The following is a 47,095-nucleotide window of genomic DNA, read 5'->3' as shown; positions in this document are numbered from 1 at the left end:
TAAATGTCTTTTAGTTGCTATAAGCACTCTCACCATGCTCGTAGATATCGAGACCTTCCTCCTCTACTCGCTTGTCAACACGTACACCAACCGTCTTATCAACTACTTTGAAGATGATGAAGGTAACTACGATGCTGTAGATGATGCTCACAACGGTGGCTACCACCTGAACCCAAAGCTGATGCCAATCTCCATAAAGAGCACCTTCAACGCCTTCGGCACCGGTTACATATCGTGTGGCAAAGACACCGGTGAGGATAGAACCCAGGATACCGCCCATACCATGCACGCCGAAAGCATCGAGGGCATCATCATACTTGAACTTCTCCTTTACTACCGCTACCATGAAGAAGCAGACGATGGTGGAAATGATTCCAATGCAGAAGGCACCTAAAATATCCGTACTGCCTGCTGCAGGAGTGATGGCTACCAAACCGGCTACAGCACCGGTACAAGCACCTACCGTAGTTGGCTTCTTGTTCACAATCCAATCGATGAGCATCCAGGTGGTGGCTGCTGCAGCTGTTGCGATATGGGTTACGAGGAAGGCATTGGCAGCCAGACCATCAGCAGCCAAACCGCTACCGGCATTGAATCCGAACCATCCCAACCAGAGAAATGACATACCCATGAACACGAAGGTGATGTTGTGAGGAGTGATAGGATGACCCGCACGATAATCATCACGCTTGCCCACACAGAGTGCCATGACCAAAGCGGCTACACCGGCATTGATATGAACCACGGTACCACCCGCAAAGTCGATGGCTCCCATCTCCTGCAGGAAACCGCCGCCCCATACCCAGTGGGCCATTGGAAGATAGGCGATGATAACCCAGAGAATGGTGAAAAGTACATAACCGCTGAACTTGACACGCTCGGCGAATGCACCGAGAATCAAGGCTGGAGTAATGAGGGCGAACATGCACTGGAACATCACGAAAGTGAGTTCAGGAATGCCCGTTGGCATGATGGCATCCAAACCGATGCCGTGGAGGAAGCACTTATCGAAACCTCCGATGATGCAAGCCAAAGGGTTGCCGCTATCCGCATATTCTGTAGAGAAAGCCCAGGAATATCCGAAGGCTACCCATATCAAACTGACTACTGCCACGATGAATACCGTCTGCATCAGGATGCTGAGGATATTCTTCTGGCGCACCAAACCGCCGTAAAAAAGTGCAATACCTGGGATTGACATCAAGAGCACCAAGATGGTTGCCATGATCATCCACGCTGTGTTACCCGTATCGAGTGTTGTCAATAATAAACTGCTCATAAATATCTTATAGTTAAATTAGAATACAATATTATAATATAGTCTCTCAAATATAAACTTCAATACCAATCATAAAGTTCAATGTTCAAACCTCAAAGTTCAAAGTATCTTTATTCCTCTTTCTCTGCATTATAGAGAGCAATGTCGCCTCGCTCGCCGGTTCTGATTCGAACGGTATCCAATACTGGAATCACGAAGATTCGACCATCTCCAACTTCACCGGTCTGTGCTGCACCCTGGATGGCTGCGATGGTTGGTTCCACATTCTTGTCACGAACCACGATGTTCAGGAGCACACGCTCGATGCTGCTGGTATCGTACATCACACCACGGTAAATGCGAGCCTGGCGCATTTTTCCCTCTCCTCTTACATTATAATAAGAGAACCACTCGATGTCGGCTGCTAAAAGCGCCTTCTTGACATCTTCGAATCTAGACTTACGGATAATTGCCTCAATCTTCTTCATAATCCTTTAATAATTAATAATGTGTTAATACCTTTATTGATTGTCTCTTTTCGAAAACGAACCTTCATTGGTTGCTATTTAAATCAAGCTTTTCTTTTACATTATGTTCGTTTTCGGCTGCAAAATTAATACATTTTGTCAGCATTTTAAAGAAATTCAACACATTTAGTTTCTACTTCTCTCCCGAAATTTTAAATTTATCCAACCTAACTGTTTTCTTCTTACATATTGTAATCTGCAAACGGTTATTGCATTACAAATTGTAAGAGAGCAAAAAATACCCACTATTTAATGTATGCTTTTTCTTGCATATTTCAACAAATAGTCGTACCTTTGCAACCGAAATCAAACAAATAGTCATCGAAAGTATCGATTGATTAGCAAAAAGTCAAATCTCAACAAGAGACAAGACGTGAGAGATAAAAAAAGAAATTCAAACTTAAAGGACAACGCAATATGAAAGAAACAGTTCATTTCACCAAGATGCAGGGAGCGGGTAATGACTACATTTATGTAGACACCGAGCAGTATAACATCCCTGACCCAGAGAAGGCAGCCATTGCCTGGAGTGCTTATCACACGGGCATAGGAAGCGATGGACTGGTTCTCATCGGTAAACCGCATGACGGCAGACGAGCCGACTACTCCATGCGTATCTTCAATGCCGATGGTTCAGAAGCGATGATGTGCGGCAATGCAAGCCGATGCATCGGAAAATATCTCTACGAAAAGGGATTGACGAGAAAAGACACCATCCGGCTGGAAACCCTTTCGGGTGTCAAGATATTGAGATTGCACATTCAGGAAAACACGAAAACCGTGGAATCGGTGACTGTGGACATGCTGAAACCGATATTGGAAAATCCTGAGCAATTCATCGGTCCTTCAACGCTGGAAGCTGACGGAAGAACATTTGAAGGAACTTACGTATGTATGGGAAATCCACATTTTGTAACCTTTGTGGAGGACATCGACACCATCGACATCGCCCATTACGGTAAGATTCTGGAAAGAGACAAGGCTTTTCCTCAGCGCTGCAACATCGAATTCGCACAAGTGACAGATACAGACGTCATAAGAACTAGAGTTTGGGAAAGGGGAAGCGGAATTACAATGGCTTGCGGAACAGGAGCCTGTGCCACAGCCGTAGCCGCAGCCCTGACCAAGCGTGCTTCAAGAAAGAGCAGTATCGTGATGGATGGCGGAACTCTCCAAATAGAACACAGTGAGGCTGACGACCATGTCTACATGACGGGACCTGCAGCTTTCTCATTCGAAGGAGAAATTGAATTATAAATAAGAGCAAACTTAAATAACAAATGGTCGATAATGACCACAAATAAAAGGAGAAACAAAATATGGCATTAGTTAATGAACATTTCCTGAAGTTGGCAAGCAATTACCTGTTCGCCGACATCGCAAAGAAGGTAACAGCCTACAAGATTGCACATCCAAAGCAGCGTGTAATCAGCCTGGGCATCGGTGACGTAACCCAGCCTCTCTGCCCTGCCGTCATCAAGGCAATGCACAAGGCTGTAGACGAGATGGCTGTGCAGGCTTCCTTCCGAGGCTATGGTCCGGAGCGAGGCTACGACTTCCTCCGCGAGGCTATCATCAAGAACGACTTCCTGCCCCGTGGCATTCATCTTGATGCCAACGAGGTCTTCGTGAACGATGGAGCCAAGAGCGATACGGGAAATATCCAGGAGATTTTGAGATGGGATAACAACATCGGCGTTACCGACCCGATTTATCCGGTTTATATAGATTCTAACGTGATGATAGGTAGAGCGGGAATCTTTGAGAATGGCAAGTGGAGTAACGTAACCTACATGCCTTGCGATGAAAGCGATGACTTCATCCCTCAGATTCCTGACCACCGTGTGGATATGATTTACCTCTGCTATCCAAACAACCCTACGGGTACGGTCATCTCGAAGGAGGAACTCAGAAAATGGGTAAACTACGCTATCAAGAACGAGAGCATCATCCTCTATGATGCAGCCTACGAGGCATATATCACCGACCCGGAAATTCCTCATTCTATCTACGAAATCCGCGGAGCCAGAAAGGTGGCAATAGAATTCCACAGCTATTCGAAGACTGCCGGTTTCACTGGCGTGCGCTGCGGTTACACCATCGTTCCAAAGGAACTGAAGGCAAAGACACTGGCCGGCGAGGAAGTGGCATTGAATCCTATCTGGGACCGCCGCCAGTGCACCAAGTTCAATGGTACCAGCTATATCAGCCAGCGTGCTGCCGAAGCCATCTACACCCCTGAGGGCAAGGAACAGGTGAAGGCAACCATCAACTACTATATGGAGAATGCCCACTTCATGAGAGCAGAACTCCAGAAACTCGGCTTGAGAGTATATGGCGGTGAGAATGCACCTTATCTCTGGGTGAAGACGCCAAACAATACACCTAGCTGGAAATTCTTCGAAGAGATGCTTTATGGTGCCAGCGTAGTCTGCACTCCTGGTGTCGGCTTCGGTCCATCGGGCGAAGGCTACATCCGACTCACCGCCTTCGGCGAGCATGAGGACTGCAAGGAAGCCATGGAGAGAATAGCCAAATGGCTGGGAAAATAAACATTCCAACAGATTATAAAAACATTGAAAATCAGAAATTTTAAATTATATAAGGTATGAGCAACTTAAGATTTGAAGCTGTTTCAGAGGCTTCCAAAAGAAAGCCTGTTGAGGTAACCGCTCCTAGCGAGCGACCAAGTGAATTCTTCGGAAAGAAGGTATTCAACCGACAGAAGATGTACAAGTATCTCCCTGCAGATGTCTATGAGAAACTGGTAGATGTCATCGACAACGGAGCTCGTCTCGACCGTAACATCGCCAACGCCGTAGCCAAAGGCATCAAGCAGTGGGCTGACGAGAATGGCGTAACCCACTACACCCACTGGTTCCAGCCATTGACAGAAGGTACTGCAGAGAAGCACGATGCCTTCATCGAGCATGATGGCAAGGGTGGTATGATCGAGGAATTTTCAGGTAAGTTGCTCGTTCAGCAGGAGCCTGATGCTTCTTCTTTCCCATCTGGCGGTATCCGCTCAACCTTCGAGGCTCGCGGTTATTCTGCATGGGATCCAACATCTCCTGTATTTATCATCGATGATACACTCTGTATCCCTACTGTCTTCATTTCTTACACAGGTGAGGCACTCGACTATAAAGCTCCATTGCTCCGTTCATTGCACGCTGTAAACGTAGCAGCAACAGAGGTTTGCCACTACTTCAACCCAGATGTCAAGAAAGTTATTTCCAATCTCGGTTGGGAGCAGGAGTACTTCCTGGTAGATGAAAGCTTGTATGCTGCACGTCCTGACCTGATGCTGACAGGCCGCACCCTGATGGGTCACGATTCTGCAAAGAACCAGCAGATGGACGACCACTACTTCGGCGCCATTCCTGAGCGTGTTCAGGCATTCATGAAGGATTTGGAAATTCAGGCTCTTGAGCTCGGTATTCCTTGCAAGACCCGTCACAACGAGGTAGCACCAAACCAGTTTGAGTTGGCACCTATCTTCGAGGAGACCAACCTTGCCGTTGACCACAACATGCTCCTGATGAGCTTGATGAAGAAGGTAGCTCGCCATCACGGTTTCCGCGTACTTCTCCATGAGAAGCCTTTCGCAGGCATCAACGGTTCCGGTAAGCACAACAACTGGAGTCTCGCTACAGATACAGGCATTCTGCTTCATGGCCCTGGCAAGACACCAGAGGATAACCTCCGTTTCGTAGTCTTCATCACAGAGACTTTGATGGGTGTATACAAGCACAACGGTTTGCTCAAGGCTTCTATCATGAGTGCAACCAATGCGCATCGTCTGGGCGCCAACGAGGCACCTCCAGCAATCATCTCTTCATTCCTCGGCAAGCAGTTGACCGACCTTCTCGAGCACATTGAGAAAGCCGACAAGAAGGATCTCTTCACCGTGGCTGGCAAGCAGGGCATGAAGTTGGATATCCCTGAGATTCCTGAGTTGATGATTGATAACACCGACCGTAACCGTACATCACCATTCGCCTTCACCGGTAACCGTTTCGAGTTCCGTGCCGTAGGTTCTGAGGCAAACTGTGCTTCAGCGATGATCGTATTGAACACCGCCGTAGCCGAGGCTTTGACCGACTTCAAGAAGCGTGTGGATGAGTTGATTTCCAAGGGTGAGGACAAGACATCTGCCATCATCGATATCGTTCGTCAGGATTTGAAGACCTGCAAGCCTATCCGTTTCGACGGTAATGGTTACTCAGATGAGTGGGTAGAGGAAGCTGCCAAGCGTGGTCTGGACTGCGAGAAGAGCTGTCCAAAGATCTTCGAGCGTTATCTCGACCCTGCATCTATCAAGATGTTCGAGGATATGGGTGTCATGAAGAAGAACGAGCTGGAAGCCCGCAACGAGGTGAAATGGGAGACCTACACCAAGAAGATTCAGATTGAGGCCCGTGTAATGGGCGATTTGAGCATGAACCACATCATCCCTGTGGCTACTCACTATCAGAGTCAGTTGGCTAAGAATGTGGAGAACATGATTGACATCTTCGGTGACGAGGAAGGCAAGAAGTTGACTGCCCGCAACATCAATATCATCAAGAAGATTGCCGAGCGCACTCAGATCATCGAGACAGGTGTTGAGGAGTTGGTAAATGCCCGCAAGGTTGCCAACAAGATTGAGAATGAGCACGATAAGGCGATAGCTTATCATGACACGGTAGCTCCAAAGATGGAGGAGATCCGTTATCAGATTGACAAGTTGGAGTTGACAGTAGCCGATGAGCTCTGGACCTTGCCTAAGTATCGTGAGCTTCTCTTCATCCGCTAATCAGCAATGTCTTCAAAATAGATAAGACATATTTCTGACAGATAAAAAACAAAGCTCTAACAAGAGCTACTCTTCATCAGATATAACAATTGAACGATCAATCTATTTCTTTTATTGGTTGTTTAAGTTTGCAGGCTGCATCATTGTGAAATGGTGTAGCCTTTTTATTTTCAGATAGTTACATAAAGTAAAACCACATTTAAAACAGCCTCAACAAAGCATTGAGTACCTAAAGTAGTACCTAAACTGCATAAAAAAAACCACCTTATAGCAAGATGGGTTAAATAACATTGCAGTGCAAATGCACTATCAGTGGGGTTTCTGGTGCAAAGGTAGCAAATTTATCTGGAAAGCAAAGAAATTTAATGTTAAAAACATAGAAAGCATTACAAGAAAATATATCCTATTAATTTCCACCATTACTATTCATTGCCAAATCAGCACCTAAAATCATTTTAATTTTGCAATAATAAAAAAATATTTTTCACTCTTGCTTGGGCTGTATATATATACCCCCTCGAATTCGAGGGGGTTAAAAGAAGAATTATATAAACCTTCCTAAATTCCCAAGTATTCAATTGTATTGCGATTACGCATCCAATTTGCTATGACAGCATTAGGATCGTCACTCTTGTATCGTGCTATATCTGTCAAAGAAATAAAGTCTTCATTGTTTACAGATATAACAGTAACACCTGTGTTATGTACTATAATTTTTGCCATAATTGTCTAATTTTAAATTACATATTCCATTTTACCCCACAAAGGTAGTGTACCAAATCTCTTTGAAGGATTGATTTTGCCATACTTTTGTCTATATTTGGCTTCTGCTTGCAAAATTAATAAAAAACTCAAATTTACAACACTTTTGCAACAAATTTACAACAGAAACCAGCAAAATAAACCAAACATACCACAACTATGCTATTTTTCATCTGCCATACTCATATTCCCGGCAGAATCTTTCTTTTTCTCATAATTTGTGAGTACTTTTGCAGAAGATTTACTGGAGGAATTTTCAATTACAGGCAAGACGAATCTACAAACATAAATAAGAGAGAGGGGAAAAAGAAAGGTTGCTTTATATCACGCTTTCCATACTTCACTGCCTATCATGGCAGGATATGGATTTTTGGGACTGACTTATGGCATTTATATGCATGAGTTGGGCTTCAACTTTCTGTACCCTATGCTGCTCGCCATTACCGTTTATGCCGGCAGTGCAGAGTTCTTGCTGGGCAACATGCTGCTGGGCAGCTTCCATCCCCTACAAACCCTCCTGATGGTATTGATGGTGAATGCACGACATCTGTTTTATGGGCTCTCGATGCTCGAAAAATATAAAGGATTGGGATGGAAGAAATTCTTCCTTATCTTCGGAATGTCGGGCTAGACCTTTGCCCTGGCTAGTACTTCCAAGATTCCGGAAGGAACCGACAGAGGATGGTATCTGCTCTGGATTACCTGGTTCGATGAAACCTATTAGGTTATTGGGGCAACGCTGGGCGGCCTCATCGGTCCGTTTCTATCCTTCGACCTCAAAGGATTCCTTGGCGCAGGTGGCAGGCGTACCCTTCACCATCCTCATCCACGTATGGAAAAGGAATATGATGTGGTCGATAGCAGCAGGCACCCTCTGCTATATGCTGCTCATCAGAATTCTACACTTTTAATCCCGATAAAGCCATCACACACTTATATCACTTAAATACATTTTTCCAAGGTAAAAACAGCCAATTTTATACATTTTTCCAACCCATTTTCAGGCCATTACTTACACTTTTCCAACTTTTTGATGATATAATTAATCAGAACAGCCTCTCTGCAAGAGTATGCAGAAAGGCTCAACATTTTATAGGAACATTACAATACTTCTAATTCATTTCTCTTCATAATGAGGGGATAACGTTCTGGATGTTTCAAACTATCAATTTCCAAATCCACATCAAGTTTGGGCCATTCTATAGCATTTTTACCACTCATTCTTACCTCAAGGGCATCAGAGATGCATGCATGTTTCATCCAAGGTATCCTATTATAAGATATAAAATAATCATTACCTTTTACAGAAAGCATAATGCCCTTATCATTAATCATCAAGACGCTTACCTGTGTGTCTTGCGAATTTGATTTTAAAATCGTCTCCATTTTCTTTAAGTATTTTTTCGATGAAACTTAATTCTTTACTACTAAAGCCAAAATTTTCTGCTAACTCAATATCTGGTTCCAACCAGTACTTAGCCTCATTTTCCGCTTTTACGACATGAATATGCATTCGTAATTCCTCATTGGAGTAAATCTTAAACACAAAACCATTTATTTCTTTAAACTTTGGACTCATAATTATCTTTCTTTTAAGATATTCTCACTTCCGTCAGCAAAGATAAACAAATAATCTGATAGTACTATCATTTATTAAGATATTTACACCTTTTTATATGGCAGGCACCCTTTGCTATATGCTCCTCATCAGAATCTGATTATACATATTTCTCCATCAACACAAAGGTGATGAATCCCAGGAGAAGAGCGTAAGTGGCTTGCTTCTGAAAACCATGGGCATGGGTTTCAGGAATCATCTCGTCGCTCGTTACATAAAGCATGGCACCACCGGCAAAACCCAGCATCACGGGGAGGAAGGTGGTAGAGGCTGAGCCCAAACCGAAACCCAACAGAATGCCTACCACTTCGAGCAGGGCGATGAAAATGGAAATGAAGAAGGTGCGGACTGCTGTAACACCAGCCAGCATCAAGGGAGCAATAATCACCATACCCTCAGGGATGTTCTGCAGGGCGATACCGAAGGATACCCCCCACTCCGTTGCTCCCTCTGCCGAACAGACACTCACTCCAGCCGCCATGCCTTCGGGCAGTTTGTGCAGGGCTATCGCCATCACGAAGAGCATCACATGACTGAGCCTGACATTGTTGCGATGCTCCTCGGGGTCTAGGCCCGTGATGTGATGAAGATGGGGAGTTACCCAATCTAGCACATTCAGGAACAGGGCTCCTGCCATCACGCCGATTACTACCAGCCACCAAAGACTGGTCTGTTCGAAGGCTGGCACTATCAGTCCCAACGTGGAAGCTGCCAGCATGATTCCGGCACAATATCCCAACACAGCATCATTCCATTTATGGGGCAACTCCTTGACGAAGAATCCCAAAATGGCACCTATAATCGTGGCACCGCAAAGCCCGGCAGCACTAATCAATACGTTTGTCATAATCAATAAAATATATCGAAGTTATTCAGTTATTACTAATTATGTTTTGTTATGGTGAAATTGGTGTTTTCCAATTTCATATCATCATTCCTATTTCAACTTCTTATAACCGTAAACTGCGTTATTACCCAACAGCTCTTCGATGCGGATAAGCTGGTTGTACTTAGCCATACGGTCAGTACGACTCATAGAACCTGTCTTAATCTGACCAGAGTTGGTTGCTACGGCAATATCAGCAATTGTAGTATCCTCGGTTTCACCAGAACGATGGGAAGTAACGGTGGTGTAACCATGGCGATGAGCCATCTCGATAGCATCCAGTGTCTCGGTGAGAGAACCAATCTGGTTCACCTTGATGAGGATAGAGTTGGCAGCACCCATCTTGATACCCTTCTCCAGGAACTTCACGTTAGTAACAAAGAGGTCGTCACCTACCAACTGGCAACGGTCGCCGATGGCAGCGGTCAACTTCACCCAGTTGTCCCAATCGTTCTCATCAAGACCATCCTCAATAGAATCGATAGGATATTTGGTAATCAGCTCCTCCAGGAACTTGATCTGCTCGGCAGCAGTCAGTTTCTTACCATTAGGATCCTTCTTCTTGCCATCCTTCAACTGGCGGTAATCGTAGAACCACTCACCATTCTCCTGAACGGCAAACTCGCTGGCAGCACAGTCCATGGCTATCTTCACATCCTTTCCTGGCTCATAACCGGCATCCTTGATAGCCTGGCAGATGCTGTCGAGCGCATCCTCAATACCATTGAGTGCAGGAGCGAAACCGCCCTCATCACCTACGGCAGTAGAAAGTCCACGGCTCTTCAGGAGCTTAGCCAAAGCATGGAACACCTCAGCACCCATACGGATAGCCTCCTTCTCTGAAGGAGCACCCACAGGACGGATCATAAATTCCTGGAAAGCGATAGGCGCATCAGAATGAGCACCACCATTGATGATGTTCATCATAGGAACAGGAAGAGTGTAAGTATTGCAACCGCCGATGTAGCGATACAATGGGATATGGAGATACTCAGCAGCAGCATGAGCCACAGCCAGAGAAACACCGAGGATGGCATTGGCACCCAGGTTTGACTTGGTCTTGGTGCCGTCCAGTTCCAACATTTTATAATCTATGGCACGCTGCTCTAAGGCAGAAAAGCCAGCCAAAGCAGGCGCAATCACCTGATTCACGTTCTCCACAGCCTTCAAGACACCCTTGCCGCCATAGCGGTTCTTGTCGCCATCACGAAGTTCCAGCGCCTCGTTCTCACCAGTGGATGCACCAGAAGGAACCGATGCACGACCTACGACACCTGACTTCAAAGAAACTTCAACCTCTACAGTAGGGTTGCCACGAGAATCCAAGATTTCTCTTGCATGAACATTTTCGATAATCATAATACTATAATACTTTTAATTACATTAAACATTTTTTCCGAGTGCATATTTAGGTATTATCTGATAAACCACCAAATTTCGGACATCATCAACACTAGGTATTTGCCAAGAAAAACCTACTTATAAGTATGCAGTAAATCACCATTTATCACTTCCCCATCATTTTCCCGATAATCTCCTCGAAATCTTCCTTCTGCATGGCACCCATCTGTATAGTGGGATTGCCCTTCATCGGAATGAAGAGGAAGGTAGGGATGCTGCGGATGCCGAAGACGGAAGCCAGTTCGGGTTCCTGGTCGATATCCACCTTATAGAAATCTATCTTGCCGGCATATTTCCCGGCAAGAGATTCTACCATGGGAGCCATCATCTTGCAAGGTCCACACCAGGTGGCATAGAAATCGATAATGGCAGGACGGGAGCCTGCAAACACCCACTCATCGGGATGAGACTCGTAATCCATAATCTTCTTCCTGAAATCGGAAGCTGTAAGCACCTGCACCTTTCCAACAGAAGCAGACAGATTACTACTGCCAGCTACTGACTGACCAACCTTCTCAGCCTTACTCTCAGACTCAATACGAGAAGGCAGCCCCTTTGAGATGCCTTCCTGTTTCTTGTTGTTTTGCGAACATCCCATAAAGGCTAAAGCCATCATGGCATATAAACAAACATTTTTCTTCATCTAATCATTCTTTAAAATTAATAAGCCAAATCGATTGCAACAGGATATACTCGACATGGGTCGAAGTATTCCGCACAACTGTTCACCATTGCCTGCAAATCAGCCTTGGCAATACCATGGAATACCTGCTTGCCATTTACCATGATGGTTACAGGCTCATTGAGGTTAACCAACTGGTCGTTGAGATAAACTCTCAGCCTTCCACCTGTTGCTACAGAATAGCTGCGGTTGAACTTCAGATCAATGCCCCACTGCTTATCCTTCAAGATAGTGGTATAATCCACATTGCTCACCTTGATGGAAACCACGTTCTTGTCGATATCCATCTCGTAGTAAGTTCTCTGCTCTGATGGACGAGCCAGCACCTGCAGGTTGTAGAAACCGGAACGATGTCTTCCATCCATCTCGAAATCCTCCCAAAGTACGGTCTTAGGATATGGATTGCGAACAAACTGCTTGAGCCAAGGAGTAGTCAGACCATAAGTGATGTGATGCTGCATACCCGGCAAGAGCTGGATGCGATGGCGGAAGATTGGAGTCTTATCTACTGACAATGGGCGAGCCAACTGCGCAGAATCGAATGCCACCTGGGTGTACCAGGTCAGGTCGTTGCGATAGAAACCGGTATCATCAGCACCCGTGAGGAACGAGAAACCGATGTTGGCACAGTTTTCCACAGGCGCATTCTTCAGAGGTTCACCACCAGCCATCGGACCCGCTGCAGCCCAATAGTCGGCATAGAAGGAAGCGAGACGCTGACTTCCATATCCACCTTCACTGATGCCGAATACATAGAGCCGGTTGGCATCCACCTCACCCTTTACCAGGTTCTGGCGAATCAGTTTTTCGAAAGCATACTGCTTAGAGAGATGCCACCAGCGATAATATTCACCCTCGTTAGGAATCTGAGGAATGAAATAGATGGAAGGAGAATCCTGGAAGCTCAGACCGAGCTTGATGCCATTTGACCACTCATGGTCCTTAGGTCCCGATCCGTGAACATACAGGAAGAGAGGGAACTTACCGTCAGCAGCCATTCCCTTCTTACCATAATAATAAGGCATCACGGCATTGGGCTCCAGGCACTGAGGCAGATTCCAGGAGCTGTTTTTTGCCAACTTCAAATCTTCAGGCTCGATGAGTTTCTCTTCCTGCAGGTGCTTGTTGGCATCACACCATGCTGTCCAGACCATCTTCTGGTAGCTGGCGATATCCTTGCCGTCAATAGCGGCATGGAGTTTGGTGTCAAGAGGTGTGTTTTTAGCGAATTCTGCCTTACCGTCTTTCTCCAATGCTTTCTGTTGCGCTTTGAGCGACTGCAGGAAGTAGGCATTCACCTTTTTCTGCAATCCCTGTGACTGCGCCATAGTCTGGGTTGAGTAGCTTAGTGAGGCAAGCGCCATCACCATGTAAATCATTTTTTTCATTTCGTACATTGATATATATAATTACTAGATTTTTTCGATTACCAGATTTTTACTAGTCTTTCAAGGAATAGGTAACCGTAGTCACCACTCTCACCTTTTTAATATAAGGTGTATTCGAATCCCTGTCTTCTATAGAGAACTGTCCCTGGTCGGCATTCATGATCTTATCAATCTTGCTCTTGCTGTTTTCGGCAAACTGTGAAGCAGTCTTCTCTGCATTCTCTATTGCCTCCTGCATCATCTTAGGTTTCATCTGTCGGAAAGCAACATATTCATACTTCACCGGATTCTCGTAGCCACCATCCACGATAGCGACGCCCTTCTGGAGCAGGTCACCCTGACGGGCGATGATGCCGCGAACCAGTTTCACGTTATGCGAAGTAACGGTGATAATCGACGTGATGTTATAACGGTACCCCTGGCGGTTTTCTCCATATCGCTCAGCATTGAGGTCGATGACCACAGGCGCATTGACATTAATTTCACTTGCCTTCACACCATTTGCCAGCAGGAACTGACGGATGGTACTGGTGGTAGCGTTGATTTTTTGATAGAGTTCAGGCAGGTCATTGCCTATTTCCTTGGAAACGATAGGCCATGTCACCTTATCAGCCTCAACTTCCTTTTCTGCCAATCCTTTCACCACCACTTTGCGGTCTTTGGCAATCACACTTTCAAGTCCAGACTTGACACAAAATCCAAGCACGATAATGCCTATGGCTAAGATCACTGCTTGCTTGATACCCGTATTGACATTCATAATAAGTCCTCCATTTATTAAGTTTGAAATGCTTACGAGGACAAAGATAAGCAAAAAGATGATAGCAGCCATCTTTTTTAATCTTTTTTATGTTCTAATCTTAACCAGGCAAGAAAGATATGTTAAATCTTCTATACAAACGATACAACCTATTGATTTTTTCACTATCTTTATCCCGTTAAAATGATGTATAACCTTTAAAAACATAACATCATGAAGATAGGTATTCCAAAAGAAATCAAGAATAATGAGAATCGTGTAGGAATGACTCCTGCTGGTGTAGCTGAATTCATTCGACATGGACACGAAGTGATGGTTCAGCATACTGCTGGCGAGAACAGTGGCTTTGCTGATGAAGAGTATGAGAAGGTAGGAGCCAGGATCCTGCCCGACATCCAGAGTGTGTATCGCGAGGCTGAGATGATTATCAAGGTGAAGGAACCTATCGCCGAGGAATATCCACTCATCCATCAGGATCAGCTTGTTTTTACTTATTTCCATTTTGCCTGCGACAGAGAGCTCACCGATGCCATGATCAAGAGTGGTGCTGTCTGCCTGGCTTACGAGACAGTAGAAACCGACAACCATCATCTGCCACTGCTCATTCCGATGAGTGAGGTAGCAGGAAGAATGGCGATTATCAATGGTGCCTACTATCTGCAGAAGACCAAGGGCGGCAAGGGTAAGCTGATCAGCGGTGTGCCGGGCGTGAACCGTGCGAAGGTTCTCGTTCTAGGCGGTGGAACCGTGGGAGAAGCTGCAGCAAGAATGGCAACAGGATTAGGCGCTGATGTGTGGATTACCGATATCAGTCTGCCTCGTCTTCGCCAGTTGGAGATGGAATTGCCGATCAATGCGCACACCCTCTACTCCAATGAGCACAACATCCGAAAAGAACTTTCAGATGTAGACATTGTGGTGGGCAGCGTACTCGTTCCGGGAGACAAAGCTCCACACCTCATCACAAAGGATATGTTGAAGCTGATGGAACCTGGCACCGTATTGGTGGATGTGGCAATCGACCAAGGCGGCTGCTTCGAGACCTCTCATCCAACCACCCATTCCGATCCGACATTCATGGTAGATGGCATTGTGCATTATGCCGTAGCCAACATTCCGGGAGCCGTGCCTCATACCTCAACCATCGCCTTGACCAATGCCACCCTGAAGTATGCCCTCGCTCTTGCCGACAAGGGATGGCGAAAGGCGTGCAAGGAAGACAAGGCTTTGTATCGGGGATTGAACATCGTGAATGGCAAGGTAGTATTCAAGGCGGTTGCCGATGTCTTCGGATTGGAATACGAAGAGATGGTATTATAGGAGATCGCATTATAAATTCATGAAACATAACTTTTAAGCCCTTCGATTCCGTTGGGTTTAAAAGTTATGATGTTTTTTGTGTGCCTTTCCAATGATAAAGATAGACTCGTGGGCAGCGATTCTGCAAGGGAATATTCAAAAATTTAAAAACATATTAATAATAAATGGATTACAACATGATTGGGACCGCATGGTCGTTACTGCCTCCCATCGTCGCCATCGCTCTGGCGCTGAAGACGAAGGAGGTCTATTCTTCTCTTTTTATCGGTATCATACTGGGTGCCGTTCAATATTGTATTTCGATGGGAACAGGATTCGACGGATTCCTCGTTCACCTGACCAACCACACTGTAGGTGAAGGCGATGATGCCAAGACATACGGTTTGATACATTGCCTTTCCGACCCATGGAATGTAGGCATTCTGGTATTCCTGGTGGTATTGGGCAGCATCGTTTCACTGATGAACAAGGCGGGTGGTTCTGCGGCTTTCGGCCGATGGGCTTCCAAGCACGTAAAGTCGAAGATTGGTGTGCAGATTGCCACCATTCTGCTCGGTATTCTGATATTCATCGATGATTACTTCAACTGCCTTACCGTAGGTTCTGTGATGCGCCCTATCGCAGTGCGCAACGGCGTAACCAAGGAGAAACTTGCCTATCTCATCGACTCCACAGCAGCTCCTGTCTGCATCATCTCCCCAATCTCCAGTTGGGCAGCAGCAGTATCGGGCTTCGTATCGGGAGGCGAGAACGGACTGGCACTTTTCTGCAAGGCGATACCTTATAATTTCTACGCATTCTTCACCATCCTCTTTATGTTTGGCATCGTGATCTTGGGCTTCGACTTCAAGGCGATGAGCAAATATGACGCAAGACTCAAAGAATGGTATGAACGCACCAACGGAGGAAAGCTCGACGAGGTGAGCGATACCAAGCTACAGATCGTGGAGCATGGTGTGGGAGCGAAGCAGGAAGAATCATCCAAGAGCAAAGGCTCTGTGAGCGATCTTGTGATTCCAATCATTATGTTGATTATCTTCTGCATGGCAGGTATGGTATATTCGGGAGGTTTCTTTGATGCCAACAATGCCAACTATATGAATTTCGTAGATTCCTTTGCAGGCAGCAATGCCTCTATAGGTCTAGTGATTGGTTCATTGGCAGCCCTGATTCTAACTATCGTGATGTTTACAGCTCGCAAGACCTTACCATTCGATGAAGCGATGAGTAGTCTGATCAAGGGCTTCGAGGCGATGGTACCAGCCATTCTGATTCTTACCCTGGCATGGACCCTGAAGAGCATGACCGACTCCTTGGGTGCAGCAGAATATGTATCTAGCGTAGTGGCAAGCAGCGCTTCTGAACTCCAGATGCTCCTGCCAGCCATCATCTTCCTAGTTGCTGCCTTCCTGGCTTTCGCCACAGGTACATCCTGGGGAACCTTCGGTATCCTGATACCTATCTGTATCGCAGTATTCCCAGGGGCCGACCCTTTGCGCATCATTTCCATCTCTGCCTGCATGGCAGGTGCTGTCTGTGGCGACCATATCTCACCTATCAGCGATACCACCATCATGGCGAGTGCCGGAGCCCAGTGCAAGCATGTGCATCATGTTTCATCTCAGTTGCCTTATGCCTTGACTGTAGCTACCGTCAGCTTCCTGACATTCATCGTGGCAGGTTTCACCCATACGCTGGGAATGGTAACCAGTGCCATCATCTCGTGGATCTTCGGTGTTGCCATGCTCGGTTTTGCTTTATTTTATTTAAATAAGCGCCAAAAAGTTAAATAGTTCTTAATTTATTTGAATATTGAAAATATTTTTAATATCTTTGCATAAAAAAAGTTGCACTCGGCAATTTGAAAGCAAGCTTTCATTGCGCTCGTTTGCATTTTCTTTGCAAAAGAATTTAATAAAGAACATATTAATATTATAAAAGTAGACATTATGAAGGAATTGAAAGGTACAAAGACAGAGAAGAACCTCCAGGAGGCATTCGCTGGTGAGTCACAGGCTCGTAACAAATACACATATTTTGCAAGTAAGGCTAAGAAGGACGGTTATGTTCAGATAGCCAACATCTTTGAGGAGACAGCTGCCAACGAGAAGGAGCACGCTAAGTTGTGGTTCAAGTACCTGGAGGGCGGTGCTATCCAGGATACAGAGAAGAACCTGGAGGCTGCTGCCAATGGTGAGCACGATGAGTGGACAGAAATGTATCCACGCATGGCAAAGGAAGCTCACGAGGAAGGCTTCGAGGAGATTGCTGCCAAGTTTGAGATGGTGGCTGAAATCGAGAAGCACCACGAGGAGCGTTATCGCAAGCTCTTGAAGAACGTGCAGGACAAGCTCGTCTTCTCTCGTGACGGCGACTGCATCTGGCAGTGCTCTAACTGCGGTCATATCGTAGTAGGCAAGCAGGCTCCAGAGATTTGTCCTGTCTGCAACCACCCACAAAGCTACTTCCAGATTGAGGCTCAGAACTACTAAGATTCTATTACAGGAAATTGAACGATAGGATAGGATTATAACATAGAACCTATCATATAGAAGACTTCCTATAGAACCAGATAAAAATCCCCTGATGCAATAAGATATGCATCAGGGGATTTTCTTTTTTACCACTGGTTGATATCGGCTTTTGCCTCTATCTTTTTCTCGATGTTATCAGGAAGTTTGGAGAAGAAGTCGTAGCCGGTGATACGCTCCACCTCATCTACCGAGTTGACAAAGTCCTTTTTCTGCAAGCCGGTAGCTCCCTGGTTGCGACAGATAAAACCGATGGCTTGCGGATTCTTGCCAGTTCGGAGGATTACCTTGAAGAAAGCATCAGGCACCACCACCTTGTTCTTACCCAGTTTGCGATGCTGCTTATTCAGGAATATCGGACCGCATACGATATATACCTTACCGTATTTCTTTGCCCAGGTACGACACTGCTGTTCGATACTATTCCAGACACCCGCATTCAAGGCATGGGTCTGGGGACACATATTGGTCATCAGGAAGCACTCGTCCATAGCCTTCTGATTCCACTTGTTATCGCCAGCCGGACAGAGATGACCCCTATCATAACCGCTGTTGTAGTAATCTGCCTTCATTCCCTTAGGTGATGGCATATCCATATCATCCTCAAAGTCGCCACGCTTCAACTTTCCTGAAGCATGAGCGCGGGTCAATGACCATGCCACCCAATTAGGCTGACGGGTATCGTGATTATATGATACGGTATAGGCAAAACGCTTTCTGATGGTTTGCGATACCTTTTTCTTGGAAACGGGGATTTCTATCCCCGGTGCATCCCCCTGTGCTGCCGGCAACATAGAGGATGACAAGCCCAAAGTAGAGAGCAGAGCGATGATGCCAAGCAGCAGCCATCCTCTCAATTTCTTATTGAATTGAATCATCTTTAATTCTATATGAAGAGATTATTATGTATTTATCCTATTCTGCTGGATTAATCTTTTCCAACATGATTTCTATCAGTCTCGGAACCCCATAGTCTTCTATCTCACTTTCCTTGATCCAGATGTAATCATCTGGGAGTTGAGGACGGCTGTCAGTTTCCAGGAGATAGAAGTCGGCAAGAAGGATGCGATGAGTCAGAACGTGCTTGACATCTTTAGCCAATAATATCGGATTCTTCACGAAAGAAGGAAGTTCCTTGACATCCGAAATATTATAAGGCTCCCATAATCCCTGCCAGATATCCCCTTCGCCACGTCGATGGATGGCTATCATCGGTTCTGGAATTTCAGAACCATCCGCCACAGAAGATTTACACCTTATATATATATAGGAGAGATGGCGGGTCTTCACCTTCACGGTCTTGTTCTTGACAGGCAGTTCCTCTACCCTGCCACTACGCAAAGCCTCGCAGGTTTCGGCAAGCGGACAGAGCAGGCACTTCGGAGACTGGGGAGTGCATTGAATCGCACCGAAATCCATCAATCCCTGATTATAGGATGCCGCATCGGATGCAGGCAAGAGCGATTGCGCCAGAGCAGCAAACTCTTTTTTCCCCTGGGTTGAATTGATGGGAGTATCAATACCGAAGTATCGGGAAAGCACCCGATAGACATTGCCATCAACCACAGCTGCCGGAATATCGAAAGCGAAAGAGCCGATGGCAGCAGCGGTATAATCGCCTACTCCCTTCAGGGATTTGATGCCGTCAAGGGTGTTGGGGAAAGAACCGAGAGCCACAATCTGCTTGGCAGCAGCATGAAGATTGCGGGCACGGGAATAATACCCCAAACCCTGCCAGAGTTTCAAGACATCATCCTCGCTGGCTGCAGCCAGGTCTTCTACCTTGGGATAGGTTTGCATGAACCGTTCCCAATATTCCCAACCTTGGACTATGCGGGTTTGCTGAAGGATGATTTCGCTCAGCCAGATGGCATAAGGGTCGCGGGTTTCACGCCAAGGCAAATCCCTGCCGTTTTCACGAAACCAACGGAATATTTCTGTTGAAAAAAAAGAGTTATTGATCATTATTATGCTTTTGCCCTTTCAGGGCGTTACTTTCTTGCTTCGGTCCTTTTAGCGGATTACAAATCCGCAATAGTTACCCATACGGCAGCGGATTACAAATCCGCCGAAACAGTAACTATTCATAAAGTTCAAAGTTCAAATCTCAATGTTCAAAGTAATTACTGTTCCGGATATTGCTCATAAATTTTCAGACCGAATTCATTGGCAAGCGCATAGGCATGTTCCATGATATCGGCGAGGATATGCTCGTAATTGACCCAAACCTTATCCTTGATGAAGAAATAGAATTCGATAGGAAGACCACACTGGGTAGCTTCCATGTGACGAACCATCAAGGTAAGTTCCGTATTCACCTCAGGGCGCTGACGCAGATATTTCTCCATAAACCTGCGATAAAGCTGAAGATTGGTTGGAGCCAGGGCAGCAGGATTCTTCAGATCCTCTATATCCTTTCCCGCCTCTATATCCTTTTCTATCACCTTCTGAAGAGATTCCTTCAACTTAAAGGAATCCTCTGTGGCGAAATGCTTGGCAAGCAAGGTATGCTTCAAAGTCTCATCTACCAACCGGATGCTGCGGAAATCGAAATAAACAATTCGCTTTACTCTTCTTCCCCCACTCTTCTGCATACCAATCCAGTTCTGGAACGAACCATTCACCAGGGTAGCTGGCGAAATGGTAACGATGGTATTATCGAAATTACGCACCTTTACGGTAGTAAGCGACATATCCTCCACAATACCATTGGCATCCACCGACTTCACGGTAATCCAGTCGCCCTTGTGCAGCATATCATTACTGGTGAGTCGCACACCGGCAGCCAGACCGAGGATGGTATCCTTGAACACCAACATCAAGACAGCAGAAGTAGCACCCAAGCCGGCAAACAAGGTCATCGGACTCTTACCCAGCAAAATAGCAACCACAACCACTCCAGCCACAAAGAGCATCAACACTCGAAGTACGCCGCAGACGGTATGGAAATACTGCTGAGCCGAAGAACGGCGCTCATCCCCATTCTCCAATCCTTTGAAAGAACCGATGAAAACCAAAGCCGTACGTACCGACATCACTACGATATAGATACCCGTAGCACGCTCCAGAATCTCCTTGAATATCGGATATTCCAGATAGATAAGCGGCATGAGCGACCAGATAACTACGGCGGGAACGATATGGCAGGCAGAAGTAAGCACCTTCTTGTTGAAAAGCACATCATCCCAAGACGCCTCCGTCTTCTCCGTTATCTTGGATATCAACGGAACCAATATCTTCCGACATAGGAAATCGCTCAGCATCGCCAGCAAGAAAGCGGTGACGGTAAGCAAAATATGACGAAGCATAGGCACATAATCACCTGTGACACCGGCCCATGTTATCATTTCATCTACAAACTTACGAATTTCTTCCATAAACTATTAAGTCTTAACTAAATTACGGTTGACAGAGCAAGGTACAAACCTTATCTGCAAAATTACGGGCATTATTGCCATGCATGATACCATTATTAATAATGGCAAAGCAAAGTTCATGACCATTGGCAGCCTTGCAATATCCAGCCAGTGAGATGATACCCGTCAAAGTACCAGTCTTTGCCCTTACATTACCATGAGTAAAACTATTCTTCATTCGCCTCTTCAACGTGCCATCCACTCCCCCGATAGGCAGTGACTGCATCAAATGCTCCTTGATATTATCATTCTTATAAGCATAACGCAGCAATTTTACCTCCAGTTCGGCACTCAGATAATTATACAAAGACAACCCGGAACCATCAGCCAATTTATAACGGGACGGATCGAGTCCAATTTTTCTAATCAACTGTCGTTCCACATTTCTGGCACTCTTGGCACTGGCTGACCGGTTGCCGGTAGAGGCAGCTATCTGATAGTACATACTCTCGGCATAGAGATTATCACTGTCTTTCATCATCTTATGCAGCACCTGATCCATTGTATGGAAACGGGTACAGATGGTAAAAGCATTAGCCGGACAAGGTTTTATGGTAGAATACATCCCTTCGTAGAGAATACCTACATCCTCCAGTTTTGCCAGAAATCTATCCATAAAGATGTCCTTACGGGCGAATACCAAAGGCGACAACACCGGATTGTCATCATCCCAGCACCATCCTTCGCCCAACAGAGTAGCATCCTTCATAGAACGGTCTGCATAAATACTGCCACGGATGGTGTCGATGCCCATCTCCTTCAACCCATTGGCAAAGGCTGCCATATCATCGCTGTTAAAACGGGGATCCATGCCACCGATACAATAAACATCGCCGGTTAAGACTCCATTTTCTATGGTTCCAGTATACTTGAGAGTCGTCTTAAACTGGTAAGAACCGCCCAATTTATCCAATGCCGTAATAGCAGTCAGGAGCTTCATTGTACTAGCCGGGCGCATCAGCTGTCGCTCATTTCTCTTGTAGATACAGGAATCGGCCTCCAGGTCCCATACCATCAATCCCACCTGCGATGTCTCGAACATCTTACTCTCCAGGAGTTTGTCCAGACCAACCTGAACCGAGACAGGCCAAGGCAACTTCTGGGTATCAGTAGCCAGGGAGTCAATCAAGGTAGAATCAGCCAATTCTGTCTCGTCCTGCGATTCTACCACCTCGTCATCATTCACATCTTGAGCCTGCATTGGCAATGCAACAACCATCGCCATCATCAGGCTCAACATCATATATTTAATCTTTTCCATCACAATTGAATTCTTCACTCTTCGTTCCTCATTCTTCACTTCTTTGCCGTTTCTTAATTTCTTTCTCAAAAGCCTCTTCATTATCAGGCTGAACGGCCACCATGTTCTTATGACCATATTCTATCACTACACACCTGTCCAGTCCCATAAAAGTCTTCACCGGATGCACATCTATGATGTCGCAGACCGGTACATTCTTGTTGGACGAGAACCTTCCTTCGTTGATGATCAGATACTCCATCTCATCATCCCGGTCGATAGGTTTTACCTTCTTAAAGGTATAAGTAGTATTCAGAATACGCTCTATCATGCCCACGATGACAATGGCCAGGAAGATGCCGATAATCGCCATCTTCACCCAGAAGAAATAGCCAGCCAAAAATGCAAAGACTGCCACCCCCAAACGGGCTGTCAATGTAAAGCGTTTATGAAAAGTTCTATCTGCCATATCTTGTTAATATTTGTCATTTTGATAGTCTTAAAGACTATATTACCATAAATTTCGGTGCAAAATTACAAAAAATCCGTCTCTTTTTACTCATTATTAAAGAGAAATTAGTACTTTTGCAAACAATTAAGCATTATTAGAATAAACTCACATGGTTTATAAGTATGATTTTCTGATTATCGGCTCAGGAGTTGCCGGTATGAGTTACGCCCTGAAAGTAGCCAGAGCGCATAAAGGTAAAGTGTGCATGATCTGCAAAACCTCTCTCGATGAGGCGAACACTTCATTTGCACAAGGTGGTGTTGCGTCAGTTACCAACCTGGAAGTAGATAACTTCGACAAGCACATACAAGATACGATGATTGCTGGTGACTATATCAGCGATTATAAGGCAGTGAAGCAGGTTGTCACCATGGCACCGGAGCAGATCAAGGAGCTCGTGGAATGGGGTGTCAACTTCGACAAGCAGCAGGACGGCAAGTTCGATCTTCATCGTGAGGGCGGACATAGCGAGTTCCGCATTCTTCATCATGCAGATGATACGGGTGCTGAAATCCAGCGCGGTCTGATGGAGGCTGTACGCAACTGCCCAGACATTGATATCAAGGAAAATCATTTTGCAGTAGAGATTATCACCCAGCACCACTTGGGTGCCCGTGTTACTCGCCGTACACCTTATATTAACTGTTACGGAGCCTACGTTCTGAATCCTGAAACCCAGAAGGTGGATACCTATCTGAGCAAGGTTACCGTGATGTGTACCGGTGGTTGTGGTGCTGTTTATCAGACTACCACCAACCCTGTCATCGCTACCGGCGACGGTGAGGCGATGGTTTACCGTGCCAAGGGAACCGTAGCCGATATGGAGTTCGTACAGTTCCACCCTACAGCTCTCTATCATCCAGGAGAGACTCATCCTGCCTTCCTCATCACCGAGGCTATGCGTGGATATGGTGGCATCTTGCGTCTGCCTAACGGCGAGAGCTTCATGGAGAAATATGACAAGCGATTGAGCCTGGCTCCTCGCGACATCGTGGCCCGTGCCATCGATAAGGAGATGAAGATTCACGGTCTGGATCATGTCTGCCTGGATGTTACCCATAAGAATCCTGAGGAGACCAAGCATCACTTCCCAAATATCTACGCCAAGTGTCTCAGTATCGGCATCGACATCACTAAGGATTATATCCCGGTTCGTCCTGCTGCTCACTATATGTGTGGTGGTATCAAGGTAGATTTGAACGGCTGTTCAAGCATCAACCGTCTCTATGCCTTGGGCGAATGCTCCTGCACCGGTCTGCATGGTGGCAACCGTCTTGCCAGCAACTCTCTTATCGAGGCTGTGGTTTATGCCGAGACAGCTGCCAAGCACAGTCTGGAGCATGTAGATGAATATGATTTCAACGAGAAGGTTCCTGCATGGAACGACGAGGGTACCATGACCAACGAAGAGAAGGTTTTGATTACCCAGAGCGTCAAGGAAGTTGGCGAATGTATGAGCAACTACGTGGGCATCGTGCGCAGCGACCTTCGCCTGAAGCGTGCCTGGGACCGCCTCGACCTTCTTTACGAAGAGACCGAGAATCTCTTCAAGCGTGTCAAGGTGAGCAAGGAGCTCTGCGAGCTCCGCAACATGATCAATGTAGGTTACCTCATCACCCGTATGGCTATCGAGCGCAAGGAGAGCCGTGGTCTTCACTATACCATTGACTACCCTGTTCACGCTTACGACAAGAAATAAAGTTTTTTCAAGCTACCATATAAAGCCGCCAGGATATTCTCACACGATATCCTAGCGGCTTTTTCTTTGCTTATATGAAAGCTCAAATCCTTAATGACATTGATGACTACACTTTTGCAGTAAAGATTTTGGTAAAACGACATAAATCACAAAAATAAATTTTGGTAAAACGACATATTTTCGCAAAAAAGATTTTGGTAAAACATATTTTTCATGTAACTTATGCACATAAAACATTGAAAATATGGAGAATATGGTATTCAAGAGAAAAATTATATAGCCAATCAATAGAGGTCAAGTCGTCTGGATACAAAACGCATGCCTCGCTTGATGCTTTCTGTCAAAAATTCTCCGACAGGATAGTAAATCCGTACTTGGTTTACACCAAAGATCTGCAGAAAGATGGGCAAACACTCCTGATTCCGATTTACATGACCCCATTCTTATAAAGCAAGAATGTGCTGGGAGCGCAGGTTTGTTACCTGCCCTCCCAGCGACAACCTTGCAAAACACAATGTCTTTTTTTATTGTACCTTTGCACCGCAGTTGGGCGATAAAAACATCATCTCGTCAGCGAGAACTTGATGCTCAAGCCGAAATCCTGTGTGGTGGTAGGATAACTGCTGCTCGACAGGAGCGGTGTGTTGGTCTGACGATCGTAATAGAAACTCATGGTAAGGAGCTTGCTGAACGTATAATCGGCAGAGAAGCTCAACTTCAAGGCATTATTTCCACTGCTGGCACTACTTGTCATGGTGGCAATATCACGAACAATAGCAGCCTGCTTGCGGAAACTGAAGTCAAGACGAAGGTTGAGATCATGATTGGCTCCACGCATCTGCTGACTGTTAGCAGTTGCATTTCTGTTGTCCTTCCTGTTGCCAGCCCCCATCTTGGCTTTCAGCTTGCGGGCACCACCCTCAAACAAACTGAAGTTGTTGATGCGATAACCCATACCGATGACCCAGTCTTTACTGAGTGCCTCATTGAGCTGCACACTCGTCATACTGAGATTCAGCACACGCGTCTGGCGATACTCACCCTTGAGAGTCATGTTATTATTAAATGTAACGTCCATACCCAGCAATGGAGAGAAAGCCTCATTGATGCTCACCTGCGAAATGTTAAACATACTGCTAGGCGAAGGATTCCCCGTAGAAGCATCATTGATGAAGCCCAGACCGTTCATATACTCCTGATAGGTGCTGTAACTGTTATAACTGCCTACTGCAAAGATGCTCTTATAAGAATGGTTGATGTTAACACTCTTAAAGTGATCACGGAACCAAGGCAACTTGCCCAAACCGCTATAACGAACCGTCCAGTTAGGCAACAGTCTGCTCAAAGCAGGGAACAGCGAGAGAGAATTGCCACCCATCGAAGTATAAGCATTGAGGAAAGCCGGAATCATCACGTCACCACTATACTGATTAACAGGAGTACGGGATGCGTCAAACTTACCTCCACCCAATGCAGAACCCGCCGGATAAACAGTTCCTGCATATTGAGCTTCTACCCTATCACGATAACCCGCCAGGGAATTGACAAACTTCTCGAAAGTCTTGCTTCGATAGCCGCTATTGGCATCACCCATTCCCTCAAAGGCAGTACTCAGCGAGATGGTACTCATCTGGAAAGAACCACTCTGCGTAGTAGGAGTTCCCTCATACATATACTGAATACTCTTCTGGGTAGTCTGGGTGCGGACAGCAGAAAGATCTATCTTCAAGTCCTTCACCGGCTCCAGCGTCATACGCAGCTGCAAGTTGTCCGTCTTACTCGTAGTGGCAGGCGTTGCAACAGAGTCATTGCGGAGCAGCCAGTCATTCTCCCTAGCCTTACCGATATAGTCATCATCCACCAAGCCAAAGGCAAAATCGAGACCAGGCGCCATAGAACCCACCTTTTTCTGTCCGAAGGCATCACCGATACTTGGGGTGAAGCCTGGCAGCGTGAGCTGATAGCTGCTGCGATAATTGAAACTGACATTACGGACCATCATCGCCAACCGAGCCACCGTCTGCCAGGTCTTATACCAACTCTTTTCTTCCAGCGGTTCCTTAGTCAGTACCGAGATCTTGATTTTCCGGGCACTATCCACCTTGGAGATGAGTTTAATCTGATTATTGTCCACCTTTTTATATTTAATAGGGAACAACTTGCCATCAGCAGTCTTGGCAGACACGATAAGACGCTTGCTGTTCTTGCCATGACGGATGTTGAAAGAGGTATCAGGCAAGAGCGTGATTTCCTTCTCGAATGCCTTCCTGTTCTTAGGCAATGCCTTCTTAGGATCGGCAGCCAGTTCTCTGGCATCTTTCTTTTTCTTCTCCTTCTCCTGCTTCTTGCGCTCATATTGGCTTCTGGACATCGTGCGATTGAACTTTTCATTTACCTTCTTGAGGAAAGGCACATGATTGTAGAGCTTGACCAGATTGAACGAACCGTTGAGGGTCACCTCGCGATGCGTATTAACGGTATTGCCATAGGAGTTGCCATTCTCATCTTCCATACCCCGCTCCCAAGAATAGTTGGAACTATAAGAAGCATCGGTGTTCACCCAGTCGAAAACAGGCAACAGGTTGAGCGGCACCTTATAGGAAGCCGTAAAACTCTGACTATAATCGAGCGGTGTACCCCAGGTTCTGACACTATTGAGCACGGCACTTCTATATACAGAATCCTTCCAGGCATGATACTGATCAGCATAAAGATCCGTATCCACATCAGGATATGGCACATCTACCTGTGCATGGGTTGCACTCTGGAAGTTCATGTGAAGATTCCTGGTCAAGTCCCAACGCAGAGCAAATTCACGGTTCCAAAGGAACTGATCGCTGAAAGTGATAGGCAACTGCGACTTGGTAAGACTTTCCATATCACGCTCCTGCAATTCATAGGTTTCATGTGTCATCTCGGTATTGAAAGCGAGATTCTGCGGCAACCAGTTCAGTCCGAAACGCTTCAGGATGTCGAGCCACTTACTCTTGTTCTTGATTTTCTTGAAAGGTTCCCACGACTTATATACCGGAGTCCATGAATAATCCAATGCACCCCGCCAATTGTCTCTCTGCTCACGAACCGTAGTTTCACCGGTAGTATGCTGATGAGCATGACTATAGGTAAAGGAGAAGTTGGCTGGGTCGTAAGGCATCGGATGGCGCTTGGTGGCAATACCCACACGGGCATTAGATACCGAGAAGTTGGTTTGTGTAACCTTGGTCACGGCAATATTCTCGATAGAATCGCGCTCCGCCTTCGAGCCTGCAGCATCGAGAGCATCCTTCAGTTCCATATCCGTATCCATCGGATTATACTTTGGCGAAGTCTTCTCCTTGGTGACACTATAATATAAAGGTATGCTCACCTTCGCCTTGTCCGGGAAGAACTTACCCATTTCCAGCGAGGTGGTCACACTATAGGTACCATAGTTGTCGGTACTGCGGCTAGCCACGCCGTCTTCCAGACCTCCAAATCCTTCGCTGACATATCTTCCCGTAGCATTGACACTACCGAAATCAGACAGCTGCACATTGAGATTGGCATTGGCAGCCCATCCACCCTTGTTGTTATGTTCCTTCAGGCGGAGTTCATTTACCCAGACTTCACCACTCTTGATATCGCCCGAGTGATTGCGCACACCAATCATCATGGTCTTCACCTCGCCAAGGCTAGGATTACCCACAATGGTCAACTTATTGTTAGGGTGCTCGCTATCGTATGCCGAGTAAGGTGCCATATAAGAAGCCATGCCTTGTGCCTTAGCCTTATTACGCTCCTTCTTGAGATTGGTAAAGATGCTGAGAGCCACATCCAGCATATTCTCCTCAGGCCAAACCAACCTGCGGTCGGCAGGCACATTACGGTTGTAATTGCTGCGTGGAGCCGTAAGGGTGAGCGGAATCTCATATTCATAATAGTTATTCTTATAGTCACTACCCAGACGGATGAAGACAGCCAGCTCCCTATCCTTCAGATTTGTGGTATTCTGCTCCAAGGCATTGGCATGGGTAAACATCTGGATACGCTTATACTGCCGGAGGTCGAGAGTAGTATTCTTGTATACCGCCTTGGCTTCTCCACTGGTCAGATTCCTGACAACAAGACTCAAAGCCTGCTCGTTGGATTCTACCAGCTGTGGCTGACTAGGATCCTGCTCACGACTGATGCCTGGAGGCAAGACGTAATTGACCGGAGTCTTCTCGGCATTTTCCTCAAGATTCACGGCACTAGCCTCCAAGGTTCCACCAGAAGCTGCACTCAACTGCTGATCATAAGTACGCCATTCACCACGTACCAGGTCGAGCGTTCCAAAGCGCAGAACGATAGGCTTCTTGAAACCAGTAAGGAACATACGCATGAAACGGATGCTGGAGAAATCATTGATATTACCCTGCCGGCTCTCGAACTCATCTACAGGAATACGGAACTGATACCAGGTAACAGACGACTTGGTATTGTCTCGCCATGTCTGTGAATATTCTCGCTTGTCCACAATATGGTTGGTACCCACAACCAAATCTTCCGGACGAATACTTACCCTATACTGGTAGTATTTCTCATATTCATTCAGCGTATAATCCTGATTGATATCTTCCACGTCAGGGGTAGACTTATAAGATGTATCATAACTCTCAGAACGGCTATCACTGTCAGGCGAGTTGCCCTGAGGGTTGTTGATATACTTGTAACGCTGCAAGATAGGAGCACGCATCTCATCCCAGTCACTGCCACGGAAATAGTGATAGTCATCACGTGCAGGGTCGGCAAAGATGCTGTCGAATACAGCCTGGTTCACCTTTCCCTGTATCTGGTCGAGATAAGCACTCTTATAGAATTCCTGTTCCTCGGCATCGGTCAGACCGTTGAAACCCACATCCTGCAAGGCACGACTGCCACTGGTTGTTGCAAAGGCATAGGTTACCGTACTCTGAGTAGGAATCTTACCCCACTGAGTATAAGTAAAGCTCTTGCTGCCATCTACAGGCATTCCGCTCTCATAGAACTTCTTACCATCCCGCAAGATATCTTCGCTAACCTCGCCCAGATTGATATAGAAATCTCCACCATATTCATTGGCATCCGGCTGTTCACGGGTATAGAGGAACGGATCCAGCAACCAGAACTCGATGTATTCAATGTTGGCTTGCTCGAAATCATTGGTATCGAGCTTACGCATCATACCACCCCAGTTGAGCTGTGGATTCTTCAATTTACCATCTGCTTGCAGGTCTTCCACATTAAAGTTATAAGGACCCGGCTCTGACGGATAGTAAGCCAGGTTGAGCACACTCAGGGTATTGGTAGCACCCTGATAACTGTTCTGCTGGCGCAATGGGAACAGCTCCTTCACATATACTTCGCGAACATAGTGATTACTGAGCTGCTTGAGGTCGCTCTTGATATGTCCAGGCGTCAAGGAACTGCCTCGACGGGTAAAGAGAGGGTCGATGCAATACCAAGCCAGACGGGAACGGTGGAAACCGCTCGTCAGTCCAGTCTTATCATTATAATCTTCCTTGAAATTGAGCGATGGCACGCTGGAGATAAACCAGGAAGTAGGTGTCATCACATCAATGCCGTTCTTGGTGTTTTCGAAGTCATCAATATAGGAAGCATTGTCCTGCGTACCACCAGCCTCCCCAGCCAACAACTGTGCAAACTCACTGGTAAAAGAGATTTGCGATGGTTGGGTAAGATGCAGGAAAGGAATCTTGTCAAGTACATTGGTAAGCCACTGACTCTCCTTCTTCCAATTGAGATTAACACCCCAGAGAGTATTCTTCAATGGCTCAGAACCCATGGAAACCTTCGTGGTAAGGGCCTGTTCGGAAAGATGCTGCAGGGTACCACTCATCTGGAAGTTCTTGGAGAAATCATACTCCCAGTTCACACCAAACATGGTCTTGCGAGTCTGACCATAATCCGTATTACTTTCCAGGGAAACATTGACCGAAGTACCCGCATCGATGATGCTCTGGTTGAGGATGGTAACCTCACCCGCATTGTAATCTACCGAATAGTCAGTACCCTCTGTCAGGGTAACACCACCTGCGGTTACTACGACCGACCCCTGCGGAACGTTATAGGCATCCAGGGAAATGACATTAGCTGATGAACCTTTGAACTGACCCACCATCTGATACTTATTCTTTTCTGCAATCTGCCTGGCAACGGTCTTGGTACTGTCATACAGTTCGGTAAAGGCATATTTCTCAGCCGCATCCGCAGCCACTCCGTTCTTGACCAGATAATCACGCATATAACTTCCGAAAGGTTCTACTTTCGGAATAAACACGCGACCATTAGAAACGGTATAGCCTTCTACATAATCGTAGTATCCATTGCTATGTGCCTTGTTGTTGTTATCAAGTCGGTCGGCACCCAACACACGAATGATAGGCGTATTCTTGACTCTCTGTTCCGGAATATAAGACAGATAAACGCCCGTCGTATCGCTCTGGTATTTCACGTCAAGACGGAATTTCTCCTTCTCGATATTAGAGGCAAGATAATACACGTTCTTCATCATCAGGTCCCAGTTGCCCTGCTGAGGATTACAACTGGTATTCTTGAGCGACTTGACGAAAAGAGCCTGTTTGGTATCGGTGATATCAGAAGCAAACTCACCCACCTGATAAGTTACGCCACCCGATGTATATTCATAAGCCACAGCCAATACCTGGTCGGTCTGAATACCCGTCTTCAAGGAAACATAACCCAAGGCAGTATTGACGGTATACTCAGAAGAACTCAAAAGACGGGCACTCTCCAGTTTCTCAAAGTCTGCACCACCTACCAGACCAGCCCCCTCCAGAGTAGCAGCAGCCTGGTCGATATCCCTGGCAGCCACATACTGGGTAGTCATAGCCTGATACTCGGTATTGGCACGGTTGGAAGCCACCTGTCCGGTTGCCGTCCACATCGGGTTACTGATTTTAGAAGCTTCGCCAAGATCGGTCAGTGCCACGATATTTCGGGTATTGGCAGTAGTTCCCGACTTATTGGTTACCCAAATCTCCACACGGTTAATCGTAATGCCGGTAATGAGATTAGGCAACTTCTGCATCCATTCGTCATAATGATTCCTGAAATATCGGGAAAGGAAGAAGTGACGATTCTCCTCATAATCGGCAACATTGATTTCAAATGGAGTCAGCTGTACGCCGCCCCTGCTGGAAACACTCTTGGATGCACTCTTCTTCTGCGAAGCCACCATCTGCAATTTCAACTTTCCAAACTGCATATCGGTTCTGACACCGAAAAGGCTGCTGGCTCCCTTGATAAGCGAAGAATTGCTGGGGAAAGACACATTACCTGCCTCCACAAGCTTGATAATCTCGTCTTCCTTACCATCATACTTCAGTTTCATGTTCTGGGCATCGTAGTCGAAGGTGGCATCGGTGTTGTAATTCAGGTTGAGGTTCATCTTATCGCCCACCTTACCATTCACGTTGAGATTGATCTTCTCATCGAAGTTCATCATCGTGGTTTTCCGGTTGCGGATAGGCAAAGATGGATTATCGATACTCTTCTTGTTCATACCCAGTTTCAGCTCGGCAGAACCCTGTGTCCTGACACGGATACCGCCAGGACCGAATATCTTCTCGGCTGGTCCCAGGTCGAAATGCATATCAGAAAAGTCGAACTTCTCCTTACCCTTCGCCTGATAAATCTCATCGTTCTTCTTACGGAAGAAAGCACTTCTCTCATTCATCTCAGTCCAGGAGTTATACTCTTCTGGAGTGAGCATGATAGGGGCCGAGAGCCAGGTATTGCCCATACGATTGCCGATAACGAAACGGTTGAGCGTATCGTTATAGACCACATCATATTTCATGTTGTCCGGGCGCTGCAAGTCGAGCGGACTCTGATAGAGGTCGCTGAGTGAATAAGGCTGGGTAAGCTGAATCTTCCAGCGGGTATTCAGCAAAGAATCAGGAATGGTATCATCCTCCACCTTGAAGGGTTGGGCAGAAACTGAAATCTTGCTGCTCTTTCCTTTATCCTGTGCCCCATTCCTTGCTTGCTTATCCAGCTGTTTCTGCTGGGTATTAACCGGATTCTGAGTTCTTTTACGGGTACGGTTATCCTGCAAATAAGGCATGACGAGAGCATAGCTGAAAGTAGAAACCATCAGCCAGAACAGCAACAAATATATTTTTCCCTGCCTCATTTACAGATGCTAAATTCTTTTTCCTGACATTTAATTTTCTCTCTTACCGCAACTACTTGATTTGCTTCAGAGCCAACTTCACAACCTGCTCAACCGGCAAATCTGGCTGAGCCTTCAAGATGTCGACAACCACCTTGGCAGAAGGAGCCGGAGAGAAACCTAGCATGGTAAGGGCACTCACAGCCTCATCCTTCACATCATTGTTCACCATCACAACATTGCCTCCGTTGGCAGGGAGCTCATCCGCGATGCCCAGACTCACAATCTTATCCCGCAAATCGAGAATGATACGCTGGGCTGTCTTGAGTCCGATTCCCTTTACACCCTTCAACATCTTGTCATTGCCCGATGAAATCACGTTGCACAGTTCGCTTGGCGACATCGACGAGAGAATCATTCTCGCCGTATTGCCTCCCACACCCGATACGGTGATGAGCTGGCGATAGAGTTCGCGCTCCTGCTTGGAGGCGAAACCGAAAAGGGTGAAAGAGTCATCTCTTCCACCTGCCACCAAAACCTCATGCACGTAGAGTTTTACTTCCTGCTTGCCCTGAATGGCAGTATAGGTATTGAGCGAAATATTGAGTCCGTAACCCACTCCGGCAGTCTCTACTACTGCCATTGCCGGGGTCAGTTCGGTCAGATCGCCATGAATATATTCTATCATTTTAATTTTCTCCTTACTATTTAAACACTTGGTTATACCTCTTTCATAAATTAATTATAATAATATGAACGCACGGAATAGGAATTTATTGTATCTGGCATTGGATTATATTGCCGACACCCCTATAAGAAAAAGCCTTTATCCCCTATGGAAATTGTTTTTAGAACTAGAAGAAATCTCCGTTCATAAGTTTTGAACCGACATTCAAAACTTATGAACGTACATTCAAAACTTTTGAACCTACATTCAAAACTTATGAACGAAGAATTCTATTAGGTACAGGAACAATTTCCTTTAAGAGTAGAAACAATTTCCCTTAAGAGTAGGAACTAATTCCATAAAGGATAGAAGCTAATTTCATCAGGAGCGAAAAGAAATCACTCATTATCCATCGACAAACAGAATAGGAAGAACTAAGGCATTCTCTTAAATCCCTGAAATCACGAAACTGTAAGGAATCTGTTCTAGAACCCTTACAATTCCCCCGTCATTCTACCTAGAAACTATGATTTTATTACCTTTTGCAAGTTTTATGAGTTAAAAATCTATTAAAACGTCACGTATTTCAAGAAAAAGCTATACTTTTGCAACCGGAAATAGATATCTAGAAGGAATTATTCAAAATAAACAACAATATAAAAGAAATAAATACATCAAATGAAAAAGTTTAGAGCAGCCGTAGTAGGTTACGGCAATATCGGTAAGTTTACAGTAGAAGCTCTCGAAGCCGCTCCAGATTTCGAGATTGCAGGTATCGTTCGTCGCCAGGGTGCTAAGGACAAACCAGCTGAGTTGGCTAACTATGAGGTAGTAGATGACATCACCAAGTTGAAGGATGTAGATGTTGCTATCCTCGCTACTCCTACCCGCTCTTGCCCTGAGTATGCAGAGAAGATCGTTGCACTCGGCATCAACACCGTAGATAGTTTCGATATCCACACCAGCATCCTCGACTACCGCACCAAGCAGATGGAGAACTGCAAGAAGGCTGGCAAGGTGAGCGTAATCTCAGCCGGTTGGGACCCAGGTTCTGACTCTATCGTACGTGTATTGATGGAAAGTCTGGCTCCAAAGGGATTGACTTATACCAACTTCGGTCCTGGTATGAGCATGGGACACTCAGTTTGCGTTCGTAGCAAGAAGGGTGTAAAGGAAGCGCTCTCTGTAACCATCCCATTGGGTGAGGGTATCCACCGCCGTATGGTTTATGTAGAGTTGGAGGAAGGCGCCAAACTTGAGGATGTAACAGCAGAGATCAAGGCTGACCCATACTTCGCTCACGATGAGACTCACGTATTCGCCGTAGCATCAGTAGATGATGTAAAGGATATGGGTCACGGTGTGAACCTCGTTCGCAAGGGTGTATCTGGCAAGACTCAGAACCAGCGCTTCGAGTTCAACATGAGCATCAACAACCCTGCCCTCACTGCTCAGGTATTGGTTAACGTGGCTCGCGCTTCATTCCGTCTCCAGCCAGGTTGCTACACCATGCCAGAGATTCCTGTCATCGATATGTTGCCAGGTACCCGTGAGGAAATCGTTGCAACACTCGTATAAAGACATAATAAAGGCTCGCAAGAAACAAAAACTTCTTGCGAGCCTTTTTAGTATCTTATGTCTTGAGTTCAAGACATAAGCTTGAATACGTTTTCACGCTTTACTTAACGTCAGTTGCACCCTGACCGGCAATCAATGGCCAACCTGGATTCTGGTAAACAACAGATGTAGTAAGATCTGTCTGGTCACCCTCAGCTGTCTGACGGAACACGCTCTGTGCGATAGGAGACAGATAGTGAGCAGGAGTAAAGTGATAACCATCAAATACCTGGTTGTTAATCTTAGAAATCTGGTATGGACGGATGTAGTCACCACTAACGTCCTTACTACTGATATTACCCTTACCACCTTCAACATCAACCTTAGCGAGGTCGGTATCACCATCGCGCCATGTGCCCTCATACACAGTACCCCAGTACTTCATACCTTCAATCTGGTAACCGTTTACCTGGTCGCAAGCACGCCAGCGGATTAAGTCCTCCCAACGGGAAGCCTCCCCGATGAACTCATCACGACGCTCACGACGGATGTTGTAAGTAGTAGCATCAACCAACTGACCATGAGAGTAAGCACCGAAGTCCCACTTAGCCTCCTTCTGCATGTTGGTAGCTGCGATAGTCTTGTTGTAATCAGGATCAACCTTGGCACGGGTGCGGAGAGCACGCCAGTACTTATCAGCTGTGGCGTCGATAGTATTGTTCTTCAACCAGGAAGCCTCCATGTAGTTGAGGAGAGCCTCTGTGCCACGGAATACAATGCTACCACTCTGACCATAGTCGTGGTTGAGCTGCTGCAGAACATCATAGTTCTTACCCTTCTTCACAGCATAACCGGTAACGATACGAGTCTCATTGTTACCCTTTACTGTCCAAGAGAGATCAACGGTATTAGCACCATCACTTGTATAGTTCTCTACAGAACCATCCATCTTGGTGAATATCTGGATACGAGAGTCACGATCCTGGAGAGTAGCCTTGATGCCCTGGTTCTCCCACTCAGGGTTGTAACCTGAACCTGCTGCATAGATAGGAAGACCGTTGCGCATGAGGAATGAGTTAACCAATCCACGTGTCCAACCAGTACCACCACCATTACGCTGGAGCTGCATCTGGATGTTGTGAGTTACGTTAGCCTTGTCCTTATCGAAAGCACGGTACATCAAAACCTCGCTATAGCCACTCATATCCTTATCACAGAACATGGTGTAGTAAGGATTGATACTTGCCAAACTAGCATTCTGTCCCTCTGGAGTATCCGTATTCTCTACAAGGTTATCAACGAGCTTATCACCCAATTCCTTAGAAGACTTCATAGCCTCATCGAGGAAGTGGTTGATGGAAGAATCGATGTCAAATCCCTGGATATCCTCAGCCTTGCCTGGCCAACCTGGACCACCTGGCACAAACGCAGTACCCTTGTGATACTTCTCCCATGTAGCCTCGAAGAGAGCAGCACGAGAACGGAGCAAGAGGGCTGCATCGCGAGAGATGCGGTTCTTGCCACCAGGGGCTGACTCCATCAGAAGACCGAGCGCCTTGTCAAGGTCATCGAGAATCTGCTGAGCTACCTTATAACGTGGCTGGCGCTTTGAAGCCTCAACAAGAGTCTCCTTGTCATCAGGAAGAGCTGTGAGCACGATAGGGAAATCGCCAAGAGACTGCAACTTGTCCAAATAAAGGTAAGCACGGAGGAAGTATGCCTCACCAATATAGTGGCGTACATGACTCTCATTACCGCCAATCTGCTTAGCCTCGAACTTTGGCAACACCTGATCCAAGAAATAGTTCACCGAACGGATGTTGCCGAAATCCCAGGCACCACCACTCTGACCTACTTTCCAGTTTCCAGGAACCCAACGGTTAGAATAACCGGTTCCCGCCTGGTTATCTGTATCATTATCGTAAGCAAAGGTACTCATACCATAGCTACCCGGATTGATACTTGTCAATACACCATAGAGATTCACGGTGTAGGCCGCCAGGTCGTCTGCGCTTGTGAAATAAGACGCAGGTGTCACGTTGCTTTCAGGCTCCTTGTCAAGATAGTCATCGCAACTTGTCAGACCGAGCGTCGCGCCCAATAAGAGCATTGAAATATATTTAATTTTCATAAATTGTTTCCTTTCTATAAATGATAAGTTAGAATGTTACACTAAGACCAAATGAGAATGTCTTTGACAATGGATATGTCTTACCAATCTCACCGCCATAACCTGCTCCAATCAGCTCTGGATCACCTGCCTCTGTGAAGTTAGTGATGGTGAAGAGGTTCTCTCCAGATACGAAGAAGCGAAGATTCTCAATATAAGCCTTGCTTGTGATTGACTTTGGCAAGGTATAACCGATGGTGAGGTTCTTCAAACGGCCATAAGCTGCATTCTGCAGATAGCGGGTCTGAGTCTTGATGTTGCGGCCACCACCCCAGTCTGCACGTGGGTAGTATGCACCCTTGTTGTCCTCACGCCAGTAATCCTCGTGGAACTTAAAGCCGGTAGCCTGCCACTTACCCTGACCGATAGCACCCCAGAATACGGCACCACCTGCTGCGTAGTCACGCTTGAGGGTTCCCTGGAAGAATACCTTAATATCAAAGCCCTTCCAAGCTGCATCGAGGTTCAAGCCGAAGTTATAGCGAGGAGTAGAGTTACCGATGATGCGTCTGTCACCTGGCTTATCAGCTGTATTCTCGCCAGTATTAACATAACCATCACCATCGAGGTCGGCATACATAATATCACCTGCAGTCCAGCCGCTTCCGAGTGCGCTCTGGTTAACCTTTGCGAGGTGTGCATCCATATCTTTCTGGCTCTGTGCGATACCGATTGTGGTATAACCCCAGATGTCACCGAGCTTAGCACCAGCATAGTATGAGCCGAGGTTCTTGGATGGATTAGGATACTTATCGATGACCACCTGGTTATCACTCAATACGAGAGATGCACCATAGCTTACCTCACCGATTACGTCACGCCAGCCAATCTGGAGATCCCAACCCTTAGATGTCATATCAAGGTTGTTCACCTTTGGAGGATTGGCACCGAGGATAACAGGCAACTCAGGAGCAGGACCTACCATGTCGAATGTCTTGCGCTGATAGTAGCCGAACGATCCCGTCAAGCGGTTATTGAAAGCACCCCAGTCGAGACCAACTTCCCATGTACGGCTCTTCTCCCATGTAAGAGTAGAAGACACGAGACCTGGCTGTGAAGCGGTATTTGGCTTAGCGCCATTAATCAACCAGTTGCCACCCTGAGAAGAGAAGCCGATGGTTGGATAGAAAGGATACCAGTTATCTGTATTCTGGTTACCCAACTGACCCCAAGAAGCACGGAGCTTCAATGTGTTTACGTAATCAGTCAATGGCTCCCAGAACTTCTCACGGGCAATGTTCCAACCTGCAGAGAATGATGGGAAGAAGTTCCAACGGTTCTCGCGGAGGAAACGTGAAGATCCATCATAACGGAGGTTAGCCTCGAAGAGGTAACGGCCTGCATAATCGTAGTTGATACGACCGAAGAAACCGGCTGTAGTCCATGAGTTATATGCACCACCTACACTTGGCTTGGTGGTTGTTGTATCGAGAGTAGGAAGACCAGACATGATACCGTTCTGACGCGCTGTGATATTGCGCTGACGGAACCACTCACTCTGGAAACCACCCATTACCTTCATATTGTGATCGCCAAACGAATGGCTGTACTCTGCAAAGAGGTTAGGGTTGAAATAGTTTGACTTAAATGAATACTCATAGACGCTTGATGTGGCGTTGCTATCTACGTATGGATTATTATCGCAGTCGTAGCCGTATGTGGTCTGCCAGTCACGGTGATTGAACTGTGTAACAATACGATAGTTCAACTCAGCATTGAGAGTCAGACCCTTTACAGGTGTTGCAACAAAAGAAAGCTGCTGTGCGAGACGGTCTGCCTGGTTCTTGGCACGGCCACCATTCTGAAGACGTCCGATATAAGACTCTGGCAACCAGTTACCATTAGGATCGGTAGTTGGCAAAATAGGCCAATAACGGCACATATTGTGGAAGAACACATCTGTACCATTGATCAAATCACCAGGAGAATCGAAGTCCTGACGTGAGAAACGGGTATTGTAGGTCATGCGCAACCATTTGGTTATCTGTGCATTGATCTTACCTGTCATAGTATAGCGCTGCATACTATCATCACCATGACGGAGGAGACCACCACGGTTGAGATAGTTGCCAGATACATAGTACTGCAAACGATCATCACCACCATTGATACTCAAGGTATGCTCCTGAGAGAAGCTGGTACCAAACTGCTCCTTGAGCCAGTCGGTATTACCAATAGGCAAGAGTGGCGTATTGTCCCAAACCTCCCAACGGTTGTTGCTGTTCTTGAACATCTTCTGCATGGTAGGATCGCTCTGAGCCTTCTTGATTTGCTCGAGTTTTTCATCTGTAAACCAGATACCTGCACCACTAGCAACAGAAGCATCATTCATGTACTTAGCCCATGTGTAAGAGTCCATCATCTCCGGCATGTTGAGTGGAGAATCAAAACGGAAAGAGTTGTTGTAGTTAATAGAAGCCTTACCCTTCTTACCACTCTTGGTAGTAATAAGGATTACACCACCGGCAGCACGTGAACCGTAGATTGAAGAAGCAGAAGCATCCTTCAATACAGAAATGTTCTCGATGTCCTGTGGGTTGAGTGCGTTCATATCGCCCTCCATGCCGTCGATGAGCACGAGTGGAGAAACAGAAGAACCGGCACCGATAGTACCTGTACCACGGATGTTAAAAGACTTGGTTGAATTAAGAGTACCACCGCTGCTTGGTGTAGAGAAGTTCATACCGGCTACTGCACCCTGAAGAGCATCAACAACAGAGTTGACTGGGCGAGCGCCGAGAGTCTTGGAATCAACGGTAGAAACGGCACCAGTGAGGTTTACCTTCTTCTGAGTACCGAAACCGACAACAACGACCTCGTTCAGGGTCTTGCTGTCTTCCTTCATGGTCAAATTGATTTCACCACCCTTCCATACCATCTCCACTGGTTCGAAGCCAATGTAGCTGATACAGATAGTTGCACCACGATTTACATCAGAAAGAGCAAACTTACCATCGAAATCGGTGATGGTTCCACCTTGCTTTCCCTTAACTGTGACTGTAGCACCAATTACAGGCTCCCCTGTAGGGTCGATAATGGTACCAGTGCATTGTCCATCTTTGGACTGATTAGTTTCCTGGATACGAGTTCCCCCATAAGCCTGGGCTGGAGCCATTCCAAGAGCCATAATCATAGTACTTACTGTGAATAGTTGTCTTATCATAAGATAGAGTTTAAAAATTTGTTATTTGGTTTCTTATTTATTACGTTATATTTTTATATTTCAGTTAGCTGTTGCAAAGATACGTTATTTTTTAATACGGTTAAGATTTTAAGGCAACAAATGTCAGTTTTTTAAATCTTTTTAAGTAAAATAGCCCCAAAAAACAATCAAAAAAGGCTCGCAAGAGGTGTTTCTTGCGAGCCTTTTGATAAAGAATGTAAAAAAGACACTCTTCATTATTTATGTGTCATGATATCAAGCACCATATCGTCGGTTGCTCTCATCGCATCGGCACCGATACTTGTAAGATTGTGAATACATTTATCCACATCATCATCTACGATGCCCTCTGCCGATGTCACGCATTTGCCTTCCATCGAAAGAAGAGCGGAAAGCAGGGCGGTACTGACACCCGAAGAAATCTTCAAGGCACAGCTAGGTTTGGCACCATCGCAGATCATACCTGTAAGGTTTGCCACCATATTCTTGACAGAATTGCAGATGCGGGTATAATCACCACCCATCAGATAGGTGATACCGCAACTGCTGCCCGTACTGGCTACCACGCAACCACATAGAGCTGAGAGTTTTCCCAAGCTCTGCTTGATATAGATAGCCGTCAAGTGACTGAGCATCAAGGCACGGATCATTTCTTCCTCAGTATTCTCATTCTCCAGAGCATATACCACAACAGGGTTGGTAGCACAGATTCCCTGATTGCCGCTACCGCTATTACTCATCACCGGAATCATGGCTCCACCCATACGGGCATCGCAAGCAGAAGCGGTACTGGAGATGATGTGAGAGAAGATGTTATTACCGAAGATGCCATGACTCAAAGGGCGATCCATTGTCTTACCGAGACAATGTCCATAGTTGCCCTTGATACTCAGTTCGGCAGCCTTTATATTATATTCCCTGGTCTTGAGGATGAAAGAGATTTCATCAAGCGGAGCTGTTGTTGCAAACTCGTAAACCATCGGGAAATTGAGTAGGATGTCGTCATCAGCCTCATCGCCGGCAGTACCACCACGCTTATCGAATACCACCTCGCCATTGCGCTCAGCATAAACAAAGTTGGTATGCGAACCGGAAATGATAGCTGTAGCCTGAGCATCACCGGCATAGCAGCTCACCTCTATATATAGTTTATCTACATCGCCCTGCTTCAACTTGATGTTGATTTCAGCATTCTTGATATACTGCTTGCCCTGCTCCAGACTGTCAGGAGTCAAGTCTTTGAGAACTTCAAGTTCATACTCCGGCTTTCCGATAAGGGCACCGAGCGATACGGCGATAGGCAAGCCTATCATACCAGTACCGGGAATACCCACACCCATCGCATTCTTGAGCATGTTTGGACTCAAGAGTACTTCGATGCGATCAGGGCGCTTACCCAAAGTAGTAGCAGCCTTAGCTGTACAGAGCGCCACAGCCATCGGTTCGGTACATCCGATGGCAGGCACAACTTCCTTGTTGACGAGCGCGATGATGCGCTCACGCTTATTTTTCTCTAACATAATATAAATAGGTATTAGTCTTCCAACTGGAACAGAGGATCATCTGGAGTCAGCATGGTTGGCTTCTGGTCGAATTCCTTCAAGAGCTGCTCAGAAGCATACTTCTTGTTTACTACCAGGCGGAACATGTACTCGTTGAACCAATCGTTGGTCATGATGAAGCATCCACCAAAACCATTGTCAGCACCCCAGCTGTTCTCAACCTTCCACTTCACAGGCTTGCCTGCTGCATCCAGATCAACGGCAGTCAGAGTCATGGCATGAGTAGAACCGCTATCGAAAGTAGCGATGCGGTCAGCCTTATTCATTGGGAATGTTGTATTGAAGAGGCTGCCATAGTCGAAGTTATCGAGAGCCAGATAGCCACGCTTTCTGTCGAGCTGCTTGCCCACATCATAGCTTGAATACATCTTATGACCATCCTTCAGGGAAGCGATAGCGAGCTGGGCTATCTCCTCCATAGGCAGGTTCAGGTACTTCCAGTTATGACCATCATAGGTATGACGGTCGTATTCTACCTCGTATGTCTTGTGATAAGGACGGCGTGGGTCGTTCATCACCATGATGAAGGTGCCGTTGAGATCCTTACCAACCGTCTCCTCATAGAAACTCTTAGGAGTATACTTCTTAGCCTCACCAATCTGCTTGCCATCCTTATCACGGAAAGCATAAGTGAATTCCTTCACAGGCTCGCCCAAAGTAAGGCTGAGCATGCGATAAACCTGAGCCAGCATTTCTGTCTTACGAGCCTGGATAGCAGCAGGTTTCTTTCCCTGAGCTACCATCTTGCGGAGTTCCAAACCATACTCACGGAGCTTGCTGCTGATAAGGCGGCTCATCTTGGAAGTATTGTTGCTGGAGAAAGTCTCTGGCTGAGCACTCATAGGCACGAGACCATATTTGCTAGCCAGGTCGGCAACGCCACAGAAAGTACCACCGTCGTTGAGAGGGTTCTTGAAGAAGAACTGCACCTGAGGATCCTCGATGCTCTTCTTACCGAGGTCAATGACCCCCTGAAGCATGAGGTTAGCCTTCTCCAACTGGTCGTAGAAGAAGAGATAATCCTGAGAATACTCCACCACTCTACCCTGCTTGTCGTTGACAGCAAAGTTGGAACGGAGCACATTGAAGCCGCTAAACATCCAGCAACGGCCCGAACTCTTCTGATTATGAATGCTCTGAGAAGGAGTCTCGATGCTGAAATGGGTATCAACAGGAGCCTCATTGGCATGATTCTTTACCAGGTCATCGATATTGTTGTTAGCAACAGCATTAAAGAGAGCCTTGTGTGCAGCACATGCATGGTTCTTCTCCATCTGCTGAAGAGCAGACTGACTGATGCCGCCCCCCTTGGTCTGCGCCATCATAGACATGGAAGCCATCAGCATGGCTCCAATCAGTAATACGTTTTTTCTCATAATCTTTTATATTTATTTGTTTCTTTGTGCAAAAATAACACTATTTTGCGTACTTTCCAAACTTTTATGCTGAAAAATGCGAAGACGCTTACGAATGAAAGCCATTTTCTAAAAAAACAAGTTAAATTTTTCTTAATTAATAAGGAGTTCTGCAAATACATTACGGTTTTTTATTATATTTGCAAGCGAAATACTAAGCCAAAATTACGATAGTATCGTATTGGCTACACATAATATAACAACAAACAACAAACCTATGATTGGTAAAGTAAAAATCCGATGCTTGTTTTTGTTGGCATGGCTTGCAAGATGACAACAAATATGGGCTCATTGAAAATCATAGTAGAACCCCTAAAGGACATTAAACAATGGAAAAGTATATAATTATAACCGAATTTGGAGAGCAGCAAGATATAAGAGTGGGACTAAAATCTTGTAAAAACAAGTACAATCTTCTTCTCTGTTGGGCAAAACATCTTTCTTATCCTTATATTGGTATTAAATCCAAGACGAAGCTTATCGAAGATATAAAATTTGATTTGCGCGAATTTAAACAATATGTTATGAATGCCAGAAGTTATATGACGAATTTTTATCATGAATCATATCTAGTAAATGGCATCCATATAGAACTGTATATCGTTAAACGTGAGCAAAATTGCGATTCTTCATTTTTATTTAAAATATTTGTTTTTTATAAGAATTGGGATTTCCAAGTGGAGAAAGAATACAACTCCCCATTTGATGCTTTAGTTGATAGCATAAACATAATACAATGGAATGAATTCTCACAAGAAGAGAAAAATGAATTTGAAAAGGTTCTAAAATCGACAAGCCATGTAAATTGCGTTATTCGCAATTTGGTTTGGAACTTAGAATGTTCCATACTTGGCAACAGTTTAAAAGTATATATTGTGAAGTCATGAAAAAGATATTATTTATAGCACTCAACATCTTCCTCTCCGCTCCAACATTCGGAGCGGATGGTAATCATCGTGCCAACCTCAGCTATGGCAACATGGTGATGGACAAGAACAAGGGGATTAGCTCGATATCATACGACATCAACAACTTGCCACAGAAAATATTATATAATGATGGAAGGAAAGCTAGTTACGTATATGATGCTGAGGGAAACAAGCACTCTGTCCTATATACGCTAACGGCAATGACCAACGCATTGCCTCAGATGCCAGTCATGCAATCTGCCGATGCTGTTAAAACTGGTAGAGAAATTAAATCATTGACATATGGGACACATGACCACCCTGGCTCTATATACCCTAGAATAAAATTTAATTTAATAAAGGAACTATCTAATAATATAAATGTATGGAAAAAATAAAACTTGTATTAGGTATTTTATTAGGATTTACTCTTTCATTTTTTAATGCTTGTTTGCTTAAAAATAGTACAACAAAAACGGATGAGCAATACATTGTTACCAATAGCAGAAATGTATTCATATTGGATTCTGTTGAATTTAAACTTACCTCAGACTCTGTTCTTCTATATGGAAACGAAGATTCATATACAGAACTCTTATATCATTATGGAAGTATTCATAATGGTTCTAAAGAACTCTTATATTATGCATTAATCATGGCAGACAAATATTCTTATCCCGAAGCTTCTTATAATATTTTCGGCGCTATTAAAGATTTTAAAAAGAACAACACTTTATTATTGTCTGAAATGATGAGATATTACTTATTGTATGGGGCAAAAAACGGAAGTTCAAGTTCTTGTTTTCAATTAAAGGAATATTACGAAAAAGGAATATTATTCGAAAGAAATCAGAGAAAAGCAAAATTCTATGAGAATAAGATAAACGAAATTTATAAGATAAAATGGACAAAATAAGAAATATGCATAATGTTGCCTTAGGCATCATTATAGGTTTGTTTTTGGGGGGAATTTTTCAAGCACGCCCTAAGTTTGAATGGAATTTGGGAGTAAAGCAACCAGTCATCCCTCAATGGAATATTAACAAGATAAAATCTGCAATTATTAAAGAGAAGAGCATAAAAGACTATGAATTACTTAAAGAATTATCTGGCGGGCATTTAAAAAAAGAAGACATTTTCTATGGTTTACTTATGAATGAATATCACCCTAACGATACCATTTACAAAGACCTAAGAAATGTCTTGGTTGAAATCTACAATATCCCTCCAAAAGATACCATCACTTTGATGTGGGTTAAAAAACTTGATGAAATGTACAAAAACAATAAATAAAGAAATATGATAGTGATGAACAATAAAATGCTAGTTAAGCTTAATAAGCAAACTATTAATTATCCAAGATTAAATAAAAAACTGAACTTTCGCATGTGGTTCAAGAACGGGCTGAAGGCCTAAAAGCTCCTAGCCCAGGGCATCGCCCTGGGTATAATGGCAATCAGCAAGGCGCCCTGTAAGGGCTAAAGCTTTATGTTTTGTCTGGAGTTTTAAAGCTTTTGCCCTTACAGGGCGACAGGTTTGCGTCCGTAATTACCCAGGGCGCTGCCCTGGGCTAGGGACTTCTGCCCTTTCAGGGCGTGTGGGGCTTACATGCGAAACTTGAGTAAGTCTAAACAGGAAGAACTTGAGATATATTCAAATAAGATTTTAGCTCTCTTGGTACTTACGAGGTGCAGGAAAGCCTCCGGGAAGTCGTCATGATAGTCCTGACGAGTTAAAAAGAGGCTCATTCCACTTATTGCCTAACTATGGCACAATATTGCCCTCAACTGGGGCAACTTTTTGCCATTTCCGGGCGCAAAATAATGCGTCGGGAGAAAAATTTCGGGAGGTCTACCATCGCCATTCGGAATATGCTTTCCGGCTGCTGGAAGCGTGGTTTTGCCCGTGAAAAACCTTACTCTCGTTTTTACTCTTCACTCTTCACGGATTAGCCTGAAACCCCGATAAACACTGGGGTTGCGAGAGGTGAAGAGTGGTAATCCACTCTTCACAACTCTTCACCACTCTTCACACGTACTCAAACTTATCATGAAGCTCATACATCATTTGTGCATAGAGCTGGTCATAATTGATGACCGAACTGTTGTCTATAAACTCTCCGACGGGAACTCGAAGACAGAGATGTAACGGCGACTTCCTGTCGGAGTGAAGAGTGGTGAAGAGTGGTGAAGAGTAGACCACCACTCTTCACACACCTAAACAGCTATATATTAACTATTTACGGTATATTTGTGAAGAGTGAGGAGTGTTTTTGAAAGTAGCTTTCTATCCACCGTCGCCAGAATCTTCCATCCAGTTTTCTCTACTTCAGGTGCAAAGATACGAAATTTTCTCCATGATTCCACATTATAGACACACGAATTTACTGGTGCACCACTTTAGCTATTGAATTCAAGAAATAGAGCTTATGAAGTTAAAATTAATACATACATTATTTTTGTTGTGCATTTATCTAGGACTGAACTTTCGCATGTGGTTCAAGAACGGGCTAGGAGCTTCTGCCCTTTACCTTTCCCTTCGGCCGGTGACCGTTGGTTCAGGGCGTGTGGAGCTTACATGCGAAACTTGAGTCTAGGAATAATACCCGTTATTTTTGTCATCAAAACGAAACTGGCACATATTTGGATGGCTATGAGAACAACCAATCGAAAATTAGCTATAAACTAAGCAAAGGCCTAAC

General features: G+C 45.5%; 35 protein-coding genes and 2 pseudogenes. 15 read left to right on the top strand and 22 right to left on the bottom strand.

Annotated elements, in window-relative coordinates; all coding sequences use genetic code 11:
* Positions 1–10 precede the first annotated feature (10 nt).
* Together ACQRBJ_RS12555 and ACQRBJ_RS12550 are read right to left on the bottom strand one after the other, a co-directional pair.
* Entirely contained in the window at positions 11–1,279 is a 1,269-nt protein-coding gene (locus ACQRBJ_RS12555) for an ammonium transporter (RefSeq protein WP_217761135.1), read from the bottom strand.
* A gap of 110 nt (positions 1,280–1,389) precedes the next feature.
* The gene (locus tag ACQRBJ_RS12550) at positions 1,390–1,746 is read right to left on the bottom strand and encodes a P-II family nitrogen regulator (protein ID WP_006849503.1); all 357 of its coding nucleotides are present in this window, start codon (positions 1,744–1,746) and stop codon (positions 1,390–1,392) included.
* A gap of 456 nt (positions 1,747–2,202) precedes the next feature.
* On the opposite strand from ACQRBJ_RS12550, the gene dapF reads away from it, so the two are divergent.
* The 3 genes from dapF (at position 2,203) to ACQRBJ_RS12535 (ending at position 6,583) form a co-directional block, all read left to right on the top strand.
* Positions 2,203–3,042, top strand: coding sequence for a diaminopimelate epimerase (gene dapF / locus ACQRBJ_RS12545; protein ID WP_294968927.1), 840 nt, complete (start codon positions 2,203–2,205; stop codon positions 3,040–3,042).
* A 62-nt stretch (positions 3,043–3,104) separates the two neighbouring features.
* Entirely contained in the window at positions 3,105–4,337 is a 1,233-nt protein-coding gene (locus ACQRBJ_RS12540) for an LL-diaminopimelate aminotransferase (protein WP_153121884.1), read from the top strand.
* A gap of 56 nt (positions 4,338–4,393) precedes the next feature.
* Positions 4,394–6,583, top strand: a complete 2,190-nt coding sequence (locus ACQRBJ_RS12535) for a glutamine synthetase III family protein (RefSeq protein WP_441937129.1) — start codon at positions 4,394–4,396, stop codon at positions 6,581–6,583.
* A gap of 561 nt (positions 6,584–7,144) precedes the next feature.
* Here the strand turns inward: ACQRBJ_RS12535 and ACQRBJ_RS12530 are convergent.
* Positions 7,145–7,306, bottom strand: a pseudogene (locus ACQRBJ_RS12530) (KilA-N domain-containing protein); the annotation flags it as partial.
* Positions 7,307–7,697: 391 nt separating this feature from the next.
* Between ACQRBJ_RS12530 and ACQRBJ_RS12525 the strand changes: the two are divergent.
* Together ACQRBJ_RS12525 and ACQRBJ_RS12520 are read left to right on the top strand one after the other, a co-directional pair.
* Entirely contained in the window at positions 7,698–7,976 is a 279-nt protein-coding gene (locus tag ACQRBJ_RS12525) for an AzlC family ABC transporter permease (RefSeq protein ID WP_441933863.1), read from the top strand.
* 4 nt (positions 7,977–7,980) lie between these two features.
* Complete coding sequence (locus tag ACQRBJ_RS12520; protein ID WP_445303799.1) at positions 7,981–8,256, top strand: AzlD domain-containing protein; 276 nt, start codon at positions 7,981–7,983, stop codon at positions 8,254–8,256.
* 190 nt (positions 8,257–8,446) lie between these two features.
* Here the strand turns inward: ACQRBJ_RS12520 and ACQRBJ_RS12515 are convergent, their stop codons facing one another.
* The 7 genes from ACQRBJ_RS12515 to ACQRBJ_RS12485 all read right to left on the bottom strand — a co-directional run bounded on the left by ACQRBJ_RS12515 (position 8,447) and on the right by ACQRBJ_RS12485 (position 14,080).
* Entirely contained in the window at positions 8,447–8,731 is a 285-nt protein-coding gene (locus ACQRBJ_RS12515; protein ID WP_228113194.1) for a DUF2442 domain-containing protein, read from the bottom strand.
* Positions 8,673–8,924 carry a DUF4160 domain-containing protein gene (locus ACQRBJ_RS12510; protein WP_117693517.1) on the bottom strand — a complete coding sequence of 84 codons (252 nt, stop codon included), beginning with the start codon at positions 8,922–8,924 and terminating at the stop codon, positions 8,673–8,675. Before ACQRBJ_RS12510 ends, ACQRBJ_RS12515 begins: the two co-directional genes overlap by 59 nt.
* Before the next feature lie 139 nt (positions 8,925–9,063).
* On the bottom strand, positions 9,064–9,810 hold the full coding sequence (locus ACQRBJ_RS12505; protein WP_294968919.1) for a ZIP family metal transporter: 747 nt from the start codon (positions 9,808–9,810) through the stop codon (positions 9,064–9,066).
* Between the two features lie 90 nt (positions 9,811–9,900).
* Entirely contained in the window at positions 9,901–11,208 is a 1,308-nt protein-coding gene (gene eno, locus ACQRBJ_RS12500) for a phosphopyruvate hydratase (RefSeq protein WP_445303798.1), read from the bottom strand.
* 148 nt (positions 11,209–11,356) lie between these two features.
* On the bottom strand, positions 11,357–11,893 hold the full coding sequence (gene trxA / locus ACQRBJ_RS12495; RefSeq protein ID WP_445303797.1) for a thioredoxin: 537 nt from the start codon (positions 11,891–11,893) through the stop codon (positions 11,357–11,359).
* 17 nt (positions 11,894–11,910) lie between these two features.
* The gene (locus ACQRBJ_RS12490; protein WP_445303796.1) at positions 11,911–13,320 is read right to left on the bottom strand and encodes a hypothetical protein; all 1,410 of its coding nucleotides are present in this window, start codon (positions 13,318–13,320) and stop codon (positions 11,911–11,913) included.
* 52 nt (positions 13,321–13,372) lie between these two features.
* Complete coding sequence (locus ACQRBJ_RS12485; protein WP_441933875.1) at positions 13,373–14,080, bottom strand: SIMPL domain-containing protein; 708 nt, start codon at positions 14,078–14,080, stop codon at positions 13,373–13,375.
* Between the two features lie 213 nt (positions 14,081–14,293).
* Between ACQRBJ_RS12485 and ald the strand changes: the two genes are divergently transcribed.
* The 3 genes from ald to rbr all read left to right on the top strand — a co-directional run bounded on the left by ald (position 14,294) and on the right by rbr (position 17,892).
* Positions 14,294–15,400: an alanine dehydrogenase gene (ald, locus tag ACQRBJ_RS12480; protein ID WP_445303795.1), complete on the top strand. Its 1,107-nt coding sequence runs from the start codon at positions 14,294–14,296 to the stop codon at positions 15,398–15,400.
* Between the two features lie 176 nt (positions 15,401–15,576).
* Positions 15,577–17,193, top strand: a complete 1,617-nt coding sequence (locus ACQRBJ_RS12475; protein WP_445303794.1) for a Na+/H+ antiporter NhaC family protein — start codon at positions 15,577–15,579, stop codon at positions 17,191–17,193.
* Between the two features lie 156 nt (positions 17,194–17,349).
* Positions 17,350–17,892, top strand: a complete 543-nt coding sequence (gene rbr / locus ACQRBJ_RS12470; protein ID WP_294968906.1) for a rubrerythrin — start codon at positions 17,350–17,352, stop codon at positions 17,890–17,892.
* Between the two features lie 128 nt (positions 17,893–18,020).
* Here the strand turns inward: rbr and ACQRBJ_RS12465 are convergent, their stop codons facing one another.
* The 5 genes from ACQRBJ_RS12465 to ACQRBJ_RS12445 all read right to left on the bottom strand — a co-directional run bounded on the left by ACQRBJ_RS12465 (position 18,021) and on the right by ACQRBJ_RS12445 (position 23,056).
* Complete coding sequence (locus ACQRBJ_RS12465) at positions 18,021–18,809, bottom strand: DNA/RNA non-specific endonuclease (protein ID WP_441933880.1); 789 nt, start codon at positions 18,807–18,809, stop codon at positions 18,021–18,023.
* A gap of 37 nt (positions 18,810–18,846) precedes the next feature.
* Entirely contained in the window at positions 18,847–19,896 is a 1,050-nt protein-coding gene (gene mutY / locus ACQRBJ_RS12460) for an A/G-specific adenine glycosylase (RefSeq protein ID WP_445303793.1), read from the bottom strand.
* A 158-nt stretch (positions 19,897–20,054) separates the two neighbouring features.
* The gene (locus tag ACQRBJ_RS12455; protein ID WP_441937111.1) at positions 20,055–21,308 is read right to left on the bottom strand and encodes a mechanosensitive ion channel family protein; all 1,254 of its coding nucleotides are present in this window, start codon (positions 21,306–21,308) and stop codon (positions 20,055–20,057) included.
* A gap of 22 nt (positions 21,309–21,330) precedes the next feature.
* Positions 21,331–22,608, bottom strand: coding sequence for a D-alanyl-D-alanine carboxypeptidase/D-alanyl-D-alanine endopeptidase (dacB, locus tag ACQRBJ_RS12450; protein WP_294968895.1), 1,278 nt, complete (start codon positions 22,606–22,608; stop codon positions 21,331–21,333).
* Between the two features lie 28 nt (positions 22,609–22,636).
* A complete protein-coding gene (locus ACQRBJ_RS12445; RefSeq protein WP_153121897.1) occupies positions 22,637–23,056 on the bottom strand; it encodes a PH domain-containing protein in 420 nt (139 codons plus the stop codon).
* 151 nt (positions 23,057–23,207) lie between these two features.
* Here ACQRBJ_RS12445 and nadB point away from each other — a divergent pair, with 151 nt between their 5' ends.
* Positions 23,208–24,797 (top strand): L-aspartate oxidase, encoded by a 1,590-nt coding sequence (nadB, locus tag ACQRBJ_RS12440; RefSeq protein WP_445303792.1) that lies wholly within the window; start codon positions 23,208–23,210, stop codon positions 24,795–24,797.
* Between the two features lie 287 nt (positions 24,798–25,084).
* Positions 25,085–25,246, top strand: a pseudogene (locus ACQRBJ_RS12435) (ATPase); the annotation flags it as partial.
* Positions 25,247–25,359: 113 nt separating this feature from the next.
* On the opposite strand, the gene sprA reads toward ACQRBJ_RS12435, so the two are convergent.
* Positions 25,360–32,973, bottom strand: coding sequence for a cell surface protein SprA (sprA, locus tag ACQRBJ_RS12430; protein ID WP_445303791.1), 7,614 nt, complete (start codon positions 32,971–32,973; stop codon positions 25,360–25,362).
* A 52-nt stretch (positions 32,974–33,025) separates the two neighbouring features.
* Entirely contained in the window at positions 33,026–33,640 is a 615-nt protein-coding gene (ruvA, locus tag ACQRBJ_RS12425) for a Holliday junction branch migration protein RuvA (RefSeq protein WP_294968874.1), read from the bottom strand.
* Between the two features lie 657 nt (positions 33,641–34,297).
* Here ruvA and ACQRBJ_RS12420 point away from each other — a divergent pair.
* On the top strand, positions 34,298–35,197 hold the full coding sequence (locus ACQRBJ_RS12420) for a diaminopimelate dehydrogenase (RefSeq protein WP_117728532.1): 900 nt from the start codon (positions 34,298–34,300) through the stop codon (positions 35,195–35,197).
* Positions 35,198–35,297: 100 nt separating this feature from the next.
* Here ACQRBJ_RS12420 and ACQRBJ_RS12415 read toward each other — a convergent pair whose 3' ends face one another.
* The 4 genes from ACQRBJ_RS12415 to ACQRBJ_RS12400 all read right to left on the bottom strand — a co-directional run bounded on the left by ACQRBJ_RS12415 (position 35,298) and on the right by ACQRBJ_RS12400 (position 43,447).
* Positions 35,298–37,307, bottom strand: a complete 2,010-nt coding sequence (locus tag ACQRBJ_RS12415; protein WP_445303790.1) for a RagB/SusD family nutrient uptake outer membrane protein — start codon at positions 37,305–37,307, stop codon at positions 35,298–35,300.
* 28 nt (positions 37,308–37,335) lie between these two features.
* The gene (locus ACQRBJ_RS12410; RefSeq protein WP_445303789.1) at positions 37,336–40,509 is read right to left on the bottom strand and encodes a SusC/RagA family TonB-linked outer membrane protein; all 3,174 of its coding nucleotides are present in this window, start codon (positions 40,507–40,509) and stop codon (positions 37,336–37,338) included.
* Positions 40,510–40,745: 236 nt separating this feature from the next.
* Positions 40,746–42,029, bottom strand: coding sequence for a serine dehydratase subunit alpha family protein (locus ACQRBJ_RS12405; RefSeq protein WP_445303788.1), 1,284 nt, complete (start codon positions 42,027–42,029; stop codon positions 40,746–40,748).
* 14 nt (positions 42,030–42,043) lie between these two features.
* Positions 42,044–43,447: a C1 family peptidase gene (locus ACQRBJ_RS12400; protein ID WP_294698990.1), complete on the bottom strand. Its 1,404-nt coding sequence runs from the start codon at positions 43,445–43,447 to the stop codon at positions 42,044–42,046.
* A gap of 368 nt (positions 43,448–43,815) precedes the next feature.
* On the opposite strand from ACQRBJ_RS12400, the gene ACQRBJ_RS12395 reads away from it, so the two are divergent.
* Genes ACQRBJ_RS12395 through ACQRBJ_RS12380 form a run of 4 tightly spaced genes read left to right on the top strand, consistent with a single transcriptional unit; the run spans position 43,816 to position 45,687 of the window.
* Complete coding sequence (locus ACQRBJ_RS12395; RefSeq protein WP_445303787.1) at positions 43,816–44,373, top strand: hypothetical protein; 558 nt, start codon at positions 43,816–43,818, stop codon at positions 44,371–44,373.
* Complete coding sequence (locus ACQRBJ_RS12390; RefSeq protein ID WP_445303786.1) at positions 44,370–44,792, top strand: hypothetical protein; 423 nt, start codon at positions 44,370–44,372, stop codon at positions 44,790–44,792. The genes ACQRBJ_RS12395 and ACQRBJ_RS12390 overlap by 4 nt, the downstream gene beginning before the upstream one ends.
* Positions 44,780–45,310, top strand: coding sequence for a hypothetical protein (locus ACQRBJ_RS12385; protein WP_445303785.1), 531 nt, complete (start codon positions 44,780–44,782; stop codon positions 45,308–45,310). Before ACQRBJ_RS12390 ends, ACQRBJ_RS12385 begins: the two co-directional genes overlap by 13 nt.
* Positions 45,298–45,687, top strand: coding sequence for a hypothetical protein (locus ACQRBJ_RS12380; RefSeq protein ID WP_439431924.1), 390 nt, complete (start codon positions 45,298–45,300; stop codon positions 45,685–45,687). The genes ACQRBJ_RS12385 and ACQRBJ_RS12380 overlap by 13 nt, the downstream gene beginning before the upstream one ends.
* A 735-nt stretch (positions 45,688–46,422) precedes the next feature.
* Here ACQRBJ_RS12380 and ACQRBJ_RS12375 read toward each other — a convergent pair.
* Entirely contained in the window at positions 46,423–46,596 is a 174-nt protein-coding gene (locus ACQRBJ_RS12375; protein ID WP_293631262.1) for a hypothetical protein, read from the bottom strand.
* Positions 46,597–47,095 lie beyond the last annotated feature (499 nt).

The sequence above is a fragment of the Prevotella sp. SGI.167 genome (genome assembly GCF_050313615.1).
Classification (GTDB): Bacteria; Bacteroidota; Bacteroidia; order Bacteroidales; family Bacteroidaceae; genus Prevotella.
The sequence above is the reverse complement of the archived record's forward strand: the minus strand, read 5'-3'. Positions and strand labels throughout refer to the sequence as shown.

What these genes read in the sequence shown, in the direction of transcription:
- ACQRBJ_RS12475 (WP_445303794.1), top strand. Translation starts at nt 15,577, where the DNA reads ATGATTGGGACCGCATGGTCGTTACTGCCTCCCATCGTCGCCATCGCT.
- ACQRBJ_RS12525 (WP_441933863.1), top strand. Translation starts at nt 7,698, where the DNA reads ATGGCAGGATATGGATTTTTGGGACTGACTTATGGCATTTATATGCAT.
- ACQRBJ_RS12380 (WP_439431924.1), top strand. Translation starts at nt 45,298, where the DNA reads ATGGACAAAATAAGAAATATGCATAATGTTGCCTTAGGCATCATTATA.
- trxA (WP_445303797.1), bottom strand. Translation starts at nt 11,893, where the DNA reads ATGAAGAAAAATGTTTGTTTATATGCCATGATGGCTTTAGCCTTTATG.
- ACQRBJ_RS12405 (WP_445303788.1), bottom strand. Translation starts at nt 42,029, where the DNA reads ATGTTAGAGAAAAATAAGCGTGAGCGCATCATCGCGCTCGTCAACAAG.
- sprA (WP_445303791.1), bottom strand. Translation starts at nt 32,973, where the DNA reads ATGAGGCAGGGAAAAATATATTTGTTGCTGTTCTGGCTGATGGTTTCT.
- ACQRBJ_RS12420 (WP_117728532.1), top strand. Translation starts at nt 34,298, where the DNA reads ATGAAAAAGTTTAGAGCAGCCGTAGTAGGTTACGGCAATATCGGTAAG.
- ACQRBJ_RS12510 (WP_117693517.1), bottom strand. Translation starts at nt 8,924, where the DNA reads ATGAGTCCAAAGTTTAAAGAAATAAATGGTTTTGTGTTTAAGATTTAC.
- nadB (WP_445303792.1), top strand. Translation starts at nt 23,208, where the DNA reads ATGGTTTATAAGTATGATTTTCTGATTATCGGCTCAGGAGTTGCCGGT.
- ACQRBJ_RS12410 (WP_445303789.1), bottom strand. Translation starts at nt 40,509, where the DNA reads ATGATAAGACAACTATTCACAGTAAGTACTATGATTATGGCTCTTGGA.
- ACQRBJ_RS12400 (WP_294698990.1), bottom strand. Translation starts at nt 43,447, where the DNA reads ATGAGAAAAAACGTATTACTGATTGGAGCCATGCTGATGGCTTCCATG.
- ACQRBJ_RS12395 (WP_445303787.1), top strand. Translation starts at nt 43,816, where the DNA reads ATGGAAAAGTATATAATTATAACCGAATTTGGAGAGCAGCAAGATATA.
- dacB (WP_294968895.1), bottom strand. Translation starts at nt 22,608, where the DNA reads ATGGAAAAGATTAAATATATGATGTTGAGCCTGATGATGGCGATGGTT.
- ACQRBJ_RS12465 (WP_441933880.1), bottom strand. Translation starts at nt 18,809, where the DNA reads ATGATTCAATTCAATAAGAAATTGAGAGGATGGCTGCTGCTTGGCATC.
- ACQRBJ_RS12505 (WP_294968919.1), bottom strand. Translation starts at nt 9,810, where the DNA reads ATGACAAACGTATTGATTAGTGCTGCCGGGCTTTGCGGTGCCACGATT.
- ACQRBJ_RS12535 (WP_441937129.1), top strand. Translation starts at nt 4,394, where the DNA reads ATGAGCAACTTAAGATTTGAAGCTGTTTCAGAGGCTTCCAAAAGAAAG.
- ACQRBJ_RS12515 (WP_228113194.1), bottom strand. Translation starts at nt 8,731, where the DNA reads ATGGAGACGATTTTAAAATCAAATTCGCAAGACACACAGGTAAGCGTC.
- mutY (WP_445303793.1), bottom strand. Translation starts at nt 19,896, where the DNA reads ATGATCAATAACTCTTTTTTTTCAACAGAAATATTCCGTTGGTTTCGT.
- dapF (WP_294968927.1), top strand. Translation starts at nt 2,203, where the DNA reads ATGAAAGAAACAGTTCATTTCACCAAGATGCAGGGAGCGGGTAATGAC.
- ACQRBJ_RS12390 (WP_445303786.1), top strand. Translation starts at nt 44,370, where the DNA reads ATGAAAAAGATATTATTTATAGCACTCAACATCTTCCTCTCCGCTCCA.
- ACQRBJ_RS12385 (WP_445303785.1), top strand. Translation starts at nt 44,780, where the DNA reads ATGGAAAAAATAAAACTTGTATTAGGTATTTTATTAGGATTTACTCTT.
- ald (WP_445303795.1), top strand. Translation starts at nt 14,294, where the DNA reads ATGAAGATAGGTATTCCAAAAGAAATCAAGAATAATGAGAATCGTGTA.
- ACQRBJ_RS12455 (WP_441937111.1), bottom strand. Translation starts at nt 21,308, where the DNA reads ATGGAAGAAATTCGTAAGTTTGTAGATGAAATGATAACATGGGCCGGT.
- ACQRBJ_RS12445 (WP_153121897.1), bottom strand. Translation starts at nt 23,056, where the DNA reads ATGGCAGATAGAACTTTTCATAAACGCTTTACATTGACAGCCCGTTTG.
- ACQRBJ_RS12550 (WP_006849503.1), bottom strand. Translation starts at nt 1,746, where the DNA reads ATGAAGAAGATTGAGGCAATTATCCGTAAGTCTAGATTCGAAGATGTC.
- ACQRBJ_RS12485 (WP_441933875.1), bottom strand. Translation starts at nt 14,080, where the DNA reads ATGAATGTCAATACGGGTATCAAGCAAGCAGTGATCTTAGCCATAGGC.
- eno (WP_445303798.1), bottom strand. Translation starts at nt 11,208, where the DNA reads ATGATTATCGAAAATGTTCATGCAAGAGAAATCTTGGATTCTCGTGGC.
- rbr (WP_294968906.1), top strand. Translation starts at nt 17,350, where the DNA reads ATGAAGGAATTGAAAGGTACAAAGACAGAGAAGAACCTCCAGGAGGCA.
- ACQRBJ_RS12540 (WP_153121884.1), top strand. Translation starts at nt 3,105, where the DNA reads ATGGCATTAGTTAATGAACATTTCCTGAAGTTGGCAAGCAATTACCTG.
- ruvA (WP_294968874.1), bottom strand. Translation starts at nt 33,640, where the DNA reads ATGATAGAATATATTCATGGCGATCTGACCGAACTGACCCCGGCAATG.
- ACQRBJ_RS12490 (WP_445303796.1), bottom strand. Translation starts at nt 13,320, where the DNA reads ATGAAAAAAATGATTTACATGGTGATGGCGCTTGCCTCACTAAGCTAC.
- ACQRBJ_RS12555 (WP_217761135.1), bottom strand. Translation starts at nt 1,279, where the DNA reads ATGAGCAGTTTATTATTGACAACACTCGATACGGGTAACACAGCGTGG.
- ACQRBJ_RS12415 (WP_445303790.1), bottom strand. Translation starts at nt 37,307, where the DNA reads ATGAAAATTAAATATATTTCAATGCTCTTATTGGGCGCGACGCTCGGT.